Origin of the sequence: Pseudomonas sp. Xaverov 83 (assembly GCF_019352905.1) — a bacterium.
GTDB lineage: Bacteria > Pseudomonadota > Gammaproteobacteria > Pseudomonadales > Pseudomonadaceae > Aquipseudomonas > Aquipseudomonas yamanorum.
Genome location: NZ_JAAAFU010000011.1, coordinates 229,345 through 287,015, shown reverse-complemented (window position 1 = coordinate 287,015; position 57,671 = coordinate 229,345). Strand labels below are relative to the sequence as shown.

The window sequence follows — 57,671 nt, the reverse complement described above, 5'->3', positions numbered from 1 at the left end:
TTCATGAGCCTGTATACTGCGCAGCCTGTCTTGAACACTGAGGTCGCTGCATGCCATCCGTTATTTCCACCGACGTTCTGATTGTCGGCGCCGGAGTTGCCGGCCTCTGGCTCAATGCGCGCCTGCGCCGCCAGGGGTTTTCCACAATACTGGTGGAAAGCGCCACCCTCGGTGGCGGGCAAAGCGTGAAGTCCCAGGGGATCATCCACGGCGGTGCGAAATACGCACTGCATGGTGCCCTGACCGGCGCCTCCGAAGCCATCGCCGACATGCCCCGCCGCTGGCGCGAAGCCTTGGCGGGAAACGGCGAGCTGGATCTTTCCGGTGTTCGCTTGCTGTCCGAAGCCCACTATTTGTGGTCGCCGGGCACCATCGCCGGCAACCTCACCAGCTTCTTCGCGAGCAAGGCCGTGCGCGGCCGCGTGGATCAAGTGAAGGGCGATGACCTGCCACCGGCCCTGCAAGACCGCCGCTTCAAGGGCAAGGTCTACCGCCTGGCCGAACTGGTGATCGATGTCCCGAGCCTGATCGAGCGCCTGGCGCAACTGGCCGGTGATGGCTTGCTCGCCGGGGAGAAGATCGAACCGTTAATGGAAGACGGCACGCTGGCAGGCCTGAAGGTCGATGGCCGCGAGATCCGCGCCCAGCGTATCGTCCTCAGCGCCGGTGGCGGCACCGCGGATTTGCTCAGCGCCCTGGGCCTGAGCCAACCCGCCATGCAACGCCGACCGCTGCACATGATCATCGCCAAGGGCCCCGGCCTGAAGCCGCTCTATGCCCATTGCCTGGGTGGCGGCACCAAGCCACGCATCACCGTGACCACGCACCCCGCCGCCGATGGCAATTGGGTGTGGTACCTGGGCGGTGATATCGCCGAGGCCGAAGGTGTCGCCCGCACCCCGGAACAGCAGATCGCCACCGCACAAAAGGAGTTGGCGCAGCTGCTGCCCTGGATCGACATGAGCCAAACACAGTGGGCAACCCTGCGCGTAGACCGCGCCGAACCGTTGCAATCTGGCCTGACCCGCCCGGACAACGCCTTCCTCGCCGAGCAGGATCGCCTGTTGGTGGGATGGCCGACCAAGCTGGCATTGGCGCCGGACTTCGCTGATCGGGTGATCAACGCACTGGAACGTGACGGCATCAAGCCAAGTGCCACGGAAACGCTCCCCGAACTGCCAAAACCCGCCATCGCCCAACCTGCCTGGGAGCAACTGCTGCCATGACCCTGCCGACCCTGCATGACCTTCATCGCCCATTGGGCAGCACCGGTTTGATGGTTTCGCCGCTGGGACTGGGAACCGTCAAGCTGGGCCGCGACCAAGGGGTGAAATACCCCAGCGGCTTCCAGATTCCCGATGACGATGCCGCGCGGATGCTGCTGCGCCAGGCCCGGCAATTGGGCATCAACCTGATCGACACCGCGCCGGCCTATGGCCGCAGCGAAGAACGCCTGGGCCCGCTGTTGCGTGGTCAGCGCCAGGAATGGGTGATCGTCAGCAAGGTGGGTGAGGAGTTCGCCGAGGGCGTGTCCCACCACGATTTCAGCGCGGCCCACACCCGGCTTTCAGTGGAGCGCAGTCTGAAACGACTTGAAACGGATTTTATCGACCTGGTGCTGGTGCACTCCGACGGCAATGACCTGCATATCCTCAACGACTGCGAGGTGTATCAGACCCTGGAGGACCTCAAGCGCGAGGGCAAGATCCGTGGTTTCGGCTTATCGGGCAAAACCGTCGAGGGCGGTGTGAAGGCTCTGGAACAAGGCGATTGCGCCATGGTTACCTACAATCTGAACGAACAGGCCGAGAAAGCCGTCATTGATTATGCTGCCGCCCATGGCAAAGGCATCCTGGTGAAAAAGGCACTAGCCAGTGGCCATGTCTGCCTGGAATCAGGAGTGGATCCAATTTACGCCAGTTTCATGTTGTTGTTTGCGCAAACCGGCGTGGCCAGTGCTATTGTCGGGACCATCAATCCGCTGCACCTCGCCCATAACGTAGCGACCGCTGCCAAGGTCATTCGCCAACTCTGATGCCGCCGACGCGGCCGACCCCGACGCAAGAAGGAGCCGACATGGCGCGAACGCTCATTAGAAAAAACCCGAGTAACTTTAAAACACTGCCGCTGCATGTCGAAGCCACGCCCGAAGGCTTGAGTTACCAGAGCGTCGGCATGCCGCTCAACTTCGCCCAGACCCTGCAACGGCGCAAGCCGGTGGAGGTGAAAGACACTGAGCGTTTCGTGCTGGAACTGGCCAACCTTGGTGTCTCGGTGCGCCTGACGCTGCATTGGCAGAACCGTGATTACTGGGTGCTGGTGCGCCAGCGTCGGCAAGACCGTGGCGACGTTGTGCTCAAGCTGATCTCCGGTTATGTGCCGGCCCACGAACTGAACCTGCCACTGCACACCGCCATCCAGGAAATCGCCGAGGAATGCCTGCTGGAAACCCCGGAAGGCTGGCTGGGCGGGCGCTTCAACGACACGTGGCTGCCCGCCCCCTACTCCTCCGCCCTGCACTACCGCGAAGCGTTGCCGTTTCGCCTCTCACCGCTGTCCGGGGCCGCGCGCCCGGTGCGCTGCGCCACCATGCAGTTGATTGAACGGCCACGGGCTTACGTGCACCTGCCGACGGCTTCGCTTCAGTTGATTTATGACTTGCGCCTGGAAGTGCCCAAGGAAGCAAAGTCCCTGAGCCTGTTTCATGTGGACGAGCGCCTGGAGGGTGACCAACTGGTGGCCCGCCTGGACCGGCAACGCCCGGACCTGTACCTGATGCCGCTCAAGGACGGACAGCCGTGTGCAGAGCTGTATACCTTGAAGAAGGATCAGCTGTATCCGGCGAGTACGCGAGGGTTGTATCTGGCAGAGAGCTTTGCCCAACAGGAAGGCTGGGTGGTGCGTGATGAGCGGATCCGCTGGAAGGATTGGCTACGCCAGCAAGGATTGAGTGCGCCAGAGAAAGAGTCGAAATTGAAGCGTTTGACGGGTAAGGCGCGGCAGATCTTGCGCAAGATCGTGCCGAAGAAAAAAGCCAACCCGTAACCGGACGCCAGGTCGCGGCAGTCAAATGTGGGAGCGGGCTTGCTCGCGAATGCGGTGTGTCAGTCACCGCATCTGCCCGCTGATTCACCGCTTTCGCGAGCAAGCCCGCTCCCACAATCAGTTACTGCGGATTTTTTCCACAATCGCGGTGGTCGAGCTGTTTTCCACCAGCCCCAGCACTTTGACCTTGCCACCGTAGGCACTGACGATATCGGCACCGACCACCTGGTCGACCGAATAATCACCGCCCTTGACCAGCACATCCGGCTTGACCTGAGCCAACAAGTTTTCCGGTGTCCCCTCGGCAAAGCTGATCACCCAGTCCACCGCCCCCAAGCCCGCCAGTACCGCCATGCGACGGTCGACACTGTTGATCGGGCGACCAGGCCCTTTCAGGCGGCTGACTGACGCATCGTCGTTGACCGCCACGATCAAGCGATCGCCTTGGGCCCGCGCCTGCTCCAGGTAGGTCACGTGACCGGCGTGAAGGATGTCGAAGCAACCATTGGTGAAGACAATGCTCTCTTTATGGGCACGGGCATCGTCAATTGCCAACAGCAGCTGTTCGATACTCAACACACCACGCTCCGAACCCTCGGAACGCTGAATGGCGCGGCGCAGCTCAGGTGCGCTGATGGCAGCCGTACCCAGTTTGCCAACCACAATGCCCGCCGCAAGATTGGCCAGGGCCACTGCGTGGGGCAACTCTTCACCAGCGGCAATGGAGGCCGCCAGGGTGGAAATCACCGTGTCGCCGGCACCGGTCACGTCGAACACTTCACGGGCTCGCGCTGGCAGGTGCATCGCAGGGTGATCAGGGCGCAGCAAGGTCATGCCGTGTTCGCCACGGGTCACCAGCAGGGCGCCCAGGTCGAGGTCGGCCATGAGTTTGGCACCCTTGGTCACCAACTCGTGCTCATCGACGCAACCGCCGACGATGGTTTCAAATTCGCTGAGGTTCGGCGTGATCAGGCTCGCGCCCCGATAAATCGAGAAGTCCTTGCCCTTGGGATCCGCCAGTACCGGAATGCCCCGGGCCTTGGCGGCCTGGATCAGCATCTGGTGGTTTCTCAAGGCGCCTTTGCCGTAGTCGGACAGCACCAGCACCTTGATGCCTTCGAGCAACTCGTCAACCTGGGCGCTGAGGGCCAGGGCGTCGGTGGCGAAGGGTTCTTCAAAATCGATACGCAGCAATTGCTGGTGCCGGCTCATGACCCGCAGCTTGACGATGGTCGGCTGGTGGGGAATGCGCTGGAACAACGCACGCACACCAGCACCCCGCAGGCTGTTGGCCAGGCTGTCGGCGGCTTCGTCGTCGCCGGTCACACCCACCAGGGAGGCCGGGGCGCCGAGAGCGGCAATATTGAGGGCAACGTTGGCAGCGCCACCTGGACGGTCTTCGATTTGCTCGACCTTGACTACCGGTACCGGTGCCTCAGGGGAAATCCGTGAGGTACCGCCATGCCAGTAACGGTCGAGCATGACATCGCCGACCACCAAGACAGGGGCTTGATCGAATCGCGGCATGGACAACTTCATGGAGCAACCCACATACAAAATGAACAGGGGCGCGATATTACCACAGGGTTGTCAAAGGCTTGTCGGGGTGTGCAGAGAAGATGTTGCGAGGGTAATGGAGTGAGGGGCCAGGCCCCTCACTCCGGCACTTCAGGTGATGTCGGCCGGGATCGGCGCGTCCAGGCCCATGGCGTGCAGGCGGGCGTAATAACCGTTTTGCGCCAGCAGTTCGCCGTGGGTACCGCGCTCGACAATCCGGCCATCGTCCATCACCAGGATCAGGTCGGCTTTCTCGATGGTCGACAGGCGGTGGGCGATCACCAGGGTCGTGCGGCCTTGCATGACCTTGTCCAGGGCCGCCTGGATATGGCGCTCCGACTCGGTATCCAGCGCCGAGGTCGCCTCGTCGAGGATCAGCAATGGCGCGTTCTTGAGCAGGGCCCGAGCAATGGCCAGGCGCTGGCGTTGGCCACCGGACAGCAGCACGCCGTTTTCGCCGACCTGGGTATCGAAGCCTTTGGGCAACTGGTCGATGAAGTCCTTGGCATAGGCATCGGCCGCCGCCGCCTCGACATCGGCCCGCGGTGCACCGGCCAGGTCACCGTAGGCGATGTTGTTGGTCACGGTGTCGCTGAACAGGGTCACGTGCTGGGTCACCTGGGCGATGTGCCGACGCAGGTTGAGCAGGCGATAGTCTTCGATTTCCACGCCATCCAGCAGGATCTCACCGCTCTCGTGGTGGTAGAAACGCGGGATCAGGCTGGCCAGGGTCGACTTGCCGCTACCCGAACGGCCCACCAGGGCAACCATCTGCCCGGGCTCTGCGGTAAAGGTGATGTCCTTGAGGACATGGCGATCGGTGCCCGGGTAGGTGAAGTTCAGGTTGCGCACTTCCAGACGGCCGTTGACCTTGTCGCGCTCGATGGTGCCGCGATCGATTTCCACATCTTCGTCCAACTGCTCGAAAATGCTTTCGGCACCGGCCACGCCTTTCTGGATGGTCGAGCTGACTTCAGAGAGCTGGCGAATCGGCTTGGGCAACAGGCCGGCCAAGGTGATGTAGGCCACCATGTCACCTGCCGAAGCATCACCGCGAAGGTACAGAACCAGGAACATCAGCACCGCCATGGCGCTGTAGATCACCAGTTGCAGCGCCGGCGTGTAGATCGCGCCGGTACGGGTCATGCGCAGTTGCTTGTTGGTGTTGCTCAGGCTGGCCTTGAGGAAGCGCTTCTGCTCATACACCTCACCGCCGAAGCTGCGCACGACGCGGTAGCCCTGGATGGTTTCCGAGGCGACGTGGGTGACGTCACCCATGGCAACCTGGATCTTCTTGCTCTGCTTGCGGAATTTCTTGCTCGCGGTGCTGACCATCACTGCAATCAACGGCAGGATGGCAATCATCACCAAGGTCAGGCGCCAGTTCATATACAGCAGCGAGGCGAACAGGAAGATCACCGTCATGCCTTCGCGAATCACCACCTTGATGGCATCGGTCGCCGCACCGGTGACCATGGTCACGTTGAAGGTAATGCGGGAAATCAGGTGCCCGGAGTTGTGATTGTCGAAATAGCGATTCGGCAAGGTCAGCAAGTTGTTGAACAGTTGCACCCGCAGGTCATGCACCAGACCCAGGGAAACCTTGGCCAGCAGGTAGTTGCCCAGGAACGAGCCGAGGCCTTGCCACGCGGCGATCAGGATGATCAGCAGCGGCACGGCCTGCAGCAGTTGCAGGTCCCGCAGGACAGGCACCGTGGGGAACAACACCGCTTCAGGGTTGGACAGGCCGTCGACAAAGTACTTGAGGATGTACCCCAGCATTGGCTGGGTCGAAGCGAAAATCAGAAAGCCGACGATACTCAGCGCGAACAAGCCGGCATAGGGCTTAACGTAGCTGAGCAGACGGAAGTATATTTTCAAGCTCGAAGGGCTTGCGCTCGGACTAGAGTCGGTCATATCACGCGGCGGTTTTGAAAAAGGAGGCTGACTTTAGCACAGCTTCTCTGTTGTACTTGCACGCAGCACAACCGCGGCCCCGTTGGACCCAACGGGCGACATTGTATAGCCACTACTTTAGTATGGTCGGCTTTCTTTATTCTGGAACGGCTTTTCTGTATGCAATCCAAGCGCCTTACATATGGCTCAAACCGCGTTTTCGACTTCCTCTGTCTGTGGATTCTGCCCATTGGCTTGTTGCTGCTCCTGAGTGCGCTGTTCTTCGTTACCAATCGAAATGTGCTGCACAGGTTTTACTACCTGCTGTTCGCCGCGCCGACACTGTTGCTGCTGTGCCTGCGCCCGACGGAACTCAAGCAGGTATTGCGCGAGCCCCTGGCGATTGCCTTCGTGGTTTTCTCGGGCTGGGCGCTCATCAGCCTGTTCTGGAGCCCTGAGCCCACGATAGACTCCGACTTGTTCAAGCGGCCACCGAATACCTTCACGTTGTTTGCCGGTTTGGGACTGTTGCTGCATTACCGCAACGAGCTGTTCAAGCCGATCTTCTTCTGCGCCGCGCTGATTGCACTGATCTCCAGTGCCTGCAGCCTGGTGGCTTTTGCCCCCCACTTCGCGGAGGGCGCGCGAATGATCGGCGGGCGCGGGGCTCTTGATAATGCGCTACTGAGCTCTCATGTATTCGGATTCTTCTGCGTCTACTGGCTGTACGTATGCATGACCACCAAGCGTGCGCACGTACTCTGGTTCAGCGTTCCGGCACTGGCAATCATGGCCGCTGCAGTGCTGGCCACCGGCTCAAGAACGCCGCTGGTTGCCCTGGTCCTCGCCGTACTCTGGATGAGTTTCACCACTCGCAATCGGCGCGCGGCCCTGCTGATCGCCGGCATGGTGCTGAGCGCGGCGGCGTTATTGCTGTTCTATCCCGAGCTGATCACCAATCGCGGCAGTTCCTTCCGCTTCGAACTCTGGGGCATGTCGCTTGAGCGTATCGCCGAACACCCCTGGATCGGCCACAGCTACGACTCAGAGCTGTACCTGACGCTTGCCGACGGCTATCAACTGCGCGAACCCCACAGCTTTGCCCTTGGCGTGCTGTATTACGTCGGCATCATCGGCTTCATCCCATGGGCCTTCATGCTCGGCTGGGGCCTGTACAAAAGCCTCAAGGAACGTGCGCAGCCGTTGTTCATCCTGGCCTCCTCCCTGCTGGCCTACGGCATCGGTGCCGGCCTGACCGAAGGCGGCGGCATTCTCTCGCGGCCAAAAGAACACTGGTTCCTGCTATGGATCCCGCTGGCGCTGATCGCCGGCCTGAACATCGCCCAGCGTCGCCGCAGCCTGCTGCGCATGCCGGTTCAACGCCTGAAACCTCAAGACTTCGAACAGCTGTGCGCCAACGCCCACGTGATTGAAGCCGATGGCCTGGGGCCCAAGGTCCTGCGCCTGGAGGATGGCAGCTTCCTCAAGCTGTTCCGCCCTCGTCGCTGGTACACCTCCGGCAGCTTCAATCCCTATTCGGAGCGCTTTGCCAGCAACAGTGAGCAGCTGCGCGCATTGGGGATTCCATCACCGGTCATCCTCAATCTCTACCAGTTAAAGGATGCCAGCAGCGCCGTACGTTATCAGCCGCTGCCCGGCCTGACCCTGCGCCAGGCCCTGCAAAGCCTGGACAGCAGCCTGCGGGAATCGTTGATTGAGCGTTTCGGCCGGTTCATGGCCCAGCTTCACGAGCGCGGCGTGTACTTCCGCTCCCTGCATTTGGGCAACGTGCTGTTGATGGATGACGGCGAGTTCGGCCTGATTGACGTGGCCGACATGCGCATCTACCCGTCAGCCCTGCGCAACGCCCTGCGCCAGCGCAACCTGCGGCATATGCAGCGTTATCCCCAGGATCGCAACTGGCTGTTCGAAACCCATTTCGAGCAATTGGCCAAGGGCTATGCCTCGGTTGCCTCGCCAAGCGCCACGGCGAAGATTCGTGAACAGGTGCTGAAGCTCAACAGTCCGGCCGCGCAGGTCACGAGCCCGGCCAAGTGATGGTGTGAACCGCTGAGGTTCCAAGCCCCTGGCCATTGCGGTGTACGCACTGGCCAGGCCGAAGCCCTATGAGCTGCGCTGCGGCGCCAGATACAGCCGCACCAACCCACGCAAGGTCTTGCGACCCCAGAACTTCAAGGGAATCTGCTTGAGGATTTCCCGCGCCAGCGGGCGGTCGCGGTCGGCGGTCTTGAGGAACATCGAGTTCAGGAAGTTGTAGCGAACCTGATCGTAGGCCGGATGATCGCTGAACAACCCGTAAGTCTTGAGGATGTTCTGGATCATGTAGCGATGATTCTTGTACGTATTGGTCGCGTGCTGCCGATAGCGCGCCATCACCACGCTCAACACGTCGATGGTGTAGCCGGCGTGGGTGATCTTCAACTCGATCAACAAGTCTTCCAGCGGAATCAGTGGATCAAATCCGCCGACTTCTTCCAGCGGCTGCCGACGGATCATCAGGGTCGGTGCCGGCGGAAAAGGCTTGCGGTCCAGGAACAGGTCATCGAAGTCCAGGCTGCGAAACGGCAAATCGCGGCGCTGCTTCTTCTCCGGGTACGGCTTGCCGTCACCATCAATCAACTCGATATTGCCAGCACAGATGCCCACCTTCGGCTTGCCTTCCATGTAGGCAACCTGAGTGGCAATACGCTCGGGCAGCATGATGTCATCGGAACCGAATGGCACGATCAGGCTGCCTTTGGCGCGGGCGATGGCGCCGTTCAGAGTGTTGGTCAGGCCCTGGTTCTGCTGAACCTGGAAATCAAACCCGTGCTCGGCCTGCAAGCGCTGGATGCGCTCCACGCTGTCGTCCTTAGAACCGTCGTCCACCACCAGTAATTCGATGTTGGGGTAGGTCTGGCCGAGCACACTGAGGATACTCTGCTCGATATACGGGCCATGGTTGTAGGAGGCGATGATCACAGTGACCAGGGGTTGTTGCAGACTCATGCTTTACCTACTTCGCGCAGACCGGTTTCGATCAGGTTCAAATACTTGTGCCGGAACTCGTCCAGGGTGTGGTTTTCTTCCAGATAGCGGAACACTTGCTCGCCCTTGGCACGCAACTGCTCGTCGCTCAACGCCAGGTAAGTGTCCAGCGCCGCCGCCAGTTGCTCGACGCTGCCCGGGTCATGGGACAGCCCGCCTGCACCTTCCACCAACGGCAACATTGCCGGGCCGTTGGAGGCGATGACCGGCAAATGGCCGCTCATGCCTTCCAGCAGCGCCAGGCCCAGGCCTTCGAACAACGACGGCATGGTCCAAATATCAAAACCGCGCACGTACTTCATGCCATCTTCACGAAAGCCCAGCAGGTGCGCACGGCCGGTCAGGCCCAGGCGCTCGATGTCGGCGCGCAGGTCCGCTTCGGCGCGGCCAGAGCCGATGATGCCCACCTGAGCCTCAGGGTATTTGTCCTTGAGGGTGGCGAAGGCTTGCAGCAAATGAGTGTGGCCCTTGATCGGCACCAGCCGGCCCAAGGCGCCAATCATCCGCGCATCCAGCGGCAGGCCCAGGGCCTTGCGCGCTTCATCCCGCGGCAACTGCAAGGCCTCGGCCTGGGGGATGTCGATAGCATTGGTGACAAAGGTCGTGTTTTCACGGGTGAACCCACAGTTGAGGTCCACCAGGTAATCCCTGACCGCAGCCGACACCCCGACAAATCGCCACGCCGGGCTGACCCACTTCTGGGTCTGGCGCCGACGGTAGCCACGGGCGTACTCGCCAAAACCGTGGGAGATGCCGATGCACAGGGGAATCTTCAACCAGCGGTTGAGGGACAGCATCATGTTGACCGACTTGAAGCGGTTACAGATGACCACATCGAATTTCTGCTCGCGGCAATATTTGTAGATCTGCCACATGGCGCCGAAACGGATGCCTTTTAGGGACTTTTCCGGCAGCTCGAAGTAATGGGAGTGTTCAGCCACACTCAAGGGCTGGCCGGGCAGCGGACGGCCGCTGAGGAACCCGGATGTGACCTCGAAACGTTCAGCCGGCAAGGCCTTGACGATCTGCTCGCCGAGGTCGGCGAAGTCGTGGGTCTTGACGTTGTAGTCCGGCTGTAACTGCAAAACCTTGAAACGAGGTTTCATAACTCTCCATGCTGCAATCTGGCTGCGGGCACGCAGCCCGGCGAAAAAGGGGCGGCAGGCCCTGCAAGCCTGCCTTCAATAAGGTCTCAATCCTGCTTTAAAACCCAGAGCAATTCATGGCGGCGCACCGCCTTGCGGAAGAATTCATTCTCTCCGTAAGGCGATGGACTACGGCCCGCCAATAATTGCTGCAACCACCTGCGCACGCGGCGCTTGAACGGCGCCCGCGGCTGCAAGTCGTGCATCATGCCCAGGGCCATGGCCTTGTCTTGCTGCTGGTTCAGCGTGAGCGGCAAGCTGCAAGGCACCAGTTCAAGCGCAGCATCAAAACGCGGCGGCAAGGCCACGCCAGCGCCCGAGTCGCCCATGGGCCAACGATCATTATCATGCAGGTGGTTGGCGTAGCCGAGCAATGTACCCGGCTGCCACTCCAGGCCTTGCAAGGCTTCGAGGATCGCGGCGTGGGCGCAGATGTGATCCGGGTGCGGATCCAGCAGCGGTGTTGGCAACACGATCACCTGGGGGCGCGCCTTGAGCAGCAACGCCCGGAGGTCGGCAATCAGGTTGTTCCAGGTCGGGGCACCGTCCACATCCCCGGGCAAGGCCAGGGCATTGAACTGGCGAAACAGCCGCGTATCGTCCAACTGGGCTTCCCGGGAAGCCTGGGGCTGATCTGGCGCGGCCTGCATCGCCGGCAGTTGCATGCAGAAGTAGCCCAACTGCACGCACTGCGCCTCGGGTACGCCCGCCCAACGCGGCACGGTGACGCTATCCCAGGCACGCAGGCGGCCTTTTAGGCGTGCGGCATCGGCCTTGGGCATGCCCATTTGCTGATAGTGATCGGCTTCGATTTCGCCCGCTGTAAGGGTGACGATCCAGCTCTCATCGGCTTGGCTGTAGAGGCTGAAGGCGGCCAGCTCGGCATCGTCGGCATGGGGCGCAATGACCATCACGCGCTGGTGACGGTAATCCGGCTGGCGGAACAACCACAGCGTCGGCTGCCCCTTGATCCGGCAGAAACGCCCGCGCAAGCGCAGCTTACCTCCGGACAGCGCTTCGCCCATGCCTGTCAGGTTGAGATAGCGCCGCCCTGCGACACCTCGCTCGAAGACTTGCCGGTCTGGTGCATCCAGGCCCGACACCTCTACCGCAGGATCGAAAAAACGCCCCAGCCACGAGCTTTTGAGTTCAACCCCTACGATCAGGGTTTCATCGCCCACCAAGGGCACGTCCAACAGCAGGCGTCCTGCTTCAAGACGCAGCCCCGCGCACTCGCTCCCTTCAGGAAACGCGTACTCATAGTCGTCTTTAGGCGAGTAGAACAGATGGTCGGCAAACCAGGCTTCATGCGCGGCCCACAACACCACGGCCAGCAGCAGCGGCAACCACCAGGCCACCAGCACACCCACGGCCACCAGCAGCAACAGGCCCACCAACAACACAATACGCTTGTTGCGCCGATGCTGCTTGAGCAGTTGCTGTTTGCGACTCATACGCTGAACACCGGCACTGGATTACACCAGCGCTCCTTGTATTCACGATCGGAACGCCCGAAGGAGAAACGCAGCGGCTTGTCACTGGCCCGCGCTTGCTCCCAGGCACTTTGGGTATTCAGGAAGCTCAACACGCTGCCAGGACTGAATGCCTTGGTTTCCGGGTCGACACCGCCGTTGACGTACTCGGCGCTGACCCATTCCGGCGCCTGCACCTGATACACCAGTTGCACGGCAATCGCAGCGTCATTGAGAAACAGCACCGAGCCGAACAGGAACTCCTTGAGCAGCTCCAGCACTTCGGCCAGACGTTCGGCCCCTGCGGCCGGGAAACCCCAGCGCCGCTGGAACAGGTCGCAGTAAATCGCCGCCAGTTCGCTGCTGGAAAACTCGCTGACCGCCCGCACCACGCCGCCCGCCTCTTCCAGCAAACGCAGTTCGCGGCGCTGGTTGTAGCGAAACTTCTTCGACAGCTCTTCCGGTGTGCGCGCCATGGCCAACTGCTCGGCCTGGGGCTTGAGGGTGCTTACGCGCCCCTCATTCAGTGCAGAGAGATAACGCGCGCGATGGCGCAGCGGCAACTGCGCATCGGCGGCAATCGGCAGGATGATCTCGGCGTTACCCAGATCAAACAGGCCTTTTTTGCCTTTGCGCTTGAGCACGTCCTTGGACAGGGCCAGGTCGCGCCCCCAGGTAGCAATTGCACCTTTCAGCTCGCCGTCCTGCTCCCAGCCCAGGTAACGCACCGGAATCTGCGCCAGGTGCGCCAGCCGTTCGACGATCTGCGGATGGGTTGCCACGCTGCCACCAAAACGCTGCCAGGCCTGGGCGTAAACCTCGGCCTCGACAGGCGTCCAGCCACGTTCACGCCAGCCCTGGAAGCGGTTCAGCATTTAAACCACAGCGTCATAAGGGTCCACGCCGTCCTTGACCACCAGGATGTCTTCCATGATCAAGTACTGCAGGTCGGAACCGAAGAACATGTTCAGCGCATCAGTCGGCGAGCAGATCATCGCTTCACCACGACGGTTGAGCGAGGTGTTCAGCGACACGCCGTTGCCGGTCAGCACTTCCAGCTCTTTCATCATGTCGTAGTAGCGCGGGTTGTATTCGCGCTTGAGCACCTGGGCACGGGAGGTTCCATCTTCATGGACCACTTCCGGCACGCGGGTTTTCCACTCTTCCGACACCTCGAAGGTGAAGGTCATGAACGGCGCCGGGTGATCGACCTTGATCATCTGTGGCGCAACGGTGTCGAGCATCGACGGGCAGAATGGCCTCCAGCGCTCGCGGAACTTGATCTGGTGGTTGATCCGGTCAGCCACGCCGGTAGCGCTTGGGCAACCGATGATCGAACGACCGCCCAAGGCACGCGGGCCAAACTCCATGCGGCCCTGGAACCAGGCCACCGGGTTGCCGTCGACCATGATCTTGGCGATGCGCTTGGGCATGTTTTCGATCTTGCGCCAGACCGGCTTGCTCTCGTGCTTGGCGCACGCGGCGATCACGTCTTCGTTGCTGTAGGACGGGCCGAGATAGACGTGTTCCATCTTCTCCACCGGTACACCACGGGCGTGGGACACGTAGGCTGCCGCACCGACCGCGGTGCCGGCATCGCCGGACGCCGGCTGTACAAACAGCTCCTTGACGTCGTCACGGGCAATGATCTTCTGGTTCAGCTTGACGTTCAGTGCACAGCCGCCGGCGAAGGCCAGCTTGCCGGTGTCTTTGAGGATGTCGCCCAGGTAATGGTCGATCATCTGCAACGCCAGCTTCTCGAACAGTGCCTGCATGCTGGCCGCGTAGTGGATGTACGGCTCGTCGGCGATATCGCCTTCGCGCTTCGGACCCAGCCACTCGATCAGCTTCGGCGAGAAGTAGAACCCCTTGCCCTTCTCTTTGTAGCGGCGCAGGCCGATGACGTTGGCGTAGTCGGTGTTGATCACCAGCTCGCCGTTTTCAAAGGAGGCCAGGCGCGAGAAATCGTACTTGCTGGCATCGCCATACGGCGCCATGCCCATGACCTTGAACTCACCGTCGAGCATCTCGAAACCGAGGAACTCGGTGATCGCGCCATACAGGCCGCCGAGGGAGTCCGGATCGTAGAATTCCTTGATCTTGTGGATCTTGCCGTTTTCGCCGTAGCCGAAGAAGGTGGTGGCGTACTCGCCCTTGCCGTCGATCCCGAGAATCGCGGTCTTCTCCTGGAAACCCGAGCAGTGGTAGGCGCTGGAAGCGTGGGCCAGGTGGTGTTCAACCGGTTCGATCTTGATTTTCTTCGGATCGAAGCCCAGTTGCTCCAGGCACCAGACGATCTTGTTGCGATAGCGCTTGTAGCGACGGTTGCCCATCAGGATCGCATCGAGGGCGCGGTCCGGGGCGTACCAGTAACGCTTGGCATAGTGCCAGCGGGCCTCGCCGAACAGGCTGATGGGGGCGAACGGAATCGCGACCACGTCAACGTCGGAAGGCTTGATACCGGCTTGTTCCAGGCAGAACTTCGCCGACTCGTAGGGCATGCGGTTCTTTGCATGTTTGTCGCGTACGAAGCGCTCTTCTTCGGCGGCAGCGATCAGCTTGCCGTCGATATACAAGGCTGCGGAAGGATCATGGCTAAGGGCGCCGGACAGGCCAAGAATCGTCAATGCCACAGGGGTCTAGCCTCTTTTAGTCTGCATGCAGGCGCGTCACGCCTGAAAAAAGTGTGCTTCTCGCCTGGGCGAGAAACAGCTAAAGGGCGGGATTATAGCGTAAACACGGCGCGGGATGATCTAGGGATTGTGGCGACCGGTTGTCACTGCAGACCTAGCGGAATATCTCGATGCTGCCGTCCCTGTTCTGGCGGTAAACCGTGTAGGGCAGCACGAGGGTGTCGAGCAAGCCGGAGCCCACGAGCTCGGCGGCGAAGATCGGCAGGGAGCCGGAGGCATCGCGGGTGTGCTCTTTGGTGGTGTCGGGGGCGCCGTTCAGTGTGCAAAAACCGTAGATCACCCCACTGTAGATACGCGGCACGTTTTCACAATAACTGCGCGATTCCTTGAGGTTCTGGCTGGCAACGGCGTCCGGGCGAAACACCGTGTTGATGGTGCCGCAACCGGTGGTGGATACCAGTACAGCGGCGAGAAGACATTTGGTTGCAAGACTCACGGACAACTCCATTTGGCATAAGTGTGGGCGTTCATCCCTGGCCCATATAACCCTACTGGATCCGTTTATGAACCCGGGCGCCAATAAATACTGATGTTGCCATCGGTACCTTGGCGATAAACCGTGTAGGGCAGGGCTACTGTATCAACAATGCCCGAGACCGTTATATCCAATAGAACGAACGGCACCAGTATTCCAGTAGGGTCCGGCACGGCATGCAGCAGGCAGAAATCGAAGGCGACGCCACTGTAGACACGAGGAATCGACTGGCAATAGGTTTTTTGCTTTCTGAGTTCACGTGCCGCTGCCGCATCCTCGCGCAATACCGTATTGGCCGTTCCACAGCCGCTCAACACAAGGATTCCAATGCTTAGCGCAGCAGTCATTTTTAGTGTCATGGCCAGCCCTCTGAATGGTCAGCAACGCTAACATTGGCCCTGTTCGTGCCCCAGACCCCGTGCACCGCCGCGCCATGTAGGAGGATTCCGAAATGGTAAAAGCTGGCTGAATCGTTAAACTCGCGCACTTTTGTGCGTCATGGATGCTGGTTTACTCATGAAAGTTGCTGCCCCCAAACGCTTCGCCCTGTTGCTTCCCGGCCTTCTGGGACTGTGTAACGGCGCCCTGGCCGACGAGGCTCCGCTGGTCCTCGACCCCAGCGTGGTCACCGGCTCGCGTAGCGCTAGCCCGTCGTTTGACCTGCCTTATTCCGTGGACAGCATCAGCCGTGAGCAAATCAGCGACGGCCAACTGGGCATCAATGCCTCCGAAGCCTTGTCCCGCGTGCCTGGCCTGGTGGTTCAAAACCGCCAGAACTACGCCCAGGACTTGCAGATTTCCTCCCGTGGCTTCGGTGCCCGCTCGGCGTTTGGGGTGCGCGGTATCAAGCTGATCGCCGACGGCATCCCTGCCAGCACCCCGGACGGCCAGGGCCAGGCCGCCACGTTCAACCTCGACACCGCCGAGCGCATCGAAGTCCTGCGCGGCCCGGCCGCTACGCTCTATGGCAGCAATGCGGGCGGCGTAATCCAGATGTTTTCCCGCAACGGCGAAGGCCCACCGCGCATCGGCGCCGAGACGCTGGTGGGCAGTGACGGCCTGAGCAAGAACCATCTGACCGCCGAAGGCGCGGCAGACGGCGCAGGTTTTGTGCTGGACGCCTCGCGCATGGACACCGATGGCTATCGCGACCACAGCAGCGCCCGCCGCGACCAGACCTTTGCCAAGCTGAATTTCGAGCCCGATGAAGACAGCAAGCTGGCGCTGATCTACAGCAGCCTGGAGCAAAACGGCACCCAGGATCCGCTTGGGCAGGCGTGGGATGCATACAAGGCTGACCCGCGCTCGGTCAGCAGCGCCGCCGAGCTGTACAACACCCGCAAGAGCATTGACCACCAGCAAGTGGGGATGAATTACGAGCGGTACTTTGGTGAGGCAACGCTGCAGGTGAATGCCTATACCGGGCGGCGGAGTGTGATTCAGTATTTGTCGATTCCCAAGGGAACGCCCGCCAACGAACGCGGCGGCGGCGTGGTGCAGTTCGACCGCAAGTTCTACGGCGGCTCCGTGCGCTGGATGCAGCCAATCGACAGCGTGCCGGGCGAGCTGATGATCATCACCGGCCTGGATTTCGACCAGAGCGAAGACAGCCGCCACGGCTACCAGAACTACAGCGGCAACACCCTTGGCGTAAAAGGCCAGCTACGCCGGGATGAAATCGACACCGCCCGCAGCCTCGACCCCTACATCCAGGCCAACTGGGCCATCGACCGCTGGACCCTGCAAGCCGGAGTCCGCCACAGCACCATGGAACTGGACGTCGACGACCAGTTCCTGAGTAACGGCGACTCCAGCGGCAACAAGACCTACCAGAAGAACACGCCGTCCGTCAGCGTGATGTACGCCTTCACGCCCGACCTGCACGGCTACATCAGTGCCGGCAAGGGTTTCGAGACGCCGACTCAGGCGGAGTTGGCCTATGCGCCAGGCAATATCGAAGGGTTCAACTTCGGCCTGAAGCCGTCTGAAAGCACGCAATATGAAGTGGGCTTGAAGGCACAGCTGAGCGACACCCGGATCAACGCCGCTGTCTTCCAGATCACCACCGAGGACGAGTTGGTGGTGGATCAATCGATCGGCGGCCGCACCAGCTACCAGAACGCCGGCCGCACCCTGCGCCGCGGCTTCGAACTGGGCATCGAAAGCCAGCTCAGCGAACAGTGGAGCACCAACATCGCCTACACCCGCCTGCAAGCCACCTACGACAGCGACTTCATCGGCGGCGGCAAACCGGTGGACAAAGGCAACTACCTCCCCGGCGTCCCGCAAACCACGTTATTCGCCGAACTGAACTGGAAACCCCGGGACTGGGTCAGCACCGCCCTGGAAGGCATGTACCGCAGCAAGGTCTACGTCGAAGACACCAACCAGCAACACGCGGCACCGGGCTACAGCGTATTCAACTGGCGCGCACGGTTTGAGCAGAAGGTGGAGCACTGGACGTTTCACCAAACCCTGCGCTTGGATAACCTGCTGGATCGCCAGTACGTAGGGTCGGTGATTGTCGGAGACGGCAATGGCCGCTATTACGAAGCAGCGCCGGGACGCTCGTGGTACGCCGGCGCAGGCGCCGAGTACACCTTTTAGAAACTGACATCGAACTTGTGGCGAGGGAGCTTGCTCCCGTTGGGCCGCGCAGCGGCCCCAAAACCCCTACCCCACTGCCTTTGGCAACCGCTGGTCAATCACCCGATACAACGCACTGCTCTCAGGCCAGTTACGCATAAACCTTGCCCGATCCCTGGCATATGCCGGAGCGAAGCTGCTCAAGGACGTGTGCTGACACATCGAATCAAGGTCGATAAGCGCCCAGCGATCCGTGTGCCAGAACAGGTTGTGCCCCTTGAAATCCCCATGGCTGATGCGCTCGCGGATCAACTCTGCAAACAAGTAATCCAGGGCCTGCAATTCGGCCTCGGGCGCCTCGCCACTTTCAACGTACGGCGCAAACCGCTCGATGATGTCCGGCCCCGGCAGGTACTCGGTCACCAGGTACGCCCGGCTGCGCAGCCACAGGAAACGCTTTTCCAGCAACGCCAGCGGCTTGGGCGTGGCGATACCGAGGAACGCCAGGCGATTGCCTTCGCGCCACGAATGCCAGGCCCGGCTCGGCCGCCAGAAACGCTTGAGCCAATGGGCAAAACCCTTGATGTTGTAGCGTTTGATCACGAGGGGCCGACCGCCCACCTCGACCTTGGCGACACTGGCTGCACCACCGGTCTTATACAGGTGGCCCTGATCCAGCAGCGCGTCGGCCTGCTCCAGCACCGGCAGCATCGACGCTTCTTCCTCACGACGGGTCGCGCGCAACGCGAATGGCCCGCGCACCACACTGAACAACGTGCACTCACGGCCAACCTTGCTCAGGAAATCCTTCAAGCGCCAGGCACTGACTTTACGTACCTGCTTTTGCAGCGCTTCCAGCGGCAAGGCATGCTCGCCATTGCTCAGCAGATAATGCACCAGCAGCTCTTCGGTAAATGGCTCGAGGTTTTTCGGCAACTGTGCGAAAAACACCCCGAGGTTTTCCAGCACCCGGTTGCGCGACAGCGGCTTGCCCGCCTCTTCGACACAGATCCCGGCACCATCGATCAGATACAGCTTGCCGTCCTGGCGCAGCAGGTTGTCCAGGTGCAGGTCTTCCTGCCACAAGCCTTTGGCGTGCATCTGCGCAATCGCACCCAGCGCTTCGGCCAGCACCGCCTGCTGCTCGTCAGCCAGCGGCGGCAAGGCTTCGACGGCATGCCAGGCATCGGCCAGGCTGTCGGCGCCTTCCAGAAACTCGAACAGCAGCCAACCGCCCTCACCTTCTTGCAGACCATCGGCCAGCAACAGCGGCGTGGTCAGGCCTTGCTCAGCCAACAACCGCACGCCCCTGAGTTCACGCTGAAAATGCCGCGCCGCCTTGCTGCCCACCAGCAGTTTGGCCAGCACCGGGCGCCCGCGCCACACGGCTGCGCCGACATAGCGCTGGCCCGGCAATACCCGCAGCAAACTGAGCAATTGCAACTGCCCAGGCCCGGCAGCGTCCGCCAGCTCGATGCTCAAGGGCAGGCTGGGTGTACGGCCGGCATTTTTCAGTTCGGACAAACGCATCAGCGCTTCTCCTTGTGAGTACGACGGGCTGCCAGGCGCTGATGCCAAGTGGCGACCAACGCGCTGCTCTCAGGCTGATCCAGATACGCCGCCAACAGCTGGCGCACCTGATCGTCCGACCATTGCGGCGCACGGCGCAACAGCGGTTCCAGGTCCTTGACCCGATCACGCCAGCCAAACAGCAGCGGGCGGGTTTTCTCCAGGTCGATCAATTGTGCCGCATACCCGTCGCCGGTGGCCTGCAGGAAAATATGCTTGGGATAAAAACAGCCATGCACCTGGCCCACGCTGTGCAACTGACGAGCAAGCTGACCGCAGGCCAGCAGGATTGCCCGCTGCTGCACGTCGCTCAACTCAGACCATTGCTCCAGCAATGAATCCAGATCATTCCAACCATCCAGCGCCCGGGTCAGCAACATCGCCCGATGCTCTCCGGCCACTTTGCGCTCACCGAAAAACGCCGCCTGCAACGCCGGAATACCCAACTGCCGATAGCGGCTGATGTTACGAAACTCGCGGGCAAAACTCGGCTCGCCAAACGGGCGGTGCAAGGTGCGCGTCAGGTAGTTGCTCTGGCGCTTGAGGTAGTAGCCCTGGCCTTCGAGTTCGAGGCGAAACACGCTGCTCCAGCCGCCGCGGCTGGTATTGGGCTCGTCCACGGCATCCAGTTGCTTGGCCCACAGCGCGTCGAAAGTGCCGAGGCCGTTGCGCTCAAGCAATGCTCGATCTTCGGCCGCCAGGAAATCACTCATTCTCGCCCCTCGAAAAACTTCACCACGTGGCGAATTCGCTGTTTGTCCGCCGCGCTCAGGTGCTTGCGCTGACGGTATTGCATGTAGAAGCGCAGGCGCTGGGTGGCCGACAAGTGATACTTGGCGACCTTGTCCAGGCAGGCCAGGTCCTTGGTGATACGGTATTTGAGCCAGAACCCGCGCCAGAAATCGCCGTTGGGGCAATCGATCAGGTACAGGGTTTGCTGGTCGTCCACCAACAAGTTGCGCCACTTCAAATCGTTATGGGTAAACCGGTGGTCGTGCATGGTCCGCGTGTATTCAGCGAGCTGGCGACTGATCTTGTTGACCCACACCGGGTCGGACAGTTGCGGGTCATTGCGCTCGGCCAATGCCGACAAATCTTCGGTCTTGGGCAGCTCGCGCGTGATCATCGCCCCACGGTGATAAGCCAGGCCTTTGCGTTCCAGGCCCCAGGCGATCACGTCGGCGGTGGGAATGCCCCACTTGGCGAAGCGCTTGAGGTTCTGCCATTCAGACTTGACCCGTGGCTTGCCCAGGTAGCGGCGCAACCCCTTGCCCGCGCCGACGTAGCGCTTGACGTAATAGTTGACCCCACCGCGCTCCACGCGAATCACTTCGGATAGTGGATCGCGGGTCAGCCGCTCGCCTTGCAGGGCGAACACGGCTTCCAGGCTACCAAAGTCATCCGCCAGGGCGGCGTAAGCGGGTTCCAGGTTCCAACCCGCCATCAGAGCGCATCCCCGTAGCGTTGCTTGCGGTCGTAGAGCTTGGCCGCCTTGCGTTCCAGCCATCCCAGCAAGGCGGCTTCTTCAGCGAGAATCTGGCGCAGTGGCTGCTGGAAGTAACCCTTGAGGAAGCGCAGTTTGTCGCGGCGGGTCAGGCCGATGTCCAGGGCCGAGAAGTACAGCGCGGCCAGGTCCTTGTTGCGCCAGCGCAACGGAATCTTCGAACGTACCTGGGCACGGTGCAGGTCGATCACCGACAGCTTGAAATCATCGGCTACCAGCGGCTTGTCGGTGTGCAGCAGGAAATGGCAGATGTAGCAGTCACGGTGGTTGACCCCGGCGCGGTGCATCATGCCGGTCATGCGCGCCACTTCGGCGATCAGCGCATGCTTGATCACAGGCGCCGGCGGCTGCTTGACCCAGTCCATGCTCAGGTCTTCGAGGCTGACGGTCGGCGCCAGTTCTTCGGTGACGATGAATGAGTGCTGGTCCGCCGGGTTGCTGCCCTTTTCGCCGTAAGCGACGGCGGTCATGGTCGGTACGCCCACTTCCTGCAAACGCTGGATCGCCAGCCATTCCTGGCCCGCGCCCAACACCGGCAACTTGGCGGTGATCAGGTTCTTGAGGATTTCGGCCCAGCCGATCCCCCGGTGGATCTTCACGAAAAAGCCGTGGCCGTCCACTTCCGTACGCAAGGTACGGCGGGCATCCAGTTCACGGTACACCTGACCGTCCAGCTTCTCGACTTCGGCGAACGCATCGCGTCCGGCCCACAGGGTCTTGAACGGTTCGGCAAGAATCAACTTCATCGGTTTGGCTCCGCCAGAATCAGGTCCGCAGCGTACTGCGGCATGCTATAGAGGTCGGCCGTCTCAGCGAAGGCCAGACCATTGCGGCTCCAGGCCGCGCGCGCTTGTGGATCGTCGAGCATGTCGACCAGGTACTGATTGAGTTGGGCCTGCTCGAACGGTTCGTCCAATACCCGGCCATTCTGGGCCTTGTCGATGTAAAACGCGTAACCGCAGACCTTGCTCACCAGTACCGGGAGGCCGGCGACCACCGCTTCGATCAGCACCATGCCGGCCGCCTCGTTGTACGCGGGGTGGATCAACAGGTCCGCGCCCAGCAGAAAGCGCGGGATATCGCTGCGCCCCTTGAAGAACTGCACCTGATCGCCCAGGCCCAGCGCAGCACTCTGCAATTGGAATACTTTGGGGTCGTCCTGGCCGATTACAAATAGCCGGGTGCGTTTCTTCAGGTTCGACGGCAGCGCGGCCACGGCTTTGAGGCTGCGATCGACGCCCTTGGTCTTGAAGCCCGAGCCGATCTGCACCAGCAGCAAATCATCTTCGGCCAGGCCGAATTCGCGACGAAACTCAGCGCGGATCTCGGCAGCGTTGGGCGGCGCGCGGCGGTCGCGGGCGATACCCGGCGGCAACAAGTGAAAACGCTCGGCCTGGGTGCCGTAATACTGGGTGAACAGCTGCTGCTGGTGCTCGGACAGCACCATGATCTGCGTCTTGGCGTCCTTGTCGAACACCGCACGCTCGTATTCGGCAAAGTGCTTGTATCGGCCAAACCAGCGGTACATCGGGTTGCGCAGGGTCTGCGCCTTGTCTTCGAACACACCGTCGGCGGCGAAGTACAGGTCCAACCCCGGCATCTTGTTGAAGCCCACCACGCGGTCCACCGGGCGCTTGGCCAGGTCGGCCTGGATCCAGGCGTAGAGCTTTTCATTGCGCCGATGGTTGACCAACGCCTTGACCGGCGCCACCAGCACTTCGAAGCCCGGCGGCACGTCACCTTCCCAGATCAGCGTGTAGACGCGGATCTTGTGGCCGCGCTTCTGGCACTCCAGGGCAATGCGCATGAAGTCGCGCTGCAGGCCACCAAAGGGGAAATACTTGTAGAGGACAAAAGCCAGTTGCATCAGTGTTCCTCAGCCAATAACAACGTGCTTAATCGCGTTGCGACACGCTCAGGGTTCAGGCGAGTGAAGCACAGGGGCCACTCGCGCTTGAGATCAAACCGGCGCTGGTCTTCAGCGGTCGGTTGATAGGTGCATTTCTTTTGCAGGCACGGCGCACACGGAAAATCGCTGGCCAGGTGGACCTGCGCCTTGCCGTAGGCGCCGGTCAGGCCTGGATTGGTGGGGCCGAACAGGGAAATCGTCGGCACATCCAGCGCGGCCGCCAAGTGACCAAGACCGGTGTCGACTGCGACACACGCCTTGGCACTCGCCAGCACTCGCGCCACGCCCGCCAGGTTCAGCTTGGGCAGCACTTCAGCGTTCTTCAGGCCGCTGGCCAAGCGTTCAGCCCGAGCCTTTTCGGCGGCATTGCCCCACGGCAACTTCACGTCCACGCCGAAGCGGTCCATGCGTTCGGCCAGGTCGCGCCAGTAGGCTTCCGGCCAGTGCTTGGTGTCCCAGGTGGTGCCGTGCAGCAGCAGTACAAACGGTTTTTTCGGCGGCAGGCCCAGCAGCTTGTCGACGCTGAGGCCGTAGTCGCCCAAGCCCTTGGGAAGGTCGTAGCCCAGTGCGACGGCAAACAGCTGGCGCAAACGCTCCACCGCATGCTGCCCACGGGCCACGGCCAAACGCCGGGAATAGAAGTGCGCCGCCAACGGTTCGCGAGCCGACTGCTTGTCGAAGCCGGCAACGGGAGCACGTACGTAGCGGGTCAGCCAGGCGCTTTTCAACAGGCCCTGAGCATCGATCACCAAGTCGTATTTGGTCGACTGCACGCTCTTTTTGAAGCGCCGCCATTCGCCACTCTTGAAGGTCTGCCAGAGGTTCTTGCGCCAGCGGCGGATCGCCACCGGGATCACCTTGTCCACCGCCGGGTGCCAGGTGGGAATCTCGGCGAAGCCTTCTTCCACCACCCAGTCAAACCGGATGCCCGGGATCGCCCGCGCCGCGTCGGTCAACGCCGGCAAGGCATGAATCACGTCGCCCAGGGATGAGGTCTTGATTACCAGAACCCGCAACTTAACGGACCTCGACCACAGTGCCCTGCAACCGCTGCAACGCGTCGCTGACAGGTTGCGGCAGCAACTGGCGCAGGCAGTTGTAGTGGCCGAAGCGGCAGGTGCGATCAAAACACGGGCTGCAATCCAGGCCCAGGCGCACCACTTCGACCTTGTCGGCCAACGGTGGGGTAAACCCGGGAGATGTAGAGCCGTACACCGCTACCAGCGGGCGGTTCAGCGCCGCGGCCACGTGCATCAGGCCAGAGTCGTTGGACACCACCGAATCGGCGCAGGACAGCAAGTCGATGGCCTCGGCCAGGGACGTGTCGCCGCTGAGGTTGACGGCTTCTTCCCGCAGGCCCGGGATCAGACGCTGGCGAATGTCCTCGCCCACCGAATGATCGTTTTTCGAGCCAAACAACCAGACTTGCCAGCCCTCGCGAATCTTCATCTCCGCGACCTTGGCGTAATGCTCCGACGGCCAGCGCTTGGACTCGCCAAACTCGGCGCCAGGGCACAGCGCCAGCACCGGACGGTCCAGCTCCAGGCCGAACTTGGCCAGGGCTGCGTCGCGGGTAACCGGGTCGATTTGCAGGCTCGGGCGCGGATACGGTGCAAGCAGCTCGGCACCCGGCGCGTAGGCCAGGGCCATGAAGCGCTCGATCATCAGCGGGTAGCGGGCCTTGTCGAGCTTGCGCACATCATTGAGCAGGCCATAGCGAAACTCGCCACGCCAGCCGGTGCGCTTGGGAATACCGGCGAAGAACGGCACCAGCGCCGATTTCATCGAGTTGGGCAACAGTATCGCCTGATCGTACTGGCCAGCCAGGGACTTGCCGATACGTCGACGGGTCGCCAGTTCCAGCGCGCCATGGCCGAGCGGGAAGCTCAAAGCCTGACGCACCTCGGGCATACGCTCAAGAATCGGCCGGCTCCACTCGGGGGCGAGCACGTCGATTTGGCAGTCGGGATGGCGTTGTTTCAGGCACTGGAACAGTGTCTGTGCCATCACCATGTCACCGACCCAACTGGGCCCAACGATCAGAATATTCATGTAGTTTCCACAAACGATACGGGGAGGCTCATGCCTCCCCGCCTTATATAGTGTTTCAGCTTAACCCCAGTTCATGCCAGATTCGCTGCACCTGGCGCCGTTCGTCAGCGAACTGATCCCCGGCAACGGTCCCGGCCTCGTTCTGCAAGGCCTGGCGGTGAGCGGCGGAACGGTAGGCTTTATACACCTCGCGCAGCAAATGGGCATCGGCAGCGGGCATCAGCCCGACCTGCTCCAGCCCTTCCAGAATGCGGATATTGTCGGTGTAGCGCGGCAACGATGGATGTTGCGCAGACCACGCCAAAGCCGCGTATTGCACCATAAATTCAATATCGACGATACCTCCGGCGTCCTGCTTGAGGTCGAACGCCACCGTGGGTTCGAAGGCATTCGCCGCCGTTCCCGCCGCCGTGGACTTGGTACCGAGGTTGTCGCGCATCTTGGCGCGCATCTCGCTGACCTCCTGGCGCAGCTTGTCCAGGTCCTGTGCACGGCCGAGCACTTGCGCCCGCACCTGCTCGAAAGCACGCCCCACATCCTGACTGCCCACCAGCACCCGCGCACGTACCAAAGCCTGGTGCTCCCAGGTCCAGGCTTCGTTTTCCTGATAGCGCGCAAAGGCGCCCAGGGAACTCACCAGCAAACCGGATGCGCCCGAAGGCCGCAGGCGCATGTCCACCTCATACAATTGCCCGGAGTTGGTCTGGGTGGTCAGCAAGTGAATGATCCGCTGGCCCAGTCGGGTAAAGAACTGCGCGCCGTCGATCGGCTTCGCCCCGTCTGTTTCGGCTTGCGGGTCACCGTCATGAATAAACACCAGGTCCAGGTCCGAACCATGCCCCAATTCGATGCCGCCGACTTTCCCATAACCGACAATGATGAAGCCAGGATCGCACAAGGTGCCGTCCACCCGTTGCGGCGAGCCGTGACGGGCGACGGTCTGGCGCCAGGCCAGGGCCAGCACTTGCTCGAGGATGGCTTCGGCGAGCCAGGTCAGGTAGTCGCTGACTTTCATCAGCGGCAGGCTGCCGGCGATTTCCGAAGCGGCCACCCGCAGGCGGTGGGCCAGTTTGAAGTGACGCAGGGCTTCCATCTGCTGCTCAAGGTCATCTTCGGGGATACGTGTCAGGCGCTCGCGCAATTCGGCGGCCAGTTCCGGCGCCAGCGGCGGCTTGAACAGGCGTCCTTCGTTGAGCAATTCGTCCAGCAGCAGCGGGAAGCGGGTGATCTGTTCGGCAATCCACGGGCTGGCGGCGCACAGGGTCAGGAGGCGACGCAGGGCGTCGGGGTTTTCCGTCAGCAGCACCAGATAAGCGGAACGCCGGGCGACGGCTTCGACCAAGGGCAGGACGCGCTCCAGCACCAGATCCGGGTTGGCGTGCTCGACAGCCTGGGCCAGCAGACGTGGGATAAACGCATCCAGGCGCTCGCGACCCAATCGCTGCATGGCACGCAGTTGTGGACTGCTGCGCAGGCCGGCCAAGGCTTTCAAGGCCTTGGGCGCGTCGGCAAAACCACCCTCCTGCAACTGTCGGCAAGCCGCTTCTTCGTCCTGGGACTCCTCCCACAACGGCAACCACTCACCGCCCACCACCAGCTCGCGCTCTTCGCCCTCTTCTTCATCCGGGTCGGCAATCACCTGGCGGAAATGCCAGTCCACCCGGCCACGCCAGTACATCAGGCGCTCATGGAACGCAGCCCAGTCCGGGAACCCCATCATGAAGGCAATCCGCGCCTGGTCTTCGGTGCCGTCCGGGAGCATCTGCGTCTGGCGATCGGCAATCGCCTGGATCGCGTGCTCGGTGTAGCGCAGGAATTCATAGCCATCGCGCAGCTCAGCAATCACCGCCGGTGGCAGGTAGCCCTGGCCTTCCAGGGTGCCCAGCACTTTTAACAGCGGGCGTTGTTGCAGGCTCAGGTCGCGGCCGCCGTGGATCAGTTGGAACGCCTGGGCGATAAATTCGACTTCACGAATGCCGCCCGAGCCCAGCTTGATGTTCTCGGCCATGCCCTTGCGCCGCACTTCCTGCTGGATCAACTGCTTCATGGTGCGCAGCGCTTCGATGGCGGAGAAGTCCAGGTAACGCCGGTAGACAAACGGTCGCAGCATGTCGAGCAGTTGTGCGCCAGCCACCTGGTCACCCGCCACCACCCGCGCCTTGATCATGGCGTAGCGTTCCCAGTCGCGGCCCTGATCCTGGTAGTACTGCTCCAGCGCGTTGAAGCTGAGCACTAGCGCCCCGGCTGAACCGTAGGGCCGCAGGCGCATGTCGACGCGGAACACAAAGCCGTCGACGGTCATCGGGTCCAGGGCCTTGATCAGTTTTTGACCAAGACGGATGAAGAATTCCTGGTTATCCAGAGAGCGCTTCACGCCGACCGTGTCGCCGCCTTCGGGGTAGGCAAAGATCAGGTCGATATCGGACGACAGGTTCAGCTCCACGGCACCGAGCTTGCCCATGCCGAGGATGACCATGTGCTGCGGTTCACCGCTGCGACGACCAGTGGGGGTGCCGAACAAGGCGCAGTGGCGCTGGTACAACCATTGATACGCCTGGTCGATGCTGGCGTCAGCCATGTCCGATAGATCGCGGCAGGTTTGCACCAGGTCCGCCTGTCGGGTCAGGTCGCGCCAGATGATCCGCACTTGCTGGCGCGTGCGCTGGCGTCGCAGAACGCGGCCCAGCTCGTCTTCTGTCTGGGCTTGCTGCACGGCAACCGCAATCTGCCCGCACAGCTCGCCGGGGGCAAAGCCGCGGTCCAGCTCGCCCCAGGCCACCAGTTCCAGCAACATCAAAGGGTCACGAACACTCTGTTCAATGACGAAATCACTGGCGGCGCACACACGGGCGAAGTCAGCCCAACGTTGCGGCGTCCACTCAGAAAGGCCATTATCGCCGTCCAATCCGGCCACGGCGTCACGAAATGACTGCTCGGCCCGCTTGGCAAATGGAAGCAGGATGGCCGGTAGTTCGGCCTGCATTGGAAGGCTCATGGTCTATCCTTGATCGGCGCGTAAAGGGCTTGTAGCTGTGAACGCAAGAACCACGCTCGGTGAAGGACTGTCGAACAAAGGTTAGAAATAGCTGAAAATTTTTCTTTTTTGGCAGTCAACATCAATTCTCTACCCTTTCTTGTTCGCAAAAGATCAACAATAACGATTATGCTCGCCAGCTAGACCGAGCAATCCGCTCAGTCTTGTGTAGTTTTACTACTCGTATATACATTCGAAAGGCTGAAATGGCCGACGATTTGTAGTAAAACTACAGGACGCCGAAGCAACCTTCGGCCATCCAAGAATTTATGTCGTCTGCCCACAAGGCCAGTCGCAAACTTCAGGCAACCGATTCTGGTAGCCTTTCCGCCCTGGAGCAAGCCATGCAAGACCTCGATCCCGTCGAAACCCAGGAATGGCTGGACGCCCTGGAATCGGTTCTCGACAAAGAAGGCGAAGACCGTGCTCACTACCTGATGACCCGTATGGGCGAACTCGCGACCCGCAGCGGCTCGCAACTGCCCTACGCCATCACCACGCCGTACCGCAACACCATCCCGGTAACCCACGAAGCACGCATGCCTGGCGACCTGTTCATGGAACGCCGCATTCGCTCGTTGGTACGCTGGAACGCCATGGCGATGGTAATGCGCACGAACTTGAAAGATTCTGACCTGGGCGGTCACATCTCCAGCTTCGCTTCCAGCGCAACCCTGTATGACATTGGCTTCAACTACTTCTTCCAGGCCCCGACCGAAGAACACGGCGGCGACCTGATCTACTTCCAGGGTCACACCTCGCCAGGCGTCTACGCCCGTGCGTTCATGGAAGGCCGCATCACCGAAGAGCAAATGAACAACTTCCGCCAGGAAGTCGACGGCCAGGGCCTCTCGTCCTATCCGCACCCTTGGCTGATGCCTGATTTCTGGCAGTTCCCGACGGTATCCATGGGCTTGGGCCCGATCCAGGCGATCTACCAGGCACGCTTCATGAAGTACCTGGAAGCCCGTGGCTTCATCCCTGAAGGCAAGCAGAAAGTCTGGTGCTTCCTGGGCGACGGCGAGTGTGACGAGCCGGAATCCCTAGGCGCCATCTCCCTGGCTGGCCGCGAGAAGCTGGACAACCTGATCTTCGTCATCAACTGCAACCTGCAGCGCCTCGACGGCCCGGTTCGCGGCAACGGCAAGATCATCCAGGAACTCGAAGGCGTGTTCCGCGGTGCTCAATGGAACGTGACCAAAGTCATCTGGGGCCGTTTCTGGGACCCACTGCTGGCCAAAGACGTCGACGGTATCCTGCAACGTCGCATGGACGAAGTCATCGACGGCGAGTACCAGAACTACAAAGCCAAAGACGGCGCGTTCGTACGTGAACACTTCTTCAACTCGCCAGAGCTCAAGGCGATGGTTGCTGATCTGTCCGACGACGAGATCTGGAAACTCAACCGTGGCGGCCACGACCCGTACAAGGTCTACGCGGCGTACCACGAAGCGGTCAACCACAAAGAGCAACCAACCGTCATTCTGGCCAAGACCATCAAAGGTTATGGCACCGGTGCCGGCGAAGCGAAGAACACCGCGCACAACACCAAGAAAGTCGATGTCGACAGCCTGAAGTTGTTCCGCGACCGCTTCGACATCCCGGTCAAGGACGAAGAGCTGGAGAACCTGCCGTTCTTCAAGCCAGAGCCAAACAGCGCCGAAGCCCGCTACCTCAGCGAGCGTCGCACTGCACTGGGCGGTTTCGTGCCACAGCGCCGCGCCAAGAGCTTCAACATCCCGACTCCGCCACTGGATACCCTCAAGGCTATCCTGGACGGTTCGGGCGACCGTGAAATCTCCACCACCATGGCCTTCGTGCGGATCCTCGCGCAGCTGGTCAAGGACAAGGAAATCGGCTCGCGTATCGTGCCGATCATCCCGGACGAAGCCCGTACCTTCGGTATGGAAGGCATGTTCCGTCAGTTGGGCATCTACTCCTCCGTCGGCCAGCTCTACGAGCCAGTCGATAAAGACCAGGTGATGTTCTACAAGGAAGACAAGAAGGGCCAGATCCTCGAAGAAGGCATCAACGAAGCGGGCGCCATGAGCTCCTTCATCGCTGCCGGTACGTCGTACTCCAGCCACAACCAGCCGATGCTGCCGTTCTACATCTTCTACTCGATGTTCGGTTTCCAGCGTATTGGCGACCTGGCTTGGGCAGCAGGCGACAGCCGTACCCGTGGCTTCCTGATCGGCGGTACTGCCGGCCGGACCACGCTGAACGGCGAAGGCCTGCAACACGAAGACGGCCACAGCCACATCCTGGCGGGCACCATCCCGAACTGCCGCACCTTTGATCCAACCTACGGCTATGAGCTGGCGGTGATCATCCAGGACGGCATGAAGAAGATGACCGAAGAACAGCAGGACGTTTTCTACTACATCACCGTGATGAACGAGTCCTACCAGCAACCAGCCATGCCGGCCGGTGTCGAGGAAGGCATCATCAAGGGCATGTACCTGCTCGAAGAAGACACCAAGGAAGCTGCTCACCACGTGCAACTGATGGGCTCCGGCACCATCCTGCGCGAAGTGCGTGAAGCGGCAAAAATCCTGCGTGAAGAGTTCAACGTCGGCGCTGACGTATGGAGCGTTACCAGCTTCAACGAACTGCGTCGCGACGGCCTGGCCGTAGAGCGCAGCAACCGCCTGCACCCGGGCCAGAAGCCTGCGCGCACCTACGTTGAAGAGTGCCTGGCTGGCCGTAAGGGTCCGGTTATCGCCTCTACCGACTACATGAAGCTGTTTGCTGAACAAATTCGTCAGTGGGTACCGTCCAAGGAATTCAAAGTCCTGGGCACCGACGGTTTCGGCCGTAGTGACAGCCGCAAGAAGCTGCGTCACTTCTTCGAAGTCGACCGTCACTTCGTGGTGTTGGCAGCCCTGGAAGCCTTGGCTGACCGTGGTGAAATCGAACCTAAGGTGGTAGCTGACGCTATCGTCAAGTTCGGGATCAACCCGGAAAAACGCAACCCACTGGACTGCTGAGGAGACTTTCTGTGAGCGAACTCATTCGCGTACCTGACATCGGCAGCGGTGAAGGTGAAGTAATTGAACTGTTTGTGAAGGTCGGCGACACCGTCGAAGCCGACCAGAGCATCCTGACCCTGGAGTCGGACAAGGCGAGCATGGAAATTCCTGCTCCCAAGGCCGGCGTGGTCAAGAGCCTGAAAGTGAAGCTGGGCGATCGCCTGAAAGAAGGCGACGAACTGCTTGAGCTGGAAATCGAAGGTGCCGCTGATGCGGCCCCTGCGGCGGCCGCTCCTGCTGCGGCCCCTGCTGCCGCTGAAAAACCTGCCGCTGCTGCCGAGGCCCCTGCGGCCCCGGCTGCTGCACCGGCAGCGCCTGCCGCCGCTACTGTCCAGGACATTCATGTTCCGGACATCGGTTCGTCGGGCAAGGCCAAGATCATCGAGCTGCTGGTTAAAGTCGGCGACACCGTCGAAGCCGACCAGTCGCTGATCACCCTGGAGTCCGACAAAGCCTCCATGGAAATCCCTTCGCCGGCTGCCGGCGTGGTGGAAAGCATTGCCGTGAAGCTGGAAGACGAAGTCGGCACTGGTGACTTCATCCTCAAACTGAAAGTCGCGGGCGCTTCGGCTCCTGCTGCTGCCGCTCCAGCCGCCGCTGCTCCGGCCGCCAAGGCTGAAGCTGCACCTGCTGCCGCCCCTGCGCCTGCTGCAAAAGCCGAGGCCGCACCGGCTCCGGCGGCTGCACCTGCGCCAAGCGGTGCCAAGGTTCATGCCGGCCCTGCCGTGCGCCAACTGGCCCGTGAATTCGGCGTCGAGCTGAGCGCTGTGTCGGCCACTGGCCCACACGGCCGCGTGCTGAAGGAAGACGTGCAGGTTTACGTCAAATCCATGATGCAGAAGGCCAAGGAAGCTCCGGCAGCCGGTGGCGCTACCGGTGGTTCGGGCATTCCGCCGATCCGCACCGTCGACTTCAGCCGCTTTGGCGAAATCGAAGAAGTGCCGATGACCCGCCTGATGCAAATCGGCGCGGCAGGCCTGCACGCCAGCTGGCTGAACATCCCGCACGTGACCCAGTTCGACCAGGCCGACATCACCGACCTGGAAGCTTTCCGCGTTGCGCAGAAAGCCGTGGCCGAGAAGGCCGGCGTGAAGCTGACCGTGCTGCCCCTGCTGCTCAAGGCTTGCGCACACCTGCTCAAGGAACTGCCGGACTTCAACAGTTCGCTGGCACCTAGCGGCAAGGCGATCATTCGCAAGAAGTACGTGCACATCGGCTTTGCAGTCGACACTCCGGATGGCCTGCTGGTACCGGTCATCAAGAACGTCGACCAGAAGAGCCTGCTGCAGCTTGCCGCTGAGGCCGCTGCACTGGCTGCCAAGGCCCGCGACAAGAAGCTCACCCCGGACGATATGCAGGGCGCGTGCTTCACCATCTCCAGCCTCGGCCACATTGGCGGTACTGGCTTCACGCCAATCGTCAACGCGCCGGAAGTGGCGATCCTGGGTGTTTCCAAGGCCACTATCCAGCCTGTATGGGACGGTAAAGCGTTCCAGCCGAAGCTGATGCTGCCACTGTCGCTGTCCTACGATCACCGTGTGATCAACGGCGCGGCTGCCGCACGCTTCACCCAGCGCCTGAGCCAGTTGCTGAACGACATCCGCACCATCCTGCTTTAAGCCACAACAGGTCTTCTGCCCATGCAGGAGACCTGGCTTCACCGATTTCCGAGCGCCACGCTCGTACCTCAACCCCGCCAATTGGCGGGGCTTTTTTTGCCTGCTTTCCAGGCAAAACCTGGACACGGAAATCGAGGTTGTACACCGCCCATCACCCCGGTTGTAGAAAACCGTTCGCTGGCCGATAACCCACTTATAGCACTTAGCCTTCATCCTCTCTTGTCAGCCCGTGCCGCATGATGCAACCTTGCCGCAGGCAACAGTAAAGAGGGCGTGAGCCCGGCGCGAAGCGCATTTTTCCAAGCGAGTTTCCCCATGAAAAGCCAACCCGATGTCGCCCGTACGGCGGCCGAGGTAGTGACGCAATTACCGGTGCCTTCGCGCCTCGGTATGCTGCGTTTCGAGCGGCTTAATGAGGCAAGCTGGGCCCTGCTGTACCTCGACCCCAATTGCGAACGCCAATTCGGCCTGCCCGCCGTCGAACTGTGCGCCCTGGTCGGCTCCCCCTACGCCAGCCTGATGGAACCCCAAGCGCGTTATCAGCTGCATGACGCGATCCAGGAACAGCTGACCATCAGCCCCCATTACCTGGTGCGTTACACCCTGCACACCCATGACGGCCCATTGAGCCTGCTGGAGCTGGGTGAGGCCTACAAACAACACAACCGTCACCTGCTGCGTGGCTACCTGATGGTGGTCGATGGCCTGTTCAGTGATATTTCACTGGCCCCTGCCGTGGATCTCGAAAGCCAGAACAGCCGCTTGCAGATCGCCCTGGAACTCAACCAGCGCGCCCAGCAGGAACAGCTGCAACACCTTGAGCGAGTGCGCGCCCAGCAGGAACTGATCCTGCTGCTGGCCCGCCAGCGCTACAGCACCAACAACTCGCTGCAAGAAGCCGCCGAACTGATCACCCGCAGTGCCTGCGATATCTACCAAATCGACTGCGCCAGCATCTGGAACCTCGAGAACCAGCACCTGGTGCCGATTTCCGCCTATCACCGCGCCGATCAGCAGCACCACCTGCCCGAGCCTATCGATGCCAGTGGCTTCCCGGACTACCTGGAAGCCCTGCAAACCAGCCGCGCCATCGATGCCAACAACGCCCTTCGCGACCCACGCACCCGGGAAATGGTCGAGAGCCTGCGCCCGCGTGACATCCACGCCATGCTCGACGCCAGCATCCGGGTCGATGGCAATGTGGTCGGGGTGTTGTGCCTGGAGCAAAGTGGCAGCACCCGCGTCTGGCAGTCCGACGAGATCGCCTTTGCCGGCGAGCTGGCCGACCAGTTCGCCCAGGTGATCAACAACCACAACCGCCGTACCGCCACCAGCGCGCTGCACTTGTTCCAGCGGGCCGTGGAGCAAAGCGCCAACGCGTTCCTGCTGGTCAATTGCGACGGCGTGGTGGAATACGTCAACCCCAGTTTTACCGCGATCACCCAGTACAGCACCGAAGAAGTCCACGGCCACCAGCTGTCGGAACTGCCGGCGCTGGAGAACCTCAGCGAGCTGCTGTTCGACGCGCCTTCCAGCCTGGCCAAGAGCAACAGCTGGCAAGGCGAGTTCAAGAGCCGACGCAAGAACCTCGAACCCTACTGGGGCCAGCTGTCGATCTCCAAGGTCTATGGCGACAACCGTGAGCTGACGCACTACATCGGCATCTACGAAGACATCACCCAGACCAAGCTGGCCCAGCAGCGCATCGAGCGCTTGGCCTATACCGACAACCTGACCAACCTGGGCAACCGTCCGGCGTTCATCCGTAACCTGGACGAACGCTTTGCCCGGGACAGCGACAGCCCTATCAGCCTGTTGCTGGTGGACATCGACAACTTCAAGCGGATCAACGACAGCCTCGGCCACCAGACCGGCGACAAACTGCTGATCAGCCTGGCCCGGCGCCTGCGCAACAGCCTGACGGCCAGCGGTAGCCTGGCGCGGTTTGCCAGTAACGAGTTTGCCGTGCTGCTGGACGATACCGACCTTGAAACCGGCCAGCAGGTCGCCAGCCAGTTGCTGGCCACCCTCGACAAGCCGATGTTCGTCGACAACCAGTTGATCAGCGTCACCGGCTCCGTGGGCCTCGCCTGCGCGCCGCTGCATGGCCGCGACCCGCAAACCCTGATGCGTAACGCAGGCCTGGCGCTGCACAAGGCCAAGGCCAACGGCAAACACCAGGTACAGGTATTTACCGAGGCGCTGAACGCCGAGGCCAGCTACAAGCTGTTCGTGGAAAACAACCTGCGCCGCGCCCTGACCCAGAACGAACTCGACGTGTTCTACCAACCCAAGCTGTGCCTGCGCAGCGGTCGCCTGCTGGGGATGGAAGCGTTGTTGCGCTGGAACCATCCGGAAAAGGGCATGATCCGCCCTGACCAATTCATCAGCGTGGCTGAAGAGACCGGGCTGATCATCCCTATCGGCAAATGGATCGCCCGTCAGGCCTGCCGCATGAGCCGACAGCTGACCGCTGCGGGCCTGGGCAAGCTGCAAGTGGCAATCAACCTGTCGCCCAAGCAGTTTTCCGACCCGGACCTGGTGGCCTCGATTGCCACGATCCTCAAGGAAGAACAGCTGCCCGCCAACCTGCTGGAACTGGAGCTGACCGAAGGCCTGCTGCTGGAAGCCACCGAAGACACCCGCCTGCAACTCGACCAACTGAAGAGTTTTGGCCTGACCCTGGCCATGGATGACTTCGGTACGGGTTACTCGTCACTTAGCTACCTGAAAAAATTCCCGATCGACATCATCAAGATCGATCGCAGCTTTATTCATGAAATCCCGGACAACCAGGACGACATGGAAATCACCTCGGCGGTGATCGCCATGGCTCACAACCTCAAGCTCAAGGTGGTGGCCGAAGGCATCGAGACCGCCGAACAGCTGGCGTTCCTGCGCCGTCACCGTTGCGACGTCGGCCAGGGCTACCTGTTCGACCGGCCAATCCCGGGTTCCGAGTTGATCGAGAAGCTTAAACGCTATCCTCGCGGGCCAATCGCCTGACAGCGCGGTAACACTCGGGCAAACTGGCAGTCTGAATTCTTACCTGTAACTCAATCTGACTGAGAGGACTGATCATGGTCTTGCGCTCGGAAATTCTGGTGAACAAAAACGTGCTTCCTACTCAAGAACAAGCTTTGCCTGGCCGTGAAACCCCGATGTCCCTGCCCGAGACTCACTTCGTCAACGGCAACCCGCTGCTCGGCCCGTTTGTCGACAACGTAGAGTTTGCGATCTTTGGCCTGGGTTGCTTCTGGGGCGCAGAGCGCCGCTTCTGGCAGCGCGAAGGCATCGTCAGCACCGTGGTGGGTTATGCCGGTGGCTACACGCCAAACCCGACCTATGAAGAAGTCTGCTCGGGCCTGACCGGCCACAGCGAAGTGGTGCTGGTGGTGTTTGACCAGGACAAGATCAGCTACGAAGAACTGCTGAAGATGTTCTGGGAACTGCACAACCCAACCCAGGGCATGCGCCAGGGCAATGACATCGGCAGCCAGTACCGGTCGGTGATCTATGCGGTCAAGCCGGAGCACCTGGAGGCGGCGAAGGCCAGCGCGCAGGCTTATCAGAATGAACTGACCAAGGCCGGCCTGGGCACCATCACCACTGAAATCGAAGAAGCGCCGACGGTGTATTTCGCCGAGGCGTATCACCAGCAGTACCTGGCGAAGAATCCGCAGGGTTACTGCGGGATTGGCGGCACCGGCGTGACCTGCCCGATCTGATTGCACAAGATCGTTCCCACGCTCTGCGTGGGAATGCCGCTCTGGACGCTCCGCGTCTGCTCTGAAATTCGTGACGCAGAGCGTCACAGGATGCATTCCCACGCAGAGCGTGGGAACGATCAGTTACTCGGCGATAAGCCAATCCATCTGCCACCCACCCTGGGTTTGCCCAAGCTGCTTGGACAACCACGGCAGCAGCTCACGCAATTCTTCCTCCAAGCCCCACGGCGGATTGGCAATCGCCAGACCCGAACCGGTCAGGGTGTTCGGCGTGTCCAGCGGATGCACCAACAACTCCACCCGCAGCAACTTCGGTGCACCGGTACCGGCCAGGTCCTGGTAGAAACGACGCAACATGCGCTGGTCCTTCACCGGGTACCAGATCGCAGCCACTGTCTGGCGCATCCGGCTCACGGCTTCCTTGAGGGACGCGGCGCAGCGCTGCATCTCGTCGAGCTTTTCAAACGGCGGATCAATCAGCATCAGTGCACGCTTTTCCGGCACCGGCAGCAATGCCCGTGGCACGTGCCAGCCTTCGCCAAGGTGCACTTTCACCCGACGGTCGCCCTTCATGTTGTCCTTGAGCAGCAGGCCGTCTTCCGGGTGCTTCTCATTGAGCAACACGCGATCCTGAGGGCGAGTCAGACGTCGCGCCAGCTCCGGTGAGCCCGGGTAGTAGCGCAACTCGCCATCCGGGTTCATCTCGTGCAGCACACGCATGTAGTCGGCGGTCAGCGGCGGCAGGTCGGTCTGGCCCCACAGGCGGGCGATGCCTTCCAGGTATTCACCGGTACGGTTCGCCTGGTCGCCCTGCAGGTCGTACAGACCAATACCGGCGTGGGTGTCGAGATAGGCAAACGGCTGTTCCTTGCGCGACATCAGGGCGATGAGGCGGGTCAGGGTCAGGTGTTTGAAGACATCGGCGTGGTTGCCGGCGTGAAAGGCGTGACGATAATTCATGGTTGCTCCTGCGCAGGGGGCGAAGTTTACCTTTTACGCAGGCAAAGGTGCAGGGCTGCGCGTCAGGTGGTGCTTATGCCGCAAACACAGGGGCGCCGCCGAAAATAGTCTAATCGCCGGCGCGAAAGCGGATTTATTGTGGCGAGCAATTATCCATGGAGGTCATAACAACTCATGAAAGACGCCACCATCGCCCTGCACCACGGCTTCAAGTCGGACCCGACCACCAAGGCCGTCGCCGTGCCGATCTACCAGAACGTCGCTTTCGAATTCGATAACGCCCAGCACGGCGCCGACCTGTTCAACCTCGACGTACCCGGCAATATCTACACGCGCATCATGAACCCCACCAACGACGTGCTGGAGCAACGCATCGCGGCGCTGGAAGACGGCATCGCGGCCCTGGCGGTGTCAGCCGGCAGCGCGGCGATTCACTATGCAATCCAGACCTTGACCCGTGCCGGTGACAACATCGTCACCACCCCGCAGCTGTACGGTGGCACCTACACCCTGTTCGCCCATTTGCTGCCGAGTTTCGGCGTCGACGTGCGCTTCGCCCGTGACGACTCTGCCGCAGCCATCGCCGAGCTGATCGATGACAACACCAAGCTGGTGTACTGCGAAAGCATCGGCAACCCGGCAGGCAATATCATCGACATCGAAGCCCTCGCCGACGTCGCCCACGCCCGAGGTGTGCCGCTGATGGTGGACAACACCGTGGCCACGCCGATCCTGTGCAAGCCGATCCAGTTCGGCGCGGACATCGTCGTGCATTCGGTGACCAAGTACGTCGGCGGTCACGGCAACTCGCTGGGTGGCGTGATCGTCGACAGCGGCACCTTTCCCTGGACTCAATACCCGGAGAAATTCCCCGGCCTCAACCAGCCCGAGCCGGCGTATCACGGCGTGGTCTACACCGAAAAATTCGGCCCAGCGGCGTTCATCGCCCGCGCCCGCACCGTCCCCCTGCGCAACACCGGCGCAGCCTTGGCCCCGATGAATGCATTCCTGCTGCTGCAAGGCCTGGAAACCCTGGCCCTGCGCATGGAGCGCCACACCGAAAACGCCTTGAAGATTGCCCACTTCCTGCAAGACCACGCGCTGGTGGAGTGGGTCAGCTACGCCGGCCTGCCGGATCACCCACACCACCATCTGGCGCAGAAATACATGCAGGGCAAGCCGTCGGCGATTCTGTCCTTCGGCCTGAAGGGCGGTTATGAGGCCGGCGTACGTTTCTATGACTCACTGCAAATCTTCAAGCGCTTGGTGAACATCGGCGATGCCAAGTCCCTGGCCTGCCATCCGGCGTCCACCACCCACCGTCAAATGAATGAACAGGAGCAGGCGAAAGCCGGGGTGAAGCCGGAGATGATTCGCCTGTCAGTCGGCATTGAGGCGATTGAGGACCTGATCGAGGACTTGCAGCAGTCTTTGGCTTCAACCCAACTCTGAGCCCAGCCAGGCAGCCAGCGCCTGATGACTGACATCCGGCCGGTGCACGAAGTGAGCGACCTTGTGCTTCAAGGTCGCCGGCGCAAAGGCACCGTGCAGGTCCGGGCGTTGTTCTTCCAGCCATTGCAGCAGATTGTCCACCAGCGTGACTCTCGATTGCTCACTCAAGTGCTGGAGAACCTGCGGCGGCACTTGCCACCACGGGCTTGGCTTTGCCGCTCCCACCGTTGTGACTGCTACCTCAAGCTGGTGACCATTGATCCAGTAGCGACTGAACACCGGGAGCAACGCCTTTGCCTGCGGCCCCAGTGCCTGCAAAACAGGCAGTACATAGGCGCCGTCCCAGAAGCGAAAGAACACCGCCTGCCCTTCCGGCAACATTACCTTGGTCAGGCTGCGCAGATGCTCGACGACGGTTTGCACAGGACAGGACGATACAGCCAACCATCCCCAGTCAGTACCTTCGCATTCGCCGGCCCATTTCAGAAAAGCACTTTCAACGGCAACCACCGCAACGTAGGGCATGACTTCATCCCATGCCGCATATTCGCTTCCCGCCCAGATTGGACTGAGCGAGCCACCACTGGTACGACGCCAGGCTTCAAGCGGCTTGCAGTCGCTGGCATTGCCCAACACTGCAAACAACTGCTCGCCCTCTTGCAAGGGTGCAGCCTCAAGCCACTGCCCGGGGGCAATCATGGCGCACCTCCGGGGAGGGATGCGCTGCGATGTAGAGGCGTATCACACACACCATTCCTGCAGCGCTCACACTCTTCGCAAAAGGGCGCACTGCGTTTCAGGCTGGACACCTGCACAGCACTCAACGGTGCCGCTATGACAGCCAGCACCTTTTCCTGCAGCCCCGGCGTCAGCAGCGCTCCGGCCGATGCCGGTGAACCGCCAAGCTGGACCTCGGTGCTGCTGAAAATCCCGTCCGCTGAAACATTAATCCAGTGCCCGCCAGCCTGAAGGGTCACGCTGGCGCCTGCATCGATAACAATACGTTGCCCGGCGCCGATGTGAACGGTGAACCCGGCACGCACCTGCTGGGAGCCGGCGATCATGAGGTGATCGTCCTGCTTGAGTTCGGTCAGTCGGTTGCCGTGGGTGGTGCGCAGTTCTTCGCCCTGAAGCTCGTGACGATCCAGGCCTTTGACGATTACGTTGCGCTGGTTGTCGACCTGCATGTGCTGGTCGTGTAGCACATGCTGGGTCCAGTTGCGCTGGGCACGCAGGTAGATTTCCTCGGCACCCTTGCGGTCCTCGATGCGCAGCTCGTTGTAGCCACCGCCACCGGGGCTGGTCTGGCTGCGGAAGATGCTGCGGGTCTTGTCCGCCGGCAGGTCCAACGGCACAGGCGTCGCCGCATTGGCCAGGCAGCCGACCACCAGCGGCGTGTCGGCGTCGCCATCGACAAAGCCCACCAGCACCTCCATGCCTACCCGCGGGATCAACACCGCGCCGTAATGCTCATGGGCCCAGCCACTGGCCACTCGCAACCAGCAGCTGGAATGCTCATTGTTTTCTCCGACGCGATCCCAGGCCAGTTGCACCTTGACCCGGCCGTATTCATCACAATGGATTTCACTGTCGACGGGGCCGGTGACCACCGCGTTCTGGTAACCGGAAATGCGAGTGCGTAGCGGCGGCAGCGTGGGCCGAAACGCCGTGTCCCATGGCGTGGCGACGAAGGTGTTGCTGTATCCCTGGAGCGCCCCACTACCCACAGACTCCTCAAGTACTTGAGGCTGACTACCGAAGTGAACGACCCGAGTCACCAGCCACAGATCATTCCACTCCTCACGCGGGTGCGCTGCCAGCCTGAAAAACTGACCACTGACCAACGACGGTTGATCACCACTGCCGTGGGCCTGGCGATAGTCGCCGCGCCGTCGCTCAAGAGCACGTTGTGCCAAGTGCTTGCCGTGAGTGAGCCCTATCAGTGAAGTGTCCGGGGTATTCGTGATCTTCCAGGGACGGAAGCTGCTCGCCGAGTACTTCACTTTCCAGCTGCAGTCGCGGCTTGCGGAAATCGTAGTCCCGCAAATTGACACCCGTCGTCCGGGCCTCCAGGCGGACCGAAAAGCGCTTGATCACGGGCGTATCGGCGACCATTCCGGTGCCAGGCGCATAGTCGGTTGGGTGCTCGTCCTGAGCGAATACCGCCTGGTCATCACCAAACACCAACAGGTGCCCGTCGGGGTTGTGATGGAAATGGTAGTGAATCCCCAACTCGGCACACAGCCGCTGGATAAACCCCAAATCGCTCTCACCAAACTGCACGCAGTACTCACGCTCGGGATACACACCACCCAATCTGAATTCGAAAGCATCGCCGTGGATGCCCTGCCCCTCCAGCACCTGCTTGATGATCTGCGGCACGCTCTGGTGCTGGAAAATACGCTGGTGGCTGCTGTGTTGCAGGTACGCCAGGCGTGGTACCAGGCTGATCTGGTAGCGGGTCAGGCGCCTGCCGGAATCGCCCTGGGCAACGCGGTAGATTTGGCCGTGAATGCCATGCCCCTGGGCATCAAAGCTCAAGAAGGCCTGGCGGTGCAGCAGGCTTTCAAGGTCAAGGTCCGGCTGGTCGCTGACCAGTTCAAGGTCAAAGCGATAAGGCTCGCTGATGGCTTCGTTGCCCTTGAACTCAAAAACCTTGAGATCACTGGGCACGCCGTCGAGGGTCAGGGTAAAAGCACTTTGATTGGCAGGAGCGAACATCCGGTGTTTCTCTGCGAGTAGTGGGTGGCCGATTCTGCACCAGCCGTTTGCCGAGCTGAGTGTGCTGCAGGCAAATCAGTAAATCCCTACGCCGTGAGCACCCTGGTCCTATCCGTTCCCCTTGAATCCCGCCCATAAAAAACGGCCCGTCATCCATGGGATGCGGGCCGCTTTTTATGGGCGGGCATTCAAGCCCCCGCCGATTACTTGTTTAGGTTGTAATCCGCCTCGGCCGCGTCAAACCGCTGAAGCATGCCAGTCGTCGGAGCACCCAGCTTGCTCACGAAGTAGATCGCCAGGCTCGCGAAGATGAAGCCCGGGATGATTTCGTACAGGCCAAACAGGCTGAAGTGCTTCCACACGATCACAGTGATCGCACCCACCAGGATGCCGGCCAGTGCGCCATTACGCGTCATGCCTTTCCACAGGACGGAGATCAGCACCACGGGACCGAACGCAGCACCGAAACCAGCCCAGGCGTAGCTCACCAGGCCGAGTACGCGGTTTTCCGGGTTGGCGGCCATGGCGATGGCGATCAGCGCCACCAGCAGCACCATGGCGCGACCGACCCACACCAACTCAACCTGGGAGGCGTTTTTGCGCAGGAAGGTTTTGTAGAAGTCTTCGGTCAGGGCGCTGGAGCACACCAGCAACTGGCAGCTCAGGGTGCTCATCACGGCAGCCAGGATGGCCGACAGCAGCACACCGGCAATCCATGGGTTGAACAGCAACTTGGCCAGCTCGATGAACACACGCTCGTGGTTCTCGGTCACGGGACCAGCGACTTCCGGGTGCGCCGAGAAGTAGGCGATACCGAAGAAGCCCACGGCCACGGTACCGCCCAGACACAGGATCATCCAGGTCATGGAGATGCGACGCGCCTTGGCAATCGACTTCACCGAATCCGCCGCCATGAAGCGCGCGAGGATGTGCGGCTGGCCGAAGTAACCCAGGCCCCAGCCCATCAGCGAGATGATGCCGATGAAGGTGGTGTTTTTCAGCATGTTGAAGTTGTCAGGGTTCTGCGCTTCGATCGCCAGGAAGGTGGTGTCGACGCCACCGGTGGCCAGCAGCACGATGATCGGCGTGAGCAACAGGGCGAAGATCATCAGCGTGGCTTGTACGGTGTCAGTCCAGCTCACCGCCAGGAAACCACCCACGAAGGTGTAGGCAATGGTCGCCGCAGCACCGGCCCACAGCGCGGTCTCGTAGGACATGCCGAAGGTGCTTTCAAACAGGCGGGCGCCGGCAACGATGCCGGAAGCGCAGTAAATGGTGAAGAACACCAGGATCACCACCGCAGAGATGATCCGCAGCAGGCCGCTTTTATCTTCGAAACGGCTGGAGAAATAATCCGGCAGGGTCAGGGCGTCGCCGTTGTGCTCGGTCTGCACCCGCAGGCGGCCGGCTACAAACAGCCAGTTCAGGTAGGCACCGACGATCAGGCCGATGGCGATCCAGCTTTCCGACAGGCCAGACATGTAGATCGCGCCGGGCAGGCCCATCAGCAACCAGCCGCTCATGTCCGAGGCGCCGGCCGAGAGCGCGGTGACCACGCTGCCGAGGCTGCGACCGCCGAGGATGTAGTCGGAAAGGTTGTTGGTGGAGCGATAGGCCATGAAGCCGATCAGCACCATGGCAGCGATATAGATCACAAATGTGATCAGGGTAGGATTACTTACGCTCATTGAGTTACGCCCTGGCTTTGTTTTTATGTAGCGGCGGTCTGTCCGGACGGCCACCCACTTGGCTAGTGGATAGACGAAGCCTGACGCCGCGCATTTATGACTGACGTTTCCCCAGGAAAGCCATCAGCCGATGAACCGTCCGTAAGAGGTTGCACCTTGGGCGCGAATGCTATTCAACAAAGCAAATAAGGTGCAACCAGTTTCTTGAGAATAAGTTGCACCTTGATGTGTTTTACGGAAAACACCGTGTTTTTGCTCCTTTTCGGAGCAAGCGCAGCCAAAGTCAGAAGTAAATGCACCAAGGCGCAGCCGATTCGGCTGCGCCGATATTTTTTCCCGATCAACATCAAAAATTTCATGGATAAAAAAGGTTGCACCCGGTTGCACCTCTCTCGGCGCAAAGCTAATCTTGCCGCCAGCTGATGCCACGCAGTAGTGGCACCCATGAGGATAAAAAGATGGCTACGACCACCCTTGGGGTCAAACTTGACGACCCGACCCGCGAGCGCCTGAAGGCGGCCGCGACCTCCATTGATCGCACGCCGCACTGGCTGATCAAGCAGGCGATTTTCAATTACCTGGAGAAACTCGAGGGTGGTGCAACCCTGGCCGAGCTCAACGGCCTGGCCAGCAAGGACGCAGAAGAAGCCGGCGAGGTCCAGACCGACCACGCCCACCAGTGCTTCCTGGAGTTCGCCGAGAGCATCCTGCCGCAATCGGTGCTGCGCGCGTCGATCACCGCCGCTTACCGTCGCCCGGAACCGGAAGTGGTACCGATGCTGATTGAGCAGGCGCGTCTGCCTGCGGCAATGGCCGAAGCCACCAACAAGCTCGCCTCTTCGATCGCCGAGAAACTGCGCAATCAGAAAAGCGCCGGCGGCCGTGCAGGCATCGTCCAGGGCTTGCTGCAGGAATTTTCCCTGTCGTCCCAGGAAGGCGTAGCGCTGATGTGCCTCGCCGAAGCGCTGCTGCGCATCCCGGACAAGGGCACCCGCGACGCGCTGATCCGCGACAAGATCAGCACCGGCAACTGGCACCCACACCTGGGCAACAGCCCGTCGCTGTTCGTCAACGCCGCCACCTGGGGCCTGCTGCTGACCGGCAAACTGGTCGCCACCCACAACGAAGCCGGCCTGACGTCGTCCCTGAGCCGCATCATCGGCAAAAGCGGCGAGCCGATGATCCGCAAGGGCGTCGACATGGCGATGCGCCTGATGGGCGAGCAGTTCGTCACCGGCGAAACCATCGCTGAAGCCCTGGCCAACGCGAGCAAGTTCGAAGCCAAGGGTTTCCGCTATTCCTACGACATGCTCGGTGAAGCCGCACTCACCGAACACGACGCCCAGAAATACCTGGCCTCGTACGAACAAGCCATCCACTCGATCGGCAAAGCGTCCCACGGCCGTGGGATTTATGAAGGCCCGGGCATCTCCATCAAACTCTCGGCCCTGCACCCGCGATACAGCCGTGCGCAGTACGAGCGTGTGATGGACGAGCTGTACCCGCGCCTGCTATCGCTGACCCTGCTGGCCAAGCAATACGACATCGGTTTGAACATCGACGCCGAAGAAGCCGATCGCCTGGAGCTGTCCCTCGACCTGCTGGAACGCCTGTGCTTCGAGCCGCAACTGACCGGCTGGAACGGTATCGGTTTTGTGATCCAGGCTTACCAGAAGCGTTGCCCGTATGTGATCGACTACGTGATCGACCTGGCACGCCGCAGCCGCCATCGCCTGATGATCCGCCTGGTGAAAGGCGCGTACTGGGACAGCGAAATCAAGCGCGCCCAGGTCGAAGGCCTGGAAGGCTATCCGGTCTACACCCGCAAGGTGTACACCGACGTTTCCTACATTGCCTGTGCACGCAAACTGCTCTCGGTCCCGGAAGTTATCTACCCGCAGTTCGCCACCCACAACGCCCATACCTTGTCGGCGATCTACCACATCGCCGGCCAGAACTATTACCCCGGCCAGTACGAGTTCCAATGCCTGCACGGCATGGGCGAACCACTGTACGAGCAGGTTGTAGGCAAGGTCTCCGAAGGCAAGCTGAACCGTCCGTGCCGCGTGTACGCACCGGTCGGCACCCACGAGACATTGCTGGCTTACCTGGTGCGTCGCCTGCTGGAAAACGGCGCCAACACTTCGTTCGTCAACCGCATCGCCGACCAATCCATCTCGATCCAGGAGTTGGTGGCCGATCCAGTGGCCAGCATCGAGCAGATGGCGACGCTGGAAGGCGGCTTCGGCCTGCCGCACCCGCGTATCCCGCTGCCCCGCGACCTGTATGGTGCCGAGCGCGCCAACTCCGCCGGTATCGACCTGGCCAACGAACACCGTTTGGCGTCGCTGTCCTGCGCCTTGCTGGCCACCGCCCACAACAACTGGAAAGCCGCGCCGATGCTCGGTTGCACCTCCAGCAATGAAGCCGCTGCGCCGGTGTTGAACCCGTCGGATCTGCGTGACGTGGTCGGCCACGTACAGGAAGCGACTGTTGAAGACGTCGACAACGCCATCCAGTGCGCCCTGAAAGCCGGGCCCATCTGGCAGGCCACCCCGCCCGCCGAACGCGCCGCGATTCTCGAACGCGCCGCTGACCTGATGGAAGGCGAGATCCAGCCACTGATGGGCCTGCTGGCCCGTGAAGCCGGCAAGACCTTCGCCAACGCCATCGCCGAAGTGCGTGAAGCCGTGGACTTCCTGCGTTACTACGCGGTGCAGGCCCGTAACGATTTCACCAACGACGCCCACCGCCCACTGGGCCCAGTGGTGTGCATCAGCCCGTGGAACTTCCCGCTGGCGATCTTCAGTGGCCAGGTCGCCGCCGCACTGGCCGCCGGTAACCCGGTGCTGGCCAAGCCTGCCGAGCAAACACCACTGGTGGCCGCACAAGCCGTGCGCCTGTTGCTGGAAGCCGGGATTCCGGAAGGCGTGCTGCAACTGCTGCCGGGCCAGGGCGAAACCGTCGGTGCCCGCCTGGTGGGTGATGAGCGCGTCAAGGGCGTGATGTTCACCGGCTCAACCGAAGTCGCGCGTCTGCTGCAACGCAACGTCGCCGGCCGCCTGGATGCACAGGGTCGTCCGATCCCGCTGATCGCCGAAACCGGTGGCCAGAACGCGATGATCGTCGATTCCTCGGCGCTCACCGAACAAGTGGTGATCGACGTAGTGTCCTCGGCCTTCGACAGTGCCGGGCAACGCTGCTCGGCCCTGCGCGTGCTGTGCTTGCAGGAAGATTCCGCTGATCGCGTCATCGAAATGCTTAAAGGTGCCATGGCTGAATGCCGCCTCGGCAACCCGGAGCGCCTGTCGGTGGACATTGGCCCGGTGATCGACGCCGAAGCCAAGGCCGGCATCGAGAAACACATCCAGGCCATGCGCGACAAAGGTCGCAACGTTTACCAGGTCGCCATTGCCGATAGCGAAGAGATCAAGCGCGGCACCTTCGTGATGCCAACCCTGATCGAACTGGAAAGCTTCGACGAGCTGCAACGGGAGATCTTCGGCCCGGTGCTGCACGTGGTGCGCTACAAGCGCAAAGAGATCGACCAGCTTATCGGCCAGATCAATGCCTCCGGCTACGGCCTGACCCTGGGCGTGCACACCCGCATCGACGAGACCATCGCCAAGGTGATCGACAACGTCCATGCCGGTAACGTCTACGTTAACCGCAACATCGTGGGTGCCGTGGTCGGCGTGCAGCCGTTCGGCGGCGAAGGTTTGTCGGGTACCGGTCCTAAAGCCGGCGGTCCGCTGTACCTGTACCGTCTGCTGTCGACCCGTCCTACCGATGCCATCGAGCAATCCTTCGTTCGCGGTGATGCCGTGACAGCACCGGATGTTCGCCTGCGGGATGCCATGAGCAAGCCGCTGACCGCCCTGCGAGCCTGGGCCGACAGCAACAAGCTCAGCGACTTGAGCGCCCTGTGCGTGCAGTTCGCCGCGCAATCCCAAAGCGGCATCACCCGCCAATTGGCCGGCCCGACCGGCGAGCGCAACAGCTACGCCATCCTGCCCCGCGAGCACGTGTTGTGCCTGGCGGAAGTGGAAGGCGACCTGCTCACGCAACTGGCAGCGGTACTCGCAGTCGGCGGCTCGGCGGTATGGCCGGAGACTGAATTGACCAAGGCCGTGTTCGCACGTTTGCCGAAGGAGCTTCAGGCGAAGGTCAAGCTGGTGGCTGACTGGACCAAGGATGAAACCGTATTTGATGCCGTGCTGCATCACGGCGATTCCGACCAACTGCGCGGGGTTTGCCAGCAAGTGGCCAAGCGTGGCGGGGCGATTGTCGGGGTTCACGGGTTGTCTTCGGGCGAAACCGGGATTGCCCTGGAGCGCCTGGTGATCGAGCGAGCGTTGAGCGTCAACACCGCTGCGGCGGGCGGTAACGCCAGCCTGATGACCATCGGCTAACTGACGGAACGCGGTCAAAATGTGGGAGCTGGCTTGCCTGCGATGGCATCACCTCGGTGTATCTGACACATCGAGGTGCCTGCATCGCGGGCAAGCCCGGCTCCCACAAAAGCTCCCACATTGACCGCGTTCCACCTTCCGGCCGCGTTTTGCCCCTCCATCACCCAGATCAATCTTGCTATCCAGCCTCTATTTGCGCACTTAGACTCAGGCCCATTCCCACACAGGTAAGCCGCCATGTCCGAGACGCTGCTCAGTTCCCGCAATCTGGCTTTCGAGCTGTACGAAGTCCTCGATGCCGAGGGCCTGACCCAGCGCGAGCGGTTTGCCGAACATAACCGCGAGACCTTCGACGCCGCCATCGGCACCGCCCGCAGCATTGCCGAGAAGTTCTTCGCCCCCCACAACCGCAAGGGTGACGAGAACGAACCGCGCTACGAGAACGGTCAGGCGATTCTGATTCCTGAAGTGAAACCGGCAGTGGATGCCTTCCTCGAAGCCGGCTTTCTCAATGCGGCCCGCAGCTTCGAAGCCGGCGGCATGCAATTGCCTACCCTGCTGTCCCAGGCCTGTTTTGCACACTTCCAGTCGGCCAACGCCGCTTCCACGTCCTACCCGTTCCTGACCATGGGCGCCGCCAACCTGATCGAGAGCTTCGGCACCGAGGAGCAGAAACAACGCTTCCTGCAACCGATGATCGAAGGCCGTTTCTTCGGCACCATGGCCTTGACCGAGCCCCACGCCGGTTCGTCGCTGTCGGACATTCGTACTCGCGCAGAGCCGGCGGCTGACGGCAGCTATCACCTCAAGGGCAACAAGATCTTCATCTCCGGCGGCGATCACCCGCTGTCGGAAAACATCGTGCACATGGTGCTGGCCAAGCTGCCGGACGCGCCCGCCGGGGTGAAGGGCATTTCGCTGTTTATCGTGCCCAAATTCCTGGTCAACGACGACGGCAGCCTGGGCAAACGCAATGATGTGCTGCTGGCCGGGCTGTTTCACAAGATGGGTTGGCGCGGCACTACCTCGACCGCGCTGAATTTCGGCGATAACGGCGAGTGTGTCGGCTACCTGGTGGGCAAGCCGCATCAGGGCCTGAGTTGCATGTTCCAGATGATGAACGAAGCGCGGATCGGCGTGGGCATGGGCGCGGTGATGCTCGGTTACGCCGGCTACCTGTACTCCCTGGAATACGCCCGCGAGCGTCCGCAAGGCCGCCTGCCCGACAGCAAGGACCCGAACACTGCGCCGGTGTCGATCATTCAGCACGCGGACATCAAGCGCATGCTGTTGACCCAAAAAGCCTACGTGGAAGGTGCCTTCGACCTTGGCCTGTACGCCGCGCGCCTGTTCGACGACACCACCACCCTGGAAACGGAAGCTGGGCGCAAACAGGCCCACGAACTGCTGGACCTGCTGACGCCTATCGTCAAATCCTGGCCGTCGGAGTTTTGCCTTAAAGCCAACGAACTGGCGATCCAGATCCTCGGCGGCCATGGCTACACCCGCGAATACCCGGTCGAACAGTACTACCGCGACAATCGCCTGAATCCGATCCATGAAGGCACCCACGGTATTCAGTCGCTGGATTTGCTCGGGCGCAAGCTGGCGCAGAACGGCGGTGCGGGCTTGAAGCAACTGATCCGCCTGATCGCCGAGACCGGCGCGCGGGCACAGGTATACCCGTCACTGACTGCCTTACGGGAACCGCTGGAACAGCTGGTAACGCGCCTGCAAGAGGTCACCCTCGGCCTGCTGACGGATCTCGCCCAGGGCAAGGTCAACAGCAGCCTGGCGAACTCGGCGCTGTACCTGAAAGTGTTCGGGCATACGGTGATTGGCTGGCGCTGGCTGGAACAGGCGATTCGCGCCGAGGAAGGGCTGGCCAAGGGCAATGCTGCCGATGTCGCCTTCTATAAGGGCAAGCTCCAGGCCGCCCGGTACTTCCTGACGTGGGAAATACCGGGCTGCCATCATGAACTGGCGATTCTAGAGGCACGTGATGACACGTGCCTGGGGATGCAGGATGAGTGGTTCTAAGGCTGTCCGATCGCCTTGGAAATCACTTCGACCGTGGCGCTGACTTGCTCTTGGTAACGGTCGAGTTCCTGCTGATGGTGCTTTTGCATTTCGATCTGCTCGGCGCACAGGTTCAGCGCCGCCAGCACCAATAGCTTGTCACCGATCAGCGTCGGATACTTTTTCTTGGTGGTGGCCAGGGATGCCTTGAGCATCGTCACGGCGCTCATGAGGGTGTTGTCTTCCCCTTCCGGTGCCTTGATCGAGTAATCCTCACCGAGAATCGAAACGACCTTTATCCCTTCATTCATGCGCTGACAGGACCTGCGCTCACACGCTCAACCAACGCCTGGATACGGGCAGCGGTGGCGCCCTGCTTTTCTTCCTGCTCCATCAGGTTCAGCTGCAAGCTGTCGTTTTCATCCTTGGCGCGAGCCAGTTCGGCCTTGAGGGATTCGTTGGTGCCCAGCAGATCCTGGTTCTGCTGTACCAGGTCACTGACCAGTTGTTCCAATTGGCTGAGGGATGCTTCTAACATTTTGATTTCTCGGGCTTTTTCAAAGGGCGGTGACGATAAAGAAAAATCACCTCGGATGCCAGGGTTATCCCTGGCGCGGGGCCTTGATTTTACAGGGCAGGCCACGCTTTCGAGCCTTAGTGACTGCATTTATGGCATCTGGTTCCTGAATCCCGTCGGACCGTCCCGCACTGCGACAAAAGCGCGCACCCCCTCAAGACTTTAGTCGTATGACCGATAGGTCATGGACACCCCGCCCAAAACCTCGCATGGATCGCGCTTCTCCCCAGGATCACAGCATGTCTCTTCGTAATATGAATATCGCGCCGCGGGCCTTCCTCGGCTTCGCGTTGATTGGCGCGCTGATGTTGTTTCTCGGCGTGTTCGCGTTGAACCAGATGAGCAAGATTCGCGCGGCGACGGAAGACATCACCCTCAGCAGCGTGCCGAGCATTCGCGCCCTGGACGAGTTCACCCAGCTGACCCTGCGCCTGCGGGTGCTGTCCTATCGCCTGCTGACCAACCGCGAGCCCGACGTCCAGCAAAAGACCCTCGAAGCGTTTGATGTGCGCAATCAACAGATTCGTACCGCGCAGGCGGTCTACGAGAAGCTGATCGACAGCAGCGAAGAGCGCGCCGCCTATGACGAGTACGTGCGTCTTTTGGGCCAGTACCACCAGATCGAAGAACGCATGAAGAGCCTGTCCCGGGCCAATCAGGTGGACGAACTGCGTACCCTGCTGAACACCGAGCTGCTGAACAACTCGGAACAGGTCAACGCCGTACTGAACCGCCTGCTGGACATCAATAACAAGATGGCCACCGCCACCAACCAGCAAGCCGCCGACCAATACGACATGGCCTTTGAGCTGGTGGTGATCCTGCTGATCCTGGCCACGGCGCTGACCATGCTGTTCGCCTGGTTGCTGACCCGCAGCATCACCCTGCCGATCGCCCAGGCCCTGGACGCCGCTGAGGAAATTGCCGAAGGCAACCTGACGCGCCCGATCAAGGTCGAAGGCAACGACGAAGCCGGCCGACTGCTGTTGGCGATGGCCAAGATGCAGGACAAGTTGAAGGACACCTTGCAGCGCATCGCCGGCTCGGCCACCCAGCTGGCTTCCGCGGCAGAAGAACTGAACGCCGTGACCGACGAAAGCGCCCGCGGCCTGACTCAGCAAAACAATGAAATCGAACAAGCCGCCACGGCCGTCAACGAGATGACCAGTGCGGTTGAAGAAGTGGCCCGCAACGCGGTCAGCACCTCCGAAGCTTCGAAAAACGCGACCTCCTCGGCCGGCGATGGCCGTGACCTGGTGCAGGAAACCGTCGGCGCCATCGAGCGCATGAGCAGTGACGTACAAGCCACTGCGACCCTGATCGGCAACCTGGCGGAAGAATCCCGGGACATCGGTAAGGTGCTGGACGTGATTCGTGGCCTGGCCGACCAGACCAACCTGCTGGCCCTGAACGCAGCGATTGAAGCGGCGCGTGCCGGTGAAGCCGGGCGTGGTTTTGCGGTGGTGGCGGATGAAGTGCGGGCCCTGGCCCATCGCACCCAGCAGTCCACCAGCGAGATCGAGCGGATGATCGGCAGCATCCAGGCCGGTACCGAGCATGCGGTGGATTCGATGCGTAACAGCACCGAGCGTGCGGAGTCGACGCTGAATATCGCCAAGGGTGCGGGGATGTCGCTGGATACCATCAACACCGCCATCGTTGAAATCAACGAGCGCAACCTGGTGATCGCCAGCGCCGCTGAAGAGCAGGCTCAGGTGGCGCGGGAAGTGGATCGCAACCTGGTGAACATTCGTGACTTGTCGGTGCAGTCGGCAACCGGCGCCAGCCAGACCAGTGCGGCGAGCAGCGAGCTGTCGCGTTTGGCGGTGGATTTGAACGGGATGGTGGGGCGGTTCAGGCTTTAACTGACACAGGCGATACTTTGTGGGAGCTGGCTTGCCTGCGATAGCAATCTGACAGTCACGATCTCCAGTGACTGACACACCGCAATCGCAGGCAAGCCAGCTCCCACATTTGACCTGTGTACATCCCCAACACCTTTTTTGACAGCACAGCAATTCAACAGGTTAGAATCGCTGGCACGCAGACTGCATGGTCAGTTTGCGCCTCGTCTTTCCTGCTCATGGAGTACTGCCTTTGAATGCGACGACCATCAACAGCCTGTTCTTGATCGGCGCGTTGCTGGTAGGTGCGAGCATTCTGGTGAGTTCTCTTTCGTCCCGCCTGGGGATTCCGATCCTGGTAATCATCCTGGCCGTGGGCATGATCGCCGGCGTCGACGGCGGCGGCATCATCTTCGATAACTACCCGACTGCCTACCTCGTGGGCAACCTCGCCCTGGCCGTGATCCTGCTCGATGGCGGCTTGCGAACACGGGTGGCGAGTTTTCGCGTAGCGCTCTGGCCCGCGCTGTCCCTGGCGACGGTCGGGGTACTGATTACCACCGGCCTCACCGGCATGGCAGCCGCTTGGCTGTTCAACCTCAACATCATTCAAGGCCTGCTGATCGGCGCCATCGTCGGCTCCACGGACGCTGCGGCGGTGTTCTCGCTGCTGGGCGGCAAGGGCTTGAACGAACGGGTCACCGCCAGCCTGGAAATCGAATCCGGCAGCAACGACCCGATGGCGGTGTTCCTCACCGTCACCCTGATCGACATGCTTGCCAGCGGCCAGACCGGCCTGCACTGGAGCCTGCTGGGCCACCTGATCCGTGAGTTCGGTATCGGCGGCATCATCGGCCTGGGCGGCGGCTGGCTGATGCTGCAGATGGTCAACCGGATCAACCTGGCCAACGGCCTGTACCCGATCCTGGTAATTTCCGGCGGCCTGGTGGTGTTCGCCCTGACCAACGCCTTGCACGGCAGCGGCTTCCTCGCGGTGTACCTGTGCGGCCTGGTGATCGGCAATCGTCCGGTGCGCAGCCGCCATGGCATCTTGCATATGCTCGACGGCATGGCCTGGCTGGCACAGATCGGCATGTTTCTGGTGCTCGGCCTGCTGGTCACGCCCCATGATCTTCTGCCCATCGCGCTGCCGGCCCTGGGCCTGGCGCTGTGGATGATTCTCTTCGCACGGCCACTGTCGGTGATCGTCGGCCTGCTGCCGTTCAAGGCCTTCCACGGTCGAGAGAAAGCGTTTATCGCCTGGGTAGGCCTGCGCGGCGCGGTCCCGATCATTCTGGCGGTGTTCCCGCTGATGGCCGGCCTGCCCCACGCGCAGCTGTACTTCAACCTGGCGTTCTTCATCGTGCTGGTGTCGTTGCTGGTGCAAGGCACGAGCCTGCCCTGGGTAGCCAAACTGTTGAAAGTGACGGTACCGCCCGAGCCCGCGCCGATTTCCCGCGCCGCCCTGGAAGTGCACGTCACCAGCGAGTGGGAGCTGTTCGTCTACCGCCTGGGCGCCGAGAAATGGTGCATCGGCGCCGCTCTGCGGGAACTGAAAATGCCCGAAGGCACGCGGATCGCCGCGCTGTTTCGTGGCCAGCAACTGCTCCATCCGTCGGGTAGTACGGTGCTGGAAGTCGATGATTTGTTGTGTGTGATCGGCCATGAACACAACTTGCCGGCCCTCGGCAAACTGTTCAGCCAGGCACCACAACGGGGCCTCGACCTGCGCTTCTTCGGCGACTTCGTACTGGAAGGCGACGCCCAGCTGGGCGCGGTTTCGGCGCTGTACGGGCTCAAGCTCGAGGGCATCGACCCGGACATGCCACTGAGCCGCTTCATCACCCAGAAAGTCGGTGGTGCGCCGGTGGTCGGCGACCAGGTGGAATGGAACAACACCATCTGGACCGTTGCGGTCATGGACGGGAACAAGATCGGCAAAGTTGGCGTCAGATTCCCCGAAGGAAGTCGCCCGGGCCCCGGACTCTTCCTCTAAACTGCGGGGCGACGGCGCGCCAGTCGATGTCAGGACGCCCCCTATTTATCACCTTGCTCGACCGGTCTCTATGACAACCCTGCGCACTTTTCTCGCCACTGCCCTGCTGGGCCTGACTCTCTGCGTCGGCACCGTACACGCTGCCGATCCGCCCAGCATCGACTCCGTCCAGCAAACCCTGGACAAGCTGCCGGACCGCAAACTGCCCGACGCCGACATGAAGGCGCTGCAAACCATCCTGCAGCAGACCCTCACCTTCCTGGGCAACCAGCAGGACTATCAGCAGCGCCTGGTAGACCTCAAGCGCCAGCTGGAAGACGCCCCGCGCCAGACCGTCGAAAACCAGCGCGAACTGACCCGACTCAAGGCCACCAAGGTGATTCCGGTCGCCCAGCGCTACGCCACCTTGCCTGTGCCGCAACTTGAACAACTGCTGGTGCAGCGCACCACCCAGCAAGGCGATCTGCAAAAGGAGCTGGCCGACGCCAACAGCCTGACCATTGCCGCCCAGACCCGTCCGGAACGCGCCCAGACTGAAATCAGCAGCAGCCAGACGCGTATCCAGCAGATCAACTCGACGCTCAAGGCCGGCAAAGACAACGGCAAGACTCTCAGCGGTGACCAGCGCAACCAGCTGAACGCCGAGTTGGCCGCCCTCAACGCACTGATTCCTTTGCGCCGCCAGGAACTGGCCGGCAACAGCCAACTGCAAGACCTGGGCAACAGCCAGCACGACCTGGTGCTGGAAAAAACCGGACGCCTGGAGCAGGAAATCCAGGACCTGCAAACCCTGATCAACCAGAAGCGCCTGGCCCAATCCCAGGAAACCGTGACCCAGCAGTCCATCGAAGCCCAGAAAGCCGGTGGCAGCAGCCTGCTTGCCACGGAAAGCGCGGCCAACCTGAAACTGTCCGACTACCTGCTCAAAAGTACCGACCGGCTCAATGAACTGACCCAGAAAAACCTGCAAACCAAGCAGCAACTGGACAGCGTGACCCAAAGCGACTCAGCGCTGGACGAGCAGATCAACGTGCTCAAGGGCAGCCTGTTGCTGTCCAAGATCCTCTACAAACAGAAGCAGGCCTTGCCGCGCCTGACCGTGGACCGCGACCTGGCGGACGACATCGCCAACATTCGCCTGTACCAGTTCGAGGTCAACCAACAACGCGAACTGATCAGCACCCCGAGCACCTATGTCGACAGTCTGCTAGCCACCCAGCCCGCCGACCAGGTCACACCCCAACTGCGCCGCACCCTGCTGGAACTGGCGATCACCCGCAGCGACCTGCTGGAGCGCCTGAGCCGGGAGCTGAGCGCGCTGCTCAACGAATCCATCACCCTGCAACTGAATCAGAAACAACTGCTGAGCACCGCCAGCACATTACGGGCGACCCTCGACGAGCAGATGTTCTGGATTCCCAGCAACAAGCCGCTGGACACCGAATGGCTGGAAACCGTACCGGCGCACCTGAGCAAACAGGTCACCACCTTGCCGTGGGCGTCCAGCGTCAGCGAGCTGTATGACGGCCTGACCCAGCGCCCGCTGCTGTTCCTGCCGTTGCTGTTGTTGATCGGCGCGCTGCTGTGGCGTCGCAGCTACCTGTATGCCCGGCTGAAAAAAATCCATATGGACATCGGCCACTTCAAGCGCGACAGCCAGTGGCACACGCCGGTGGCGATCCTGGTGAACATCGCCCTGGCGATGCCGGTGGCCCTGGGCCTAGCGCTGTGCGGCTATGCCTTGCAGATCGATGCCCGTGGGCAAAACGCCAACCTTGGCGCCGCCTTGCTGCAGATCGCCCAGGCATGGCTGGTGTTCTACACCGCCTATCGGATCCTCGCGCCCGGCGGCGTCGCCGAGCTGCACTTTCGCTGGGAAAAACCCCAGGTCGAATTCCTCCAGGGCTGGATCCGCAAGCTCGGGCTGGTGGTGCTGGCGTTGGTGGCCGTGGTGGCCATCGCCGAGCATCAACCGGCGGCGCTGGCGGACGACGTATTGGGCATCGGCGTGGTACTGACCTGCTACGCCTTGATGGCCTGGTTGCTCAGCCGCCTGCTGCTCAATAGCCCGACCCACGAAAAAGCCTCGCTGTTTCGCAAAGCCGTCGGCCTGATGTTTACCGCGCTACCGGTCGCACTGTTTATTGCCGTGTGCTTTGGTTACTACTACACCGCTCTCAAGCTCAGTGACCGGCTGATCAACACCCTTTACCTGCTGATGTTCTGGCTGGTAATCGAAGCCACCTTCGTCCGTGGCCTGGGGGTTGCTGCACGGCGCCTGGCCTATGCGCGGGCCTTGGCCAAACGCCAGGCCGCCAAGGAAGCGGGTGATGGTGAAGCGGTGATCGAAGAGCCGACCCTGGACATCGAACAGGTCAACGAACAGTCGATGCGACTGATTCGCCTGGCCCTACTCGGCGGCTTTATCGCCGCCCTGTATTGGGTGTGGTCTGACTTGATCTCGGTGTTTTCCTACCTGGACAACGTTACCCTCTACGAATACACCAGCGGCACCGGCGCCAATATCAGCATGGTGCCCATCAGCATCGGCGACTTGCTGGGGGCGCTGATTATCATCGGCATCACCTTTGCCCTGGCGCGCAACCTGCCCGGGTTATTGGAAGTATTGGTGTTGTCGAAACTGGACCTGGCCCAGGGCAGCGCCTACGCCACCACCACCTTGCTGTCCTACGTGATTGCCGGTGTCGGCTTTGTTTCCACCCTGTCGACCCTCGGCGTGAGCTGGGACAAGTTGCAATGGCTGGTGGCTGCGCTGTCGGTGGGCTTGGGCTTCGGGATGCAGGAGATCTTCGCCAACTTCATCTCCGGCATCATGATCCTGTTTGAGCGCCCGGTACGGATCGGCGACACCATCACCATCGGCAACCTGTCTGGGACGGTGAGCAAGATCCGCATCCGCGCCACCACCATCACCGACTTCGACCGCAAGGACATCATTGTCCCGAACAAGACCTTCATCACCGGGCAACTGATCAACTGGTCGCTGACCGACACCATCACCCGGGTCACCCTGAAACTGGGCGTGGATTACGGCTCGGACCTGGACCTGGTGAAGGAACTGTTGCTCAAGGCCGCCTCCGAAAACCCGCGCGTCCTGAAAGACCCGGCACCCCATGTGTACTTCCTCAACTTCGGTGAAAGTACCCTCGACCACGAACTGCGCATGCATGTGCGGGATCTGGGCGACCGTAACCCGGTGATCGATGAGGTCAACCGCTTCATCAACCGCGAGTTCAAGAACCACCACATCAACATCTCGTTCCGGCAGATGGAGGTTTACCTGAAAAACCTGCATGGCCAGGAATACAAGCTGGTACCGGTGGAAGAAGAAAACCGGACCATCCTGCCGCCCGCCCAGGACCAGGACCTGCCCGAGCCGCCGCCCGCCAAACTCGACTAAACGCGCTATCCCCAGCAGAATGGTCGGACATTCTGCTGGGAGATGGCCGTTGAAAGCCCTCGACGAACTGACCTTCGACAACCGCTTCGCCCGCCTGGGCGACGGCTTCTCAACCCATGTGCTGCCCGAACCCATCGACGAACCGCGTTTAGTGGTAGCGAGTGAAGCGGCCATGGCGCTGCTGGATCTCGACCCTGCCGTGGCCGAAACACCGGTA

Annotated in this window: 39 protein-coding genes and 1 pseudogene (1 of these 40 running past the window's edge); 16 read left to right on the top strand and 24 right to left on the bottom strand. The window is 61.3% G+C overall.

Annotated features, from left to right (window positions below; translation table 11 throughout):
- Window positions 1-50: 50 nt before the first annotated feature.
- The 3 genes from K0H47_RS05710 to K0H47_RS05700 are packed head-to-tail and all read left to right on the top strand — an operon-like array spanning window position 51 to window position 3,045.
- Window positions 51-1,226 carry an FAD-binding oxidoreductase gene (locus K0H47_RS05710; protein ID WP_063033411.1) on the top strand — a complete coding sequence of 392 codons (1,176 nt, stop codon included), beginning with the start codon at window positions 51-53 and terminating at the stop codon, window positions 1,224-1,226.
- A complete protein-coding gene (locus K0H47_RS05705) occupies window positions 1,223-2,035 on the top strand; it encodes an aldo/keto reductase (RefSeq protein ID WP_177071117.1) in 813 nt (270 codons plus the stop codon). Before K0H47_RS05710 ends, K0H47_RS05705 begins: the two co-directional genes overlap by 4 nt.
- A 41-nt stretch (window positions 2,036-2,076) precedes the next feature.
- Window positions 2,077-3,045: a hypothetical protein gene (locus K0H47_RS05700; RefSeq protein ID WP_063033413.1), complete on the top strand. Its 969-nt coding sequence runs from the start codon at window positions 2,077-2,079 to the stop codon at window positions 3,043-3,045.
- Window positions 3,046-3,162: 117 nt separating this feature from the next.
- On the opposite strand, the gene hldE is transcribed toward K0H47_RS05700, so the two are convergent.
- Together hldE and msbA are read right to left on the bottom strand one after the other, a co-directional pair.
- The gene (gene hldE / locus K0H47_RS05695) at window positions 3,163-4,584 is read right to left on the bottom strand and encodes a bifunctional D-glycero-beta-D-manno-heptose-7-phosphate kinase/D-glycero-beta-D-manno-heptose 1-phosphate adenylyltransferase HldE (protein WP_026078080.1); all 1,422 of its coding nucleotides are present in this window, start codon (window positions 4,582-4,584) and stop codon (window positions 3,163-3,165) included.
- 129 nt (window positions 4,585-4,713) lie between these two features.
- Window positions 4,714-6,519 (bottom strand): lipid A export permease/ATP-binding protein MsbA, encoded by a 1,806-nt coding sequence (gene msbA, locus K0H47_RS05690; RefSeq protein ID WP_063033414.1) that lies wholly within the window; start codon window positions 6,517-6,519, stop codon window positions 4,714-4,716.
- Between the two features lie 159 nt (window positions 6,520-6,678).
- Here msbA and K0H47_RS05685 point away from each other — a divergent pair, with 159 nt between their 5' ends.
- The gene (locus K0H47_RS05685) at window positions 6,679-8,556 is read left to right on the top strand and encodes a bifunctional O-antigen ligase/aminoglycoside phosphotransferase family protein (protein ID WP_219272160.1); all 1,878 of its coding nucleotides are present in this window, start codon (window positions 6,679-6,681) and stop codon (window positions 8,554-8,556) included.
- Between the two features lie 66 nt (window positions 8,557-8,622).
- Here the strand turns inward: K0H47_RS05685 and K0H47_RS05680 are convergent, their stop codons facing one another.
- The 7 genes from K0H47_RS05680 to K0H47_RS05650 form a co-directional block, all read right to left on the bottom strand.
- Window positions 8,623-9,507, bottom strand: coding sequence for a glycosyltransferase (locus K0H47_RS05680; RefSeq protein ID WP_093202421.1), 885 nt, complete (start codon window positions 9,505-9,507; stop codon window positions 8,623-8,625).
- Complete coding sequence (locus K0H47_RS05675) at window positions 9,504-10,652, bottom strand: glycosyltransferase family 4 protein (protein WP_093202426.1); 1,149 nt, start codon at window positions 10,650-10,652, stop codon at window positions 9,504-9,506. The genes K0H47_RS05680 and K0H47_RS05675 overlap by 4 nt, the downstream gene beginning before the upstream one ends.
- A gap of 86 nt (window positions 10,653-10,738) precedes the next feature.
- Window positions 10,739-12,145, bottom strand: a complete 1,407-nt coding sequence (locus K0H47_RS05670) for a PIG-L deacetylase family protein (RefSeq protein ID WP_219272159.1) — start codon at window positions 12,143-12,145, stop codon at window positions 10,739-10,741.
- Window positions 12,142-13,038 (bottom strand): GNAT family N-acetyltransferase, encoded by an 897-nt coding sequence (locus tag K0H47_RS05665; protein ID WP_076015510.1) that lies wholly within the window; start codon window positions 13,036-13,038, stop codon window positions 12,142-12,144. Before K0H47_RS05665 ends, K0H47_RS05670 begins: the two co-directional genes overlap by 4 nt.
- Window positions 13,039-14,796 carry a carbamoyltransferase gene (locus K0H47_RS05660; protein WP_063033420.1) on the bottom strand — a complete coding sequence of 586 codons (1,758 nt, stop codon included), beginning with the start codon at window positions 14,794-14,796 and terminating at the stop codon, window positions 13,039-13,041.
- 154 nt (window positions 14,797-14,950) lie between these two features.
- Window positions 14,951-15,304, bottom strand: a complete 354-nt coding sequence (locus K0H47_RS05655; RefSeq protein ID WP_063033421.1) for a YceK/YidQ family lipoprotein — start codon at window positions 15,302-15,304, stop codon at window positions 14,951-14,953.
- A gap of 53 nt (window positions 15,305-15,357) precedes the next feature.
- A complete protein-coding gene (locus K0H47_RS05650) occupies window positions 15,358-15,690 on the bottom strand; it encodes a YceK/YidQ family lipoprotein (protein ID WP_201143015.1) in 333 nt (110 codons plus the stop codon).
- A gap of 157 nt (window positions 15,691-15,847) precedes the next feature.
- Between K0H47_RS05650 and K0H47_RS05645 the strand changes: the two genes are divergently transcribed.
- Window positions 15,848-17,938 carry a TonB-dependent receptor gene (locus tag K0H47_RS05645; protein WP_219272157.1) on the top strand — a complete coding sequence of 697 codons (2,091 nt, stop codon included), beginning with the start codon at window positions 15,848-15,850 and terminating at the stop codon, window positions 17,936-17,938.
- Window positions 17,939-18,004: 66 nt separating this feature from the next.
- Here K0H47_RS05645 and K0H47_RS05640 read toward each other — a convergent pair whose 3' ends face one another.
- From K0H47_RS05640 to glnE, 8 genes are read right to left on the bottom strand one after another with little or no spacing between them, the layout of a single operon-like run.
- On the bottom strand, window positions 18,005-19,447 hold the full coding sequence (locus tag K0H47_RS05640; protein ID WP_219272155.1) for a lipopolysaccharide kinase InaA family protein: 1,443 nt from the start codon (window positions 19,445-19,447) through the stop codon (window positions 18,005-18,007).
- Complete coding sequence (locus tag K0H47_RS05635) at window positions 19,447-20,199, bottom strand: lipopolysaccharide kinase InaA family protein (RefSeq protein WP_063033424.1); 753 nt, start codon at window positions 20,197-20,199, stop codon at window positions 19,447-19,449. The genes K0H47_RS05640 and K0H47_RS05635 overlap by 1 nt, the downstream gene beginning before the upstream one ends.
- Window positions 20,196-20,930 carry a lipopolysaccharide kinase InaA family protein gene (locus K0H47_RS05630; protein WP_003209451.1) on the bottom strand — a complete coding sequence of 245 codons (735 nt, stop codon included), beginning with the start codon at window positions 20,928-20,930 and terminating at the stop codon, window positions 20,196-20,198. Before K0H47_RS05630 ends, K0H47_RS05635 begins: the two co-directional genes overlap by 4 nt.
- Window positions 20,930-21,736, bottom strand: a complete 807-nt coding sequence (rfaP, locus tag K0H47_RS05625; protein WP_063033425.1) for a lipopolysaccharide core heptose(I) kinase RfaP — start codon at window positions 21,734-21,736, stop codon at window positions 20,930-20,932. Before rfaP ends, K0H47_RS05630 begins: the two co-directional genes overlap by 1 nt.
- The gene (locus K0H47_RS05620; protein WP_201143018.1) at window positions 21,733-22,857 is read right to left on the bottom strand and encodes a glycosyltransferase family 4 protein; all 1,125 of its coding nucleotides are present in this window, start codon (window positions 22,855-22,857) and stop codon (window positions 21,733-21,735) included. The genes rfaP and K0H47_RS05620 overlap by 4 nt, the downstream gene beginning before the upstream one ends.
- On the bottom strand, window positions 22,857-23,915 hold the full coding sequence (gene waaC, locus K0H47_RS05615; protein WP_017478297.1) for a lipopolysaccharide heptosyltransferase I: 1,059 nt from the start codon (window positions 23,913-23,915) through the stop codon (window positions 22,857-22,859). Before waaC ends, K0H47_RS05620 begins: the two co-directional genes overlap by 1 nt.
- A gap of 1 nt (window position 23,916) precedes the next feature.
- Window positions 23,917-24,951: a lipopolysaccharide heptosyltransferase II gene (gene waaF / locus K0H47_RS05610; RefSeq protein ID WP_093202457.1), complete on the bottom strand. Its 1,035-nt coding sequence runs from the start codon at window positions 24,949-24,951 to the stop codon at window positions 23,917-23,919.
- 55 nt (window positions 24,952-25,006) lie between these two features.
- Window positions 25,007-27,946 (bottom strand): bifunctional [glutamate--ammonia ligase]-adenylyl-L-tyrosine phosphorylase/[glutamate--ammonia-ligase] adenylyltransferase, encoded by a 2,940-nt coding sequence (gene glnE, locus K0H47_RS05605; protein ID WP_219272154.1) that lies wholly within the window; start codon window positions 27,944-27,946, stop codon window positions 25,007-25,009.
- Window positions 27,947-28,329: 383 nt separating this feature from the next.
- On the opposite strand from glnE, the gene aceE reads away from it, so the two are divergent.
- The 4 genes from aceE (at window position 28,330) to msrA (ending at window position 36,364) form a co-directional block, all read left to right on the top strand.
- A complete protein-coding gene (aceE, locus tag K0H47_RS05600; protein WP_063033429.1) occupies window positions 28,330-30,975 on the top strand; it encodes a pyruvate dehydrogenase (acetyl-transferring), homodimeric type in 2,646 nt (881 codons plus the stop codon).
- 11 nt (window positions 30,976-30,986) lie between these two features.
- On the top strand, window positions 30,987-32,636 hold the full coding sequence (gene aceF, locus K0H47_RS05595) for a dihydrolipoyllysine-residue acetyltransferase (RefSeq protein WP_063033430.1): 1,650 nt from the start codon (window positions 30,987-30,989) through the stop codon (window positions 32,634-32,636).
- 315 nt (window positions 32,637-32,951) lie between these two features.
- On the top strand, window positions 32,952-35,642 hold the full coding sequence (locus tag K0H47_RS05590; RefSeq protein WP_063033431.1) for a bifunctional diguanylate cyclase/phosphodiesterase: 2,691 nt from the start codon (window positions 32,952-32,954) through the stop codon (window positions 35,640-35,642).
- Window positions 35,643-35,716: 74 nt separating this feature from the next.
- Window positions 35,717-36,364 carry a peptide-methionine (S)-S-oxide reductase MsrA gene (msrA, locus tag K0H47_RS05585; RefSeq protein WP_063033432.1) on the top strand — a complete coding sequence of 216 codons (648 nt, stop codon included), beginning with the start codon at window positions 35,717-35,719 and terminating at the stop codon, window positions 36,362-36,364.
- Between the two features lie 123 nt (window positions 36,365-36,487).
- On the opposite strand, the gene K0H47_RS05580 is transcribed toward msrA, so the two are convergent.
- Window positions 36,488-37,324: a 23S rRNA (adenine(2030)-N(6))-methyltransferase RlmJ gene (locus K0H47_RS05580; protein WP_093202466.1), complete on the bottom strand. Its 837-nt coding sequence runs from the start codon at window positions 37,322-37,324 to the stop codon at window positions 36,488-36,490.
- A gap of 174 nt (window positions 37,325-37,498) precedes the next feature.
- On the opposite strand from K0H47_RS05580, the gene K0H47_RS05575 reads away from it, so the two are divergent.
- On the top strand, window positions 37,499-38,776 hold the full coding sequence (locus K0H47_RS05575) for an O-acetylhomoserine aminocarboxypropyltransferase/cysteine synthase family protein (RefSeq protein ID WP_219272152.1): 1,278 nt from the start codon (window positions 37,499-37,501) through the stop codon (window positions 38,774-38,776).
- Here the strand turns inward: K0H47_RS05575 and K0H47_RS05570 are convergent.
- From K0H47_RS05570 to K0H47_RS05555, 4 genes and pseudogenes are all read right to left on the bottom strand, one after another.
- Window positions 38,762-39,475, bottom strand: a complete 714-nt coding sequence (locus K0H47_RS05570) for a DUF4123 domain-containing protein (RefSeq protein WP_219272150.1) — start codon at window positions 39,473-39,475, stop codon at window positions 38,762-38,764. The two genes, K0H47_RS05575 and K0H47_RS05570, sit on opposite strands and share 15 nt — an antisense overlap.
- Window positions 39,472-41,497 (bottom strand): annotated as a pseudogene (locus K0H47_RS05565) (type VI secretion system tip protein VgrG). The gene K0H47_RS05570 and the pseudogene K0H47_RS05565 overlap by 4 nt, the downstream one beginning before the upstream one ends.
- A gap of 203 nt (window positions 41,498-41,700) precedes the next feature.
- On the bottom strand, window positions 41,701-43,185 hold the full coding sequence (gene putP, locus K0H47_RS05560) for a sodium/proline symporter PutP (protein ID WP_063033437.1): 1,485 nt from the start codon (window positions 43,183-43,185) through the stop codon (window positions 41,701-41,703).
- Window positions 43,186-43,308: 123 nt separating this feature from the next.
- Complete coding sequence (locus K0H47_RS05555) at window positions 43,309-43,614, bottom strand: hypothetical protein (protein WP_219272148.1); 306 nt, start codon at window positions 43,612-43,614, stop codon at window positions 43,309-43,311.
- A gap of 29 nt (window positions 43,615-43,643) precedes the next feature.
- Here K0H47_RS05555 and putA point away from each other — a divergent pair, with 29 nt between their 5' ends.
- Window positions 43,644-47,597, top strand: a complete 3,954-nt coding sequence (gene putA / locus K0H47_RS05550; RefSeq protein ID WP_219272147.1) for a trifunctional transcriptional regulator/proline dehydrogenase/L-glutamate gamma-semialdehyde dehydrogenase — start codon at window positions 43,644-43,646, stop codon at window positions 47,595-47,597.
- A 237-nt stretch (window positions 47,598-47,834) separates the two neighbouring features.
- Window positions 47,835-49,637, top strand: coding sequence for an acyl-CoA dehydrogenase (locus K0H47_RS05545; RefSeq protein ID WP_219272145.1), 1,803 nt, complete (start codon window positions 47,835-47,837; stop codon window positions 49,635-49,637).
- Here the strand turns inward: K0H47_RS05545 and K0H47_RS05540 are convergent.
- Complete coding sequence (locus K0H47_RS05540; RefSeq protein WP_017478279.1) at window positions 49,634-49,927, bottom strand: cell division protein ZapA; 294 nt, start codon at window positions 49,925-49,927, stop codon at window positions 49,634-49,636. The genes K0H47_RS05545 and K0H47_RS05540 overlap by 4 nt on opposite strands.
- Complete coding sequence (locus K0H47_RS05535; RefSeq protein WP_003209413.1) at window positions 49,924-50,154, bottom strand: hypothetical protein; 231 nt, start codon at window positions 50,152-50,154, stop codon at window positions 49,924-49,926. The genes K0H47_RS05540 and K0H47_RS05535 overlap by 4 nt, the downstream gene beginning before the upstream one ends.
- Window positions 50,155-50,432: 278 nt before the next feature.
- Between K0H47_RS05535 and K0H47_RS05530 the strand changes: the two genes are divergently transcribed.
- The 4 genes from K0H47_RS05530 to selO all read left to right on the top strand — a co-directional run.
- Complete coding sequence (locus K0H47_RS05530; RefSeq protein ID WP_063033440.1) at window positions 50,433-52,058, top strand: methyl-accepting chemotaxis protein; 1,626 nt, start codon at window positions 50,433-50,435, stop codon at window positions 52,056-52,058.
- A 232-nt stretch (window positions 52,059-52,290) separates the two neighbouring features.
- The gene (locus tag K0H47_RS05525; protein WP_008439183.1) at window positions 52,291-54,033 is read left to right on the top strand and encodes a potassium/proton antiporter; all 1,743 of its coding nucleotides are present in this window, start codon (window positions 52,291-52,293) and stop codon (window positions 54,031-54,033) included.
- A 70-nt stretch (window positions 54,034-54,103) separates the two neighbouring features.
- A complete protein-coding gene (mscK, locus tag K0H47_RS05520) occupies window positions 54,104-57,454 on the top strand; it encodes a mechanosensitive channel MscK (RefSeq protein ID WP_063033441.1) in 3,351 nt (1,116 codons plus the stop codon).
- A gap of 49 nt (window positions 57,455-57,503) precedes the next feature.
- A protein-coding gene (gene selO, locus K0H47_RS05515) for a protein adenylyltransferase SelO (RefSeq protein WP_219272143.1) crosses the window boundary here: on the top strand, window positions 57,504-57,671 show its 5' end (the start). It continues 1,296 nt past the right edge of the window; 168 of the gene's 1,464 nt are visible here — the first part of the coding sequence; the start codon lies at window positions 57,504-57,506; its stop codon lies beyond the right edge, outside the window.

Bases quoted from the DNA above. Each gene is read 5' to 3' on its own strand.
- K0H47_RS05710 (WP_063033411.1), top strand. From the start codon at position 51: ATGCCATCCGTTATTTCCACCGACGTTCTGATTGTCGGCGCCGGAGTT.
- K0H47_RS05705 (WP_177071117.1), top strand. From the start codon at position 1,223: ATGACCCTGCCGACCCTGCATGACCTTCATCGCCCATTGGGCAGCACC.
- K0H47_RS05700 (WP_063033413.1), top strand. From the start codon at position 2,077: ATGGCGCGAACGCTCATTAGAAAAAACCCGAGTAACTTTAAAACACTG.
- hldE (WP_026078080.1), bottom strand. From the start codon at position 4,584: ATGAAGTTGTCCATGCCGCGATTCGATCAAGCCCCTGTCTTGGTGGTC.
- msbA (WP_063033414.1), bottom strand. From the start codon at position 6,519: ATGACCGACTCTAGTCCGAGCGCAAGCCCTTCGAGCTTGAAAATATAC.
- K0H47_RS05685 (WP_219272160.1), top strand. From the start codon at position 6,679: ATGCAATCCAAGCGCCTTACATATGGCTCAAACCGCGTTTTCGACTTC.
- K0H47_RS05680 (WP_093202421.1), bottom strand. From the start codon at position 9,507: ATGAGTCTGCAACAACCCCTGGTCACTGTGATCATCGCCTCCTACAAC.
- K0H47_RS05675 (WP_093202426.1), bottom strand. From the start codon at position 10,652: ATGAAACCTCGTTTCAAGGTTTTGCAGTTACAGCCGGACTACAACGTC.
- K0H47_RS05670 (WP_219272159.1), bottom strand. From the start codon at position 12,145: ATGAGTCGCAAACAGCAACTGCTCAAGCAGCATCGGCGCAACAAGCGT.
- K0H47_RS05665 (WP_076015510.1), bottom strand. From the start codon at position 13,038: ATGCTGAACCGCTTCCAGGGCTGGCGTGAACGTGGCTGGACGCCTGTC.
- K0H47_RS05655 (WP_063033421.1), bottom strand. From the start codon at position 15,304: ATGGAGTTGTCCGTGAGTCTTGCAACCAAATGTCTTCTCGCCGCTGTA.
- K0H47_RS05650 (WP_201143015.1), bottom strand. From the start codon at position 15,690: ATGACACTAAAAATGACTGCTGCGCTAAGCATTGGAATCCTTGTGTTG.
- K0H47_RS05645 (WP_219272157.1), top strand. From the start codon at position 15,848: ATGAAAGTTGCTGCCCCCAAACGCTTCGCCCTGTTGCTTCCCGGCCTT.
- K0H47_RS05640 (WP_219272155.1), bottom strand. From the start codon at position 19,447: ATGCGTTTGTCCGAACTGAAAAATGCCGGCCGTACACCCAGCCTGCCC.
- K0H47_RS05635 (WP_063033424.1), bottom strand. From the start codon at position 20,199: ATGAGTGATTTCCTGGCGGCCGAAGATCGAGCATTGCTTGAGCGCAAC.
- K0H47_RS05630 (WP_003209451.1), bottom strand. From the start codon at position 20,930: ATGGCGGGTTGGAACCTGGAACCCGCTTACGCCGCCCTGGCGGATGAC.
- rfaP (WP_063033425.1), bottom strand. From the start codon at position 21,736: ATGAAGTTGATTCTTGCCGAACCGTTCAAGACCCTGTGGGCCGGACGC.
- K0H47_RS05620 (WP_201143018.1), bottom strand. From the start codon at position 22,857: ATGCAACTGGCTTTTGTCCTCTACAAGTATTTCCCCTTTGGTGGCCTG.
- waaF (WP_093202457.1), bottom strand. From the start codon at position 24,951: ATGAATATTCTGATCGTTGGGCCCAGTTGGGTCGGTGACATGGTGATG.
- glnE (WP_219272154.1), bottom strand. From the start codon at position 27,946: ATGAGCCTTCCAATGCAGGCCGAACTACCGGCCATCCTGCTTCCATTT.
- aceE (WP_063033429.1), top strand. From the start codon at position 28,330: ATGCAAGACCTCGATCCCGTCGAAACCCAGGAATGGCTGGACGCCCTG.
- K0H47_RS05590 (WP_063033431.1), top strand. From the start codon at position 32,952: ATGAAAAGCCAACCCGATGTCGCCCGTACGGCGGCCGAGGTAGTGACG.
- msrA (WP_063033432.1), top strand. From the start codon at position 35,717: ATGGTCTTGCGCTCGGAAATTCTGGTGAACAAAAACGTGCTTCCTACT.
- K0H47_RS05580 (WP_093202466.1), bottom strand. From the start codon at position 37,324: ATGAATTATCGTCACGCCTTTCACGCCGGCAACCACGCCGATGTCTTC.
- K0H47_RS05575 (WP_219272152.1), top strand. From the start codon at position 37,499: ATGAAAGACGCCACCATCGCCCTGCACCACGGCTTCAAGTCGGACCCG.
- K0H47_RS05570 (WP_219272150.1), bottom strand. From the start codon at position 39,475: ATGATTGCCCCCGGGCAGTGGCTTGAGGCTGCACCCTTGCAAGAGGGC.
- putP (WP_063033437.1), bottom strand. From the start codon at position 43,185: ATGAGCGTAAGTAATCCTACCCTGATCACATTTGTGATCTATATCGCT.
- putA (WP_219272147.1), top strand. From the start codon at position 43,644: ATGGCTACGACCACCCTTGGGGTCAAACTTGACGACCCGACCCGCGAG.
- K0H47_RS05545 (WP_219272145.1), top strand. From the start codon at position 47,835: ATGTCCGAGACGCTGCTCAGTTCCCGCAATCTGGCTTTCGAGCTGTAC.
- K0H47_RS05540 (WP_017478279.1), bottom strand. From the start codon at position 49,927: ATGAATGAAGGGATAAAGGTCGTTTCGATTCTCGGTGAGGATTACTCG.
- K0H47_RS05535 (WP_003209413.1), bottom strand. From the start codon at position 50,154: ATGTTAGAAGCATCCCTCAGCCAATTGGAACAACTGGTCAGTGACCTG.
- K0H47_RS05530 (WP_063033440.1), top strand. From the start codon at position 50,433: ATGTCTCTTCGTAATATGAATATCGCGCCGCGGGCCTTCCTCGGCTTC.
- mscK (WP_063033441.1), top strand. From the start codon at position 54,104: ATGACAACCCTGCGCACTTTTCTCGCCACTGCCCTGCTGGGCCTGACT.